At 40.0% G+C, this 57,671-nt stretch carries 54 protein-coding genes, 1 tRNA gene and 2 pseudogenes (1 of these 57 running past the window's edge); 32 read left to right on the forward strand and 25 right to left on the reverse strand.

Annotated features, from left to right (window positions below; translation table 11 throughout):
- The first annotated feature begins 464 nt into the window (after positions 1-464).
- The 14 genes from FTU38_RS09670 (at position 465) to FTU38_RS09735 (ending at position 19,295) form a co-directional block, all read left to right on the forward strand.
- A complete protein-coding gene (locus FTU38_RS09670) occupies positions 465-1,337 on the forward strand; it encodes a MetQ/NlpA family ABC transporter substrate-binding protein (protein ID WP_180007758.1) in 873 nt (290 codons plus the stop codon).
- A 75-nt stretch (positions 1,338-1,412) separates the two neighbouring features.
- Positions 1,413-2,438, forward strand: a complete 1,026-nt coding sequence (locus tag FTU38_RS09675) for a methionine ABC transporter ATP-binding protein (RefSeq protein ID WP_180111055.1) — start codon at positions 1,413-1,415, stop codon at positions 2,436-2,438.
- Positions 2,435-3,130 carry a methionine ABC transporter permease gene (locus FTU38_RS09680; RefSeq protein ID WP_078188742.1) on the forward strand — a complete coding sequence of 232 codons (696 nt, stop codon included), beginning with the start codon at positions 2,435-2,437 and terminating at the stop codon, positions 3,128-3,130. The genes FTU38_RS09675 and FTU38_RS09680 overlap by 4 nt, the downstream gene beginning before the upstream one ends.
- Before the next feature lie 274 nt (positions 3,131-3,404).
- Positions 3,405-3,998 carry a hypothetical protein gene (locus FTU38_RS09685; RefSeq protein ID WP_218948469.1) on the forward strand — a complete coding sequence of 198 codons (594 nt, stop codon included), beginning with the start codon at positions 3,405-3,407 and terminating at the stop codon, positions 3,996-3,998.
- A 129-nt stretch (positions 3,999-4,127) separates the two neighbouring features.
- Positions 4,128-7,700, forward strand: a complete 3,573-nt coding sequence (gene dnaE, locus FTU38_RS09690) for a DNA polymerase III subunit alpha (protein WP_180007757.1) — start codon at positions 4,128-4,130, stop codon at positions 7,698-7,700.
- A 51-nt stretch (positions 7,701-7,751) separates the two neighbouring features.
- On the forward strand, positions 7,752-8,594 hold the full coding sequence (locus tag FTU38_RS09695) for an RNA methyltransferase (protein WP_078193553.1): 843 nt from the start codon (positions 7,752-7,754) through the stop codon (positions 8,592-8,594).
- Positions 8,587-9,396, forward strand: a complete 810-nt coding sequence (gene cysE / locus FTU38_RS09700) for a serine O-acetyltransferase (RefSeq protein ID WP_180007755.1) — start codon at positions 8,587-8,589, stop codon at positions 9,394-9,396. Before FTU38_RS09695 ends, cysE begins: the two co-directional genes overlap by 8 nt.
- Positions 9,397-9,502: 106 nt before the next feature.
- Positions 9,503-10,417: an ABUW_2363 family tetratricopeptide repeat lipoprotein gene (locus FTU38_RS09705; RefSeq protein ID WP_168377627.1), complete on the forward strand. Its 915-nt coding sequence runs from the start codon at positions 9,503-9,505 to the stop codon at positions 10,415-10,417.
- Positions 10,418-10,584: 167 nt separating this feature from the next.
- A complete protein-coding gene (locus FTU38_RS09710; RefSeq protein ID WP_373683987.1) occupies positions 10,585-12,552 on the forward strand; it encodes an esterase/lipase family protein in 1,968 nt (655 codons plus the stop codon).
- Positions 12,553-13,159: 607 nt separating this feature from the next.
- The gene (locus FTU38_RS09715) at positions 13,160-13,987 is read left to right on the forward strand and encodes a GGDEF domain-containing protein (RefSeq protein ID WP_373683986.1); all 828 of its coding nucleotides are present in this window, start codon (positions 13,160-13,162) and stop codon (positions 13,985-13,987) included.
- Between the two features lie 310 nt (positions 13,988-14,297).
- Entirely contained in the window at positions 14,298-16,928 is a 2,631-nt protein-coding gene (gene mutS, locus FTU38_RS09720; RefSeq protein WP_180111057.1) for a DNA mismatch repair protein MutS, read from the forward strand.
- 385 nt (positions 16,929-17,313) lie between these two features.
- The gene (gene fdxA, locus FTU38_RS09725) at positions 17,314-17,637 is read left to right on the forward strand and encodes a ferredoxin FdxA (protein ID WP_180111058.1); all 324 of its coding nucleotides are present in this window, start codon (positions 17,314-17,316) and stop codon (positions 17,635-17,637) included.
- Between the two features lie 138 nt (positions 17,638-17,775).
- Positions 17,776-18,498, forward strand: coding sequence for a D-Ala-D-Ala carboxypeptidase family metallohydrolase (locus FTU38_RS09730; protein WP_078188751.1), 723 nt, complete (start codon positions 17,776-17,778; stop codon positions 18,496-18,498).
- A 131-nt stretch (positions 18,499-18,629) separates the two neighbouring features.
- Complete coding sequence (locus FTU38_RS09735) at positions 18,630-19,295, forward strand: O-methyltransferase (protein ID WP_180111059.1); 666 nt, start codon at positions 18,630-18,632, stop codon at positions 19,293-19,295.
- Between the two features lie 209 nt (positions 19,296-19,504).
- Here FTU38_RS09735 and FTU38_RS09740 read toward each other — a convergent pair whose 3' ends face one another.
- The 11 genes from FTU38_RS09740 to FTU38_RS09790 form a co-directional block, all read right to left on the reverse strand.
- Positions 19,505-20,347: a universal stress protein gene (locus FTU38_RS09740; protein ID WP_078193559.1), complete on the reverse strand. Its 843-nt coding sequence runs from the start codon at positions 20,345-20,347 to the stop codon at positions 19,505-19,507.
- 130 nt (positions 20,348-20,477) lie between these two features.
- Entirely contained in the window at positions 20,478-21,095 is a 618-nt protein-coding gene (locus tag FTU38_RS09745) for a DapH/DapD/GlmU-related protein (protein ID WP_180111060.1), read from the reverse strand.
- Positions 21,088-21,687 (reverse strand): YigZ family protein, encoded by a 600-nt coding sequence (locus FTU38_RS09750; RefSeq protein ID WP_180111061.1) that lies wholly within the window; start codon positions 21,685-21,687, stop codon positions 21,088-21,090. Before FTU38_RS09750 ends, FTU38_RS09745 begins: the two co-directional genes overlap by 8 nt.
- A 102-nt stretch (positions 21,688-21,789) precedes the next feature.
- A complete protein-coding gene (locus tag FTU38_RS09755) occupies positions 21,790-22,980 on the reverse strand; it encodes an HlyD family type I secretion periplasmic adaptor subunit (RefSeq protein WP_078193562.1) in 1,191 nt (396 codons plus the stop codon).
- Between the two features lie 3 nt (positions 22,981-22,983).
- Positions 22,984-25,110: a type I secretion system permease/ATPase gene (locus tag FTU38_RS09760; protein ID WP_180054464.1), complete on the reverse strand. Its 2,127-nt coding sequence runs from the start codon at positions 25,108-25,110 to the stop codon at positions 22,984-22,986.
- Positions 25,107-26,630 carry a TolC family protein gene (locus tag FTU38_RS09765; protein WP_180111072.1) on the reverse strand — a complete coding sequence of 508 codons (1,524 nt, stop codon included), beginning with the start codon at positions 26,628-26,630 and terminating at the stop codon, positions 25,107-25,109. The genes FTU38_RS09760 and FTU38_RS09765 overlap by 4 nt, the downstream gene beginning before the upstream one ends.
- A gap of 166 nt (positions 26,631-26,796) precedes the next feature.
- The gene (gene lptB, locus FTU38_RS09770; protein ID WP_078188759.1) at positions 26,797-27,540 is read right to left on the reverse strand and encodes an LPS export ABC transporter ATP-binding protein; all 744 of its coding nucleotides are present in this window, start codon (positions 27,538-27,540) and stop codon (positions 26,797-26,799) included.
- On the reverse strand, positions 27,540-28,106 hold the full coding sequence (gene lptA, locus FTU38_RS09775) for a lipopolysaccharide transport periplasmic protein LptA (protein WP_168377635.1): 567 nt from the start codon (positions 28,104-28,106) through the stop codon (positions 27,540-27,542). The genes lptB and lptA overlap by 1 nt, the downstream gene beginning before the upstream one ends.
- On the reverse strand, positions 28,096-28,638 hold the full coding sequence (gene lptC, locus FTU38_RS09780; protein WP_078188761.1) for an LPS export ABC transporter periplasmic protein LptC: 543 nt from the start codon (positions 28,636-28,638) through the stop codon (positions 28,096-28,098). Before lptC ends, lptA begins: the two co-directional genes overlap by 11 nt.
- A 35-nt stretch (positions 28,639-28,673) precedes the next feature.
- Positions 28,674-29,213: an HAD family hydrolase gene (locus FTU38_RS09785; RefSeq protein ID WP_078188762.1), complete on the reverse strand. Its 540-nt coding sequence runs from the start codon at positions 29,211-29,213 to the stop codon at positions 28,674-28,676.
- Positions 29,214-29,217: 4 nt separating this feature from the next.
- Positions 29,218-30,195, reverse strand: coding sequence for an SIS domain-containing protein (locus tag FTU38_RS09790; protein WP_078193567.1), 978 nt, complete (start codon positions 30,193-30,195; stop codon positions 29,218-29,220).
- Positions 30,196-30,551: 356 nt separating this feature from the next.
- Between FTU38_RS09790 and cysS the strand changes: the two genes are divergently transcribed.
- The 3 genes from cysS to FTU38_RS09805 all read left to right on the forward strand — a co-directional run bounded on the left by cysS (position 30,552) and on the right by FTU38_RS09805 (position 34,830).
- Complete coding sequence (gene cysS / locus FTU38_RS09795; RefSeq protein ID WP_180111062.1) at positions 30,552-31,973, forward strand: cysteine--tRNA ligase; 1,422 nt, start codon at positions 30,552-30,554, stop codon at positions 31,971-31,973.
- 62 nt (positions 31,974-32,035) lie between these two features.
- Positions 32,036-32,111, forward strand: a tRNA-Gly gene (locus tag FTU38_RS09800).
- A 625-nt stretch (positions 32,112-32,736) separates the two neighbouring features.
- Positions 32,737-34,830, forward strand: a complete 2,094-nt coding sequence (locus FTU38_RS09805; RefSeq protein ID WP_180111063.1) for a TonB-dependent siderophore receptor — start codon at positions 32,737-32,739, stop codon at positions 34,828-34,830.
- A gap of 86 nt (positions 34,831-34,916) precedes the next feature.
- Here the strand turns inward: FTU38_RS09805 and FTU38_RS09810 are convergent, their stop codons facing one another.
- Entirely contained in the window at positions 34,917-35,192 is a 276-nt protein-coding gene (locus FTU38_RS09810) for a hypothetical protein (protein ID WP_078193570.1), read from the reverse strand.
- Positions 35,193-35,611: 419 nt separating this feature from the next.
- On the opposite strand from FTU38_RS09810, the gene FTU38_RS09815 reads away from it, so the two are divergent.
- Both FTU38_RS09815 and FTU38_RS09820 read left to right on the forward strand, forming a co-directional pair.
- A complete protein-coding gene (locus FTU38_RS09815) occupies positions 35,612-36,319 on the forward strand; it encodes a glutamine amidotransferase (protein ID WP_180111064.1) in 708 nt (235 codons plus the stop codon).
- Positions 36,320-36,385: 66 nt separating this feature from the next.
- Entirely contained in the window at positions 36,386-37,015 is a 630-nt protein-coding gene (locus FTU38_RS09820; protein ID WP_180111065.1) for a LysE family transporter, read from the forward strand.
- 81 nt (positions 37,016-37,096) lie between these two features.
- On the opposite strand, the gene FTU38_RS09825 is transcribed toward FTU38_RS09820, so the two are convergent.
- Positions 37,097-37,693 carry a YceI family protein gene (locus FTU38_RS09825; RefSeq protein WP_078188771.1) on the reverse strand — a complete coding sequence of 199 codons (597 nt, stop codon included), beginning with the start codon at positions 37,691-37,693 and terminating at the stop codon, positions 37,097-37,099.
- Positions 37,694-37,986: 293 nt separating this feature from the next.
- Between FTU38_RS09825 and FTU38_RS16840 the strand changes: the two genes are divergently transcribed.
- Positions 37,987-38,502 (forward strand): hypothetical protein, encoded by a 516-nt coding sequence (locus FTU38_RS16840; RefSeq protein WP_257225703.1) that lies wholly within the window; start codon positions 37,987-37,989, stop codon positions 38,500-38,502.
- A gap of 52 nt (positions 38,503-38,554) precedes the next feature.
- On the opposite strand, the gene FTU38_RS09835 is transcribed toward FTU38_RS16840, so the two are convergent.
- From FTU38_RS09835 to FTU38_RS17030, 5 genes and pseudogenes are all read right to left on the reverse strand, one after another.
- Entirely contained in the window at positions 38,555-38,998 is a 444-nt protein-coding gene (locus FTU38_RS09835; protein ID WP_227591806.1) for an N-acetyltransferase, read from the reverse strand.
- Between the two features lie 188 nt (positions 38,999-39,186).
- Positions 39,187-39,402: a hypothetical protein gene (locus tag FTU38_RS09840; RefSeq protein WP_078188774.1), complete on the reverse strand. Its 216-nt coding sequence runs from the start codon at positions 39,400-39,402 to the stop codon at positions 39,187-39,189.
- A gap of 183 nt (positions 39,403-39,585) precedes the next feature.
- The gene (gene tkt, locus FTU38_RS09845) at positions 39,586-41,574 is read right to left on the reverse strand and encodes a transketolase (RefSeq protein WP_180003835.1); all 1,989 of its coding nucleotides are present in this window, start codon (positions 41,572-41,574) and stop codon (positions 39,586-39,588) included.
- Between the two features lie 463 nt (positions 41,575-42,037).
- On the reverse strand, positions 42,038-42,352 hold the full coding sequence (locus FTU38_RS09850) for a pilin (RefSeq protein ID WP_373683988.1): 315 nt from the start codon (positions 42,350-42,352) through the stop codon (positions 42,038-42,040).
- Positions 42,353-42,366: 14 nt separating this feature from the next.
- Positions 42,367-42,430 (reverse strand): annotated as a pseudogene (locus FTU38_RS17030) (hypothetical protein); the annotation flags it as partial.
- A gap of 477 nt (positions 42,431-42,907) precedes the next feature.
- Between FTU38_RS17030 and metK the strand changes: the two are divergent.
- The 5 genes from metK to FTU38_RS09875 all read left to right on the forward strand — a co-directional run bounded on the left by metK (position 42,908) and on the right by FTU38_RS09875 (position 47,375).
- The gene (gene metK / locus FTU38_RS09855) at positions 42,908-44,074 is read left to right on the forward strand and encodes a methionine adenosyltransferase (protein ID WP_078188779.1); all 1,167 of its coding nucleotides are present in this window, start codon (positions 42,908-42,910) and stop codon (positions 44,072-44,074) included.
- Positions 44,075-44,243: 169 nt separating this feature from the next.
- Complete coding sequence (locus FTU38_RS09860; protein WP_180040067.1) at positions 44,244-44,684, forward strand: SMI1/KNR4 family protein; 441 nt, start codon at positions 44,244-44,246, stop codon at positions 44,682-44,684.
- A 151-nt stretch (positions 44,685-44,835) separates the two neighbouring features.
- Positions 44,836-45,180: a hypothetical protein gene (locus FTU38_RS09865; protein ID WP_078188782.1), complete on the forward strand. Its 345-nt coding sequence runs from the start codon at positions 44,836-44,838 to the stop codon at positions 45,178-45,180.
- A 146-nt stretch (positions 45,181-45,326) separates the two neighbouring features.
- A complete protein-coding gene (locus tag FTU38_RS09870) occupies positions 45,327-46,028 on the forward strand; it encodes a VIT family protein (RefSeq protein ID WP_180027050.1) in 702 nt (233 codons plus the stop codon).
- Positions 46,029-46,163: 135 nt separating this feature from the next.
- On the forward strand, positions 46,164-47,375 hold the full coding sequence (locus tag FTU38_RS09875; RefSeq protein WP_180059063.1) for a YeeE/YedE family protein: 1,212 nt from the start codon (positions 46,164-46,166) through the stop codon (positions 47,373-47,375).
- 39 nt (positions 47,376-47,414) lie between these two features.
- Here the strand turns inward: FTU38_RS09875 and FTU38_RS09880 are convergent, their stop codons facing one another.
- The 3 genes from FTU38_RS09880 to FTU38_RS09890 all read right to left on the reverse strand — a co-directional run bounded on the left by FTU38_RS09880 (position 47,415) and on the right by FTU38_RS09890 (position 50,050).
- Positions 47,415-47,936, reverse strand: a complete 522-nt coding sequence (locus FTU38_RS09880) for a hypothetical protein (RefSeq protein ID WP_180022261.1) — start codon at positions 47,934-47,936, stop codon at positions 47,415-47,417.
- Between the two features lie 65 nt (positions 47,937-48,001).
- A complete protein-coding gene (locus tag FTU38_RS09885; RefSeq protein ID WP_180022262.1) occupies positions 48,002-48,781 on the reverse strand; it encodes a TIGR03915 family putative DNA repair protein in 780 nt (259 codons plus the stop codon).
- A 9-nt stretch (positions 48,782-48,790) separates the two neighbouring features.
- The gene (locus FTU38_RS09890) at positions 48,791-50,050 is read right to left on the reverse strand and encodes a putative DNA modification/repair radical SAM protein (protein ID WP_180040075.1); all 1,260 of its coding nucleotides are present in this window, start codon (positions 50,048-50,050) and stop codon (positions 48,791-48,793) included.
- Between the two features lie 215 nt (positions 50,051-50,265).
- Here FTU38_RS09890 and FTU38_RS09895 point away from each other — a divergent pair, with 215 nt between their 5' ends.
- The gene (locus tag FTU38_RS09895; protein WP_180027046.1) at positions 50,266-51,309 is read left to right on the forward strand and encodes a nitronate monooxygenase family protein; all 1,044 of its coding nucleotides are present in this window, start codon (positions 50,266-50,268) and stop codon (positions 51,307-51,309) included.
- A gap of 154 nt (positions 51,310-51,463) precedes the next feature.
- Here FTU38_RS09895 and dusB read toward each other — a convergent pair whose 3' ends face one another.
- Positions 51,464-52,510 carry a tRNA dihydrouridine synthase DusB gene (gene dusB, locus FTU38_RS09900; protein ID WP_180111066.1) on the reverse strand — a complete coding sequence of 349 codons (1,047 nt, stop codon included), beginning with the start codon at positions 52,508-52,510 and terminating at the stop codon, positions 51,464-51,466.
- Positions 52,511-52,613: 103 nt separating this feature from the next.
- On the opposite strand from dusB, the pseudogene FTU38_RS16850 reads away from it, so the two are divergent.
- A pseudogene (locus FTU38_RS16850) lies at positions 52,614-52,969 on the forward strand (site-specific integrase); the annotation flags it as partial.
- 16 nt (positions 52,970-52,985) lie between these two features.
- Here FTU38_RS16850 and FTU38_RS09905 read toward each other — a convergent pair.
- Positions 52,986-53,333 carry a hypothetical protein gene (locus tag FTU38_RS09905; protein ID WP_168377460.1) on the reverse strand — a complete coding sequence of 116 codons (348 nt, stop codon included), beginning with the start codon at positions 53,331-53,333 and terminating at the stop codon, positions 52,986-52,988.
- Between the two features lie 563 nt (positions 53,334-53,896).
- Here FTU38_RS09905 and FTU38_RS09910 point away from each other — a divergent pair.
- Entirely contained in the window at positions 53,897-54,271 is a 375-nt protein-coding gene (locus tag FTU38_RS09910; RefSeq protein WP_252725778.1) for a hypothetical protein, read from the forward strand.
- Positions 54,272-54,585: 314 nt separating this feature from the next.
- On the forward strand, positions 54,586-54,762 hold the full coding sequence (locus tag FTU38_RS09915; protein WP_180111067.1) for a hypothetical protein: 177 nt from the start codon (positions 54,586-54,588) through the stop codon (positions 54,760-54,762).
- Positions 54,763-54,853: 91 nt separating this feature from the next.
- Here FTU38_RS09915 and FTU38_RS09920 read toward each other — a convergent pair whose 3' ends face one another.
- Positions 54,854-55,021, reverse strand: a complete 168-nt coding sequence (locus FTU38_RS09920) for an acyl-CoA thioesterase (RefSeq protein WP_373683444.1) — start codon at positions 55,019-55,021, stop codon at positions 54,854-54,856.
- A gap of 161 nt (positions 55,022-55,182) precedes the next feature.
- On the reverse strand, positions 55,183-55,365 hold the full coding sequence (locus tag FTU38_RS09925; RefSeq protein WP_168377709.1) for a hypothetical protein: 183 nt from the start codon (positions 55,363-55,365) through the stop codon (positions 55,183-55,185).
- 275 nt (positions 55,366-55,640) lie between these two features.
- On the opposite strand from FTU38_RS09925, the gene FTU38_RS09930 reads away from it, so the two are divergent.
- The 3 genes from FTU38_RS09930 to FTU38_RS09940 form a co-directional block, all read left to right on the forward strand.
- Positions 55,641-56,846 carry a DUF1615 domain-containing protein gene (locus FTU38_RS09930; RefSeq protein WP_180111068.1) on the forward strand — a complete coding sequence of 402 codons (1,206 nt, stop codon included), beginning with the start codon at positions 55,641-55,643 and terminating at the stop codon, positions 56,844-56,846.
- Positions 56,813-57,442: an HAD-IB family hydrolase gene (locus FTU38_RS09935; protein ID WP_180111069.1), complete on the forward strand. Its 630-nt coding sequence runs from the start codon at positions 56,813-56,815 to the stop codon at positions 57,440-57,442. Before FTU38_RS09930 ends, FTU38_RS09935 begins: the two co-directional genes overlap by 34 nt.
- A 176-nt stretch (positions 57,443-57,618) precedes the next feature.
- Positions 57,619-57,671 carry the 5' end (the start) of a hypothetical protein gene (locus tag FTU38_RS09940; protein WP_078188800.1) on the forward strand. The gene runs 151 nt beyond the window's last position, so 53 of the gene's 204 nt are visible here — the first part of the coding sequence; it begins with the start codon at positions 57,619-57,621; its stop codon lies beyond the right edge, outside the window.

The following is a 57,671-nucleotide window of genomic DNA, read 5'->3' on the forward strand; positions in this document are numbered from 1 at the left end:
ACTGAGGATCAGAAAGCTTGTTTGAATCGATGTATTTCATCCGCAGATTATGCACGAATGCTAAGAAATCCGGAGTGCAAATATTAACCAAAAAGAAGATCGTTTTTTGATTTATGAAAGAGATCTAATATATTGTTTTTACTTATTAAATTATTTAATTAAACATATTACATATACATTTTTGGTGCTAAGCATAACTTTTTAAATCACTATATTGAATAATAAAAAATTGATATGATGCCTAGTGAAATATAGAGATTTGCTTTATTAAATCTTTTGTTTACAGCAGCTTGCAATGGCTATCTTTTCCCATTTGGAAATAGACTCAGATCTAATTGTATAAGTCTGTGTAGCATTTTAAATTATTAAGCATCTATCAGCCTGTCTGATAAAAGACTTAAGTAAATCTCTCCATAATATGATTTGTGAATTTATTAATTTTATAAATTTACTCGGGTGAATATATGAAAAAGCTCCTAGGATTAGTTCTCGGTTTATCTGTGGGCCTTTCAGGCTGTGGTAAACAAGAAGCTCCTGCAACTGACGCCGCACAACAAAAAGACACTGCAGAAGTGCAAACTGTTACCATGGCTTCGACTGGTTCAGATGCTGATATTTGGCGCTATATTGCTACGCTTCCTGAAACCAAAGAAGCTGGCATTAAACTTGAAGTGAAAAACTTTACTGACTATGTGTCTATGAACACTGCTGTAGCGAACAAAGAAATTGATGTTAATGCATTCCAGTCATATGCCTATATGGTTGCGTTTAATGACAACAATAAAGATAAAATTGCACCGCTTTCGACAACTTATTTAGAACCAATGGGTATCTATTCAAGCAAAGTCAAAAAACTTGAAGAGTTTAAAACAGGTGCAACCATTGCGATTCCAAATGATGGTGCAAACGAATCACGTGCATTATTACTGCTTCAATCTGCTGGCTTAATCAAACTTAAAGCAGATTTTGACGATGTAAAAGGCACACCTGCTGATGTCACTGAAAATGCGAAGAAAATCGTAATCAAGCCAATCCAAATGGCGACTGCGGTTCGTGTTAAAGACGAAGTTGATGCGATTGTTTTGGGTAATACCCTTGCAATGGAAGGTGGTTTAAACGTACTAAAAGATGCGGTTTACTATGAGCCAATCGATCAAAGTACAAAAATGAACGTGAACATTCTTGCTGTTGCTGCTGACCGTCAAAATGACCCAGTACTACAAAAAGTAGGCGCGCTTTATCACACTCCAGCTGTTAAAGCTTACATCGATGAACATTTTGGTGGTACTAAAATTGATGTAAACAAACCAACTAGCTACCTCACTGAAGCAAAATAGTAATATAATTTCTTCAAATAAACAGGCAAAGTTTACTTTGCCTGTTTTTTCATTTTTGAACCCTTTTTTGACGCTATGATCCGATTTAAAAATATCTCCAAGCATTTTGAGCTAAAAGGCCAAACCGTTACAGCACTGGATCAGATTAATCTGGACATTCCAGATGGCTGTATTTTCGGTTTAATTGGCTACAGTGGTGCAGGCAAAAGTACCTTAATCCGTTTAATTAATTTGCTAGAACGTCCTAGTGAAGGGCAAATTATTATTCATGATAAAGACTTTACTGCTTTAAATTCGGCAGAGCTGCGTCAAGAAAGAACCAATATTGGCATGATCTTCCAGCACTTCAATTTACTGCAAACCAAAACTGTTGCAGAAAATATTGAAATGCCGCTTAAACTTTTAGGTGTAGCTAAAGCTGAACGCCAAAAACGTTTAGAAGAGTTGCTCGAATTTATTGACTTAAAACATAAGAAAAATGCTTATCCAGATGAGCTCTCTGGTGGTCAAAAACAACGTGTCGGGATTGCCCGTGCGCTAGCCAATCATCCTAAAATTTTACTGTGTGATGAAGCAACTTCTGCTCTCGATCCGCAAACCACCAAATCGGTATTGGCGTTATTAAAGAAAATCAATCAAGAACAAGGCATTACTATTGTCATGGTCACTCATGAAATGGATGTGATTGAATCCGTTTGTGATTATGTTGCGGTAATGGAACAAGGTAAAGTCATTGAACATGGCTCAACCTTAGAGATTTTTAGTCAACCAAAACACAATACAACCAAAAACTTTATTCAAACTGTATTGCAGCAACAGCTCCCTGTTAATATTTTAAATAATTTAGAAAATCAAAATCATAACAGTATTTATTGTTTGAAATTCCTCGGTAGTTCAGCACAGGAAACTGTCATTCAGGCGGTAATTAAACAGTTTGATATTAGCCTGAATATTTTGTTTGCCAATATGACTGAAATTAATGGTGCGGTGATTGGACAAATGTTCGTTCAGCTATTAGGTGATGCAGCATTGATTCAACAAGCGGTGGCGTTCTTAGAACAACATGGGGTTGAAGTCACTCAAGCAGGAGTTCAGCAATGAGAGATTTAATTGTTCAATGGCTGACTCAAATTACAGCACCCTTTTGGAAAAGTTCTTTGTCTATGGATCAGTTCGTCACTGCCCTACAAGAAACTTTTCACATGGTGTTCTTTGCCATGCTCTTCGGCTGTATTTGGGGTTTCATCCAGGCCGTGATCTTATATGTCTCACGTCCACAAGGCATTTTGCCTAACCGTGTCATCTACCATGGTTTGAACCCGATAGTGAATGCGCTGCGTTCATTGCCATTTATTATCCTCTTGATTGCGGTCATTCCTTTGACCAAAGTCATTGTAGGGACATCAATTGGGACTTGGGCTGCGATTGTTCCGCTCACAATCTATGTTGGTCCTTACATTGGTCGTCTGATTGAAACATCGTTGCTCGAAGTAAATGACGGCATCATTGAATCTGCTCAAGCGATGGGCGCATCTCCGCTGCAAATCATTACTAAATTTGTGCTACCAGAGTCTCGTAGCTCTTTGATTTTAAACTTAACGACTGCAACCATTAGCTTAATTGGGGCAACGGCCATGGCGGGTGCAGTAGGTGCAGGCGGTATCGGTGACCTTGCTATTTCTTATGGTTATCAACGTTTTGATAGTAGCGTGGTGATCATGACCGTGATCGTCTTATTGATCTTGGTGCAAATCGTACAAAGTCTGGGTGACTGGTTATCAAAATTACGCTAGGCCTGCGCAATTCATATCTTTAAGCTCTCTTCGGAGGGCTTTTTTGTTTATAAAACTTAGTTTTAATGCCGTAATTAAACCAAAATTTCTTTAACTCTAAATTATTTTGACGGAAAATTAGCAACACCATAAAATTTAAAATATAACCTTCAATATTACGTTTACAAAAACTTGAATGAGTACAAAATATCAAAAGAACAGGATTTTATATTCCCCATGGAAACTACACTGACAGCACAAATTTTCCGCTTAAATTTTTTTCACAACGGGGATATTGATCACTTCAGCTGCATCTGCATCCATTGCTGATTATGACTATGTCACTAGTATTAAGGTAAATGATGTTGACTTAGCCTTACCCTTGCCTGCATCAAAAGCAAATGCATTAATCAGCAAAAATCCAGTAAAGCTTAAATATGAATATTCAGAATGTGCCGGCAATACTGAATTTCATGTCACATCAAAAGGTAAATTTCTAAAATTTGAAATTTATGCAGAGGACAATCCTCAAGTTAAGAATGATTCATTCTATAAAAATAAAAGCAGCTTCGCCCAACTTGGACAAACCAAAGGGGATGTTTGGATGGAATGGGATAAATCCACTCAAATACGCGATAAAATTCAAATTGGGTCAAAACATCTGACAAGCCAATATAACTTTCTACAATTTAAAAAAGACTTTCCCAAAAGTGCAAAATCCGCCAATCCCAATGAAATTGCTTATGTGATTTTACTCTCACCGACTCATGCCAAATCTGTGCTGAAAGAGCCGCAAAATTATGATTTACCCTATATTGGCAATCTAGCATTCAACTTTAAAAATGGCAAATTAACTGCCTTTTCAGTTAATCAAGGTATTGCTTGCTAAATGGTGCTTGTCATACAGCGTTTATTGATTAAACAGTGAATTTATAAATCTGCATAAAGCCATGCAATAAACGCAAGTTTGATCTCAGAGCATGCTAAAATCAGCAGCTGTTTTCGCAGGGACTCATCTATGCACTTTGTACATCTTGGTATTTTTACAGAATTTTCCATTACTGAATCTATTGTACGTATACCTGATCTTGTAAAAGCTGCAGCTGCAGATGAAATGCCCGCTCTGGCCATTACTGACCTTTCAAATCTACATGCTGCTGTAAAATTCTATAAAAAGTGCTTAGATAAAGGCATTAAACCCATATTTGGTTCAACCATTCGTTTGAATGATGCTGAACACAAAGCTACTCTTCTAGCGATGACCAATAAAGGTTGGCGCAGTCTAACAGAGTTGGTTTCTGAAGGTTATATTTCAGGTCAACAGCTTGATATTCCTTGCGTAAAAAAAGATTGGATTTTAAATCAACACCAAGACTTGATTGTTTTACTGGGTATGCAAAGTGATGTCGGCAAAATGCTTTGCTCTTCCAACCCGCAAAAAGCTGAACCACTGTTAGCTGAATGGGTCGAAAAATTTGGCAATCGTGTTTATTTAGCGATTACACGAACTGAGCGCTCGGGTGAAGAAGACTTTATTCACGAAGCAGTAAAACTTGCGAAGAAATTTAACATTGGTGTGGTTGCTCATAACGATGTGCATTTTATACGTAAAGAAGATTTCGAGGCACATGAAGCACGCGTTTGTATTGCCGATGGCTATGTCCTCGGTGACAATCGTCGCCCTAAAAATTACAGTCCTGAACAGTATTTTAAAACTGCCGAGGAAATGACGGAGCTGTTTGCAGACATTCCAACGGCTATAGAAAATACCTATCACATTGCGCGACGCTGTAATGTGTCATTACGTTTAGGCTTCCATGACCTTCCCGATTATCCAATTCCTGAAGGCCATACAATTGACACCTATTTTGAACATTTATCAAAAGAAGGTTTAGAAGAACGTTTAGCGCATTTGTACCCTGTCGAACAACGTGGTGACGACTGGCCAGAAATTCGTAAGCCTTATGATGAACGTTTGGCTTATGAAGTCGGGATCATCCTGACCATGCAATTCCCAGGTTATTTCCTAATTGTCATGGACTTTATTCAATGGTCTAAAGGTAATGGCGTGCCTGTTGGTCCAGGCCGTGGTTCGGGTGCAGGTTCCTTGGTTGCCTATAGTTTAAAAATTACTGACCTAGACCCACTACGTTATGACCTACTGTTCGAGCGTTTCTTAAACCCTGAACGTGTATCAATGCCCGACTTTGACGTCGATTTCTGTATTGCAGGTCGTGACCGTGTTATTGACTATGTTGCACGCACTTATGGTCGAGATGCGGTCTCTCAGATTGCAACTTTCGGTACCATGGCGGCAAAAGGTGCAATTCGTGACGTAGCGCGTGTCTTGGGTAAATCTTATGGTTTGGCTGACCGTATTTCTAAAATGATTCCGACCAAGCCTTTAGGTTTAAGTTTGGAAGAATCCATTGAGGCCGAACCACAACTCAAAGACATTGTCACCAATCCATCTAACCCAGATAACGACGATGCAGCCGAAATTTGGGAAATGGCACTCAAACTTGAAGGCATTACCCGTAACACAGGTAAACATGCCGGTGGTGTGGTTATTGCACCAACTAAGTTAACTGACTATTCGGCTGTCCTATGTGATGCAGATGGAACTAACCGTGTAGCCCAATTCGATAAAGACGATGTGGAAGCTGCAGGTCTAGTTAAATTCGACTTCTTGGGCTTACGCAACTTAACGGTAATTGAAGATGCCATTAAGCACATTAATGCCCGTCCAGATATCACTACACCTGTCGATATTTCCTTAATTCCTTTGGATGACAAACCTGCCTATGCTGTGTTCGCAGATGCAAATACCACTGCGGTCTTCCAGTTTGAATCCGTCGGCATGAAAAAAATGCTGAAAGAGGCACGTCCAAGTAAGTTCGAAGAAATTATTGCTTTCGTGTCTTTATACCGTCCAGGCCCGATGGATCTGATTCCTGACTTTATTTACCGTATGCATGGTGGCGAGTTTGAATACTTACATCCATTACTAGAAAGTGTCCTTGAACCGACATACGGCATTATGGTGTATCAGGAACAGGTAATGCAGGCAGCGCAGTTCTGTGCTGGCTATAGCTTGGGTGGCGCGGATTTACTTCGTCGTGCCATGGGTAAAAAGAAAGTCGAAGAAATGATTAAGCACCGTCAGATCTTTACTGAAGGTGCTGCAACCAAAGGTATTGATGCAGATACGGCCAACCATATCTTCGATTATATGGAAAAATTCGCAGGCTATGGTTTTAACAAATCCCATGCCGCAGCCTATGCCCTTGTTGCATATCAAACCGCTTGGTTAAAAGCACATTTCCCTGCTGAATTTATGTCAGCAGTGATGACCTCGGAAATGCAGAATACCGATAACGTGGTGTTCTTGATCGATGACTGTCGTATTAATGGTCTCGAAGTCTTGCCACCTTCGGTCAATATGTCTTTATATAATTTCCATGCCAGCGATCCAAAAACCATCGTATATGGTTTAGGTGCGATCAAGGGTGTCGGTGAAGCTGCCATGCAGTCTGTGATTGACTCACGTATCCAAGATGGTCCCTATAAAGACCTGTTCGACTTCTGTCATCGTATTGACCTGAAAAAAATCAATAAACGTACCCTTGAAGCATTGATTCGTGGTGGCGCACTGGATTGTTTAGGTTTAGAACGTGCTGACTTGATGGCACAGCTCCCTGAAGCCGTTCAAGCGGCGGATCAAGCACGCACTAACCGCGAAACAGGCATGATGGACTTGTTTGGCGAAGTGGAAGAAGTTCAGCGTAAACCTGCCAAACCTGTCAAACCGTGGTCAGATGAAGTTCGTCTTAAAGGTGAAAAAGACACACTCGGCCTATATTTAACAGGTCACCCGATTGATGTGTATCGCCCAGAGTTAAAAGCCTTTATTTCACAGCGCATTAATGAACTTACCCCTACACGTCGTGGTGTCACTACAGTATTTGCAGGCCTAGTGGTCGATGTTGCCAACTTCCCAAACCGCATGATGGTAACGCTCGATGATGGTACAGCACGTATTGAAGTGTCTGCGAATCACGAACGTTTTAACCGCTTCAAAGACGTGATTCAAAACGAAAAAGTGGTGGTGATTGAAGGTGAAATTTACGAACGTGAAGGTTTTGATCGGCCAATGGGTCGCTTAACTAAAGCCTTCAGTTTGAATGAAATCCGTCAAAAACGTGCCAATGCGATTCAAATCAAATTAACGCCGGAACATTTTAGTAAAACGCTCTCACGCGACATCCAAAATATTTTACTGCCTTTCTGCAATGTCGATATGTGTACGCATATACCTGTGCAGTTATATATTGACTATCCATATGCGACGGCCGACATTCATTTGGGCTTAAACTGGAAAGTTGCCCCACTAGATGAATTACTGTCTAAGCTGCGTGACTACTTCGGCAAAGAATCTTTGCATGTCGAATATCATGTCAAATCCAAAGCAGCCAAGGCGGTGAGTTATGAACAAGCCTCTATTCCTGCGCAAGTTCCTCCACCGCCAGATGGAATGAGCATGGATGATGCCATGGATTTATACCAAGCAGAAGCCAATCAATTTTCTTAAAGTTTAAACGCTGTTTGAACTGCTTTTTTAAATAAACAAATTGGAAATATCATGAATCAAACTGACAATGCTGCGGTTTCAGCACATCTCTCCCATGTGCGTATTGTCATGGTGAATACAACATTACCCGCAAATATTGGTAGTGCATTACGTGCCATGAAAACCATGGGACTTTCAAAGCTGGTCTTAGTTGCACCTAAGACTTACCCGCATCCTGACATTAATGCCTTGGCTGCCGGTGCTGTCGATTTAATAGATCAAATTGAAATTGTTGAATCATTAGAAGATGCTATTAAAGATTGTCATATTGTCTTTGGGACCAGTGCACGTAGTCGCACCATTCCATGGCCTTTACTTGACGCTCGCCCTGCTGCCGAAATGTCTCTCAAAGCGGTCTGCGAACAACAACAAGAAATTGCCGTAGTATTTGGCCGTGAAGACCGTGGTTTGACCAATGAAGAATTGGCAATGGCCAACTACCACGTCACTATTCCAGTAAATACTGAATATGGCGTCTTAAACGTTGCCCAAGCGATTCAAGTCATTTGCTATGAAATGCGTATGGCTGCCCTTGCACATACTGAGTTAACGGCAAATCCTGATGCCAATATGCATGTGACAGATGACATTGATATGGAATGGGATGAACCGTTAGTGACCCATGAAATGATGGAACAGTTCTACCCGCATATTGAAAAAATGCTGGCAGAGATTGAATTTATGGATCCAAAAAATCCAAGATTATTACCTTTACGCTTGCGTCGCCTATTTGGACGTATACAATTAGATCGTATGGAATACCACTTATTACGTGGCATCTTTAGCCGAGTACAGGCATTAAATAACGGAACATGGAAAAAATCTACAGACAATGAGGATCAATCTAATGCTTAAGCAGCTCAAAGAAGATATACAGGCTGTATTCGCGCGCGATCCTGCTGCACGAAATACGCTCGAAGTCTTAACGACTTATCCAGGAATTCATGCCTTAATCATGCATCGTATGGCACATGAACTTTGGAAAAAAGAGTGTAAAGGCTCAGCCCGCTTATTGTCTTCTTTTAGCCGCTTTGCCACAGGCATTGAGATTCATCCGGGTGCGAAAATCGGTCGTCGTTTCTTCATTGACCACGGTATGGGTGTGGTGATTGGTGAAACAGCTGAAATTGGTGATGATGTCACCCTCTACCATGGTGTGACCTTAGGTGGTACGACTTGGAACAAAGGCAAACGTCACCCAACTTTGGAAGATGGTGTAGTGGTTGGCGCTGGTGCAAAGATCTTGGGCCCATTTACGGTGGGTAAAAATGCCAAAGTCGGTTCAAATGCCGTGGTGACCAAAGAAGTTCCTGCGGATACTACCGCTGTAGGTAATCCAGCACGCTTTATCACCAAAGATAAACCAAAAGATGAAGCTGAAACCCGTCGTCGCGACTATGCAGAAAGTATTGGTTTCCAACCATATGCTGCAACACAAGACCAAACTGACCCGATGTTAGAAGGTATGCGTGTATTGTTAGATCGTATTCAGCACAATGAAAAACGTATGAATAATTTGTGTCAGCGTTTGTCTCTCCTTGACCCAACGTTCAAAAAGCAACAGCTTAATGAACAACCTTTTAGTCAGGAAGAACTTAAAATCATTGAAGATGTGCGCCGCGAATGCGAAGCTCAAAGTAGTCAATCTAAGGCTTAACCAAAAGCAATCAGAATAAGTTGCCTTTAACTTGCATGTTGTTCAGAGTTTTTTTAGACTGACCAACATGCTTTTTTGTATAAAATAAATTTAATGGATGAATCATATGACGCTTAAGCCCTTGGCAGTTGCTTGTATTGCTTTAACCCTTGCCGCTTGTGGAAGCGCCCCAACTAAGAATAATGCACCTAAAGATGCCATGATTTTTGTAGAGCCTGAACTGACTCCACCTTTCTACGCACTCAACCCATTTAACTACGATGCACCACCTCCTTTTGAATTAAATTTACAAAAAGCTGCAGCACAGCCTGTGACTAAGATGGTGGTAACTAGCCCAACCGACCCATCTAAGCAATTAACACTCGAAGAAAACCGTCTGATTATTCCAATTGTAGACAGCAAAGTACGTTCAATGAAATTTGCTGCTTTAGCGGGTGACAATGAAATCGACATTACTGAAATTGATGATTTCTTACAGCTCGTTGAAGGTAAAGCACGTCACTATCCACCACGTTTTGTTCAACGCCAAGAACGTAAAGGGTTTGAACTTAAACTTAAAGAAGTGACGCAAAAATTAGATACCCTTGCATCTAAAGACAACGCTTCTTTTGATGTTTTAGTTCGTGCATTTAAAGCCAGTGTGATGGCACGTAACCTCGACTTAGGTTCTGTATACACCACTAAATCATTAACTTATGCACAGCGTATTTTAAAAATCAACCAAGATGATGCTGAAGCAAATTTCTGGTTCGGTTTCGGTTTATCTGAAGGTGGCGGTCAACGTGAAGCGATTCCATACCTAGACAAAGCGATGAAAGCGGGTGTTCAAGAAGCGTATCTTTCTGCAGCAAATAACTACATTGCGATGGAACAAAAAAAGAACGCAATTCAGGTCTTAAAGAACTATAAAGTCAAATACCCACAAGAAGGCGAAGTCGCTGACCGCTTAATTCAAGAAATTGAAAAGCAAGGCCGTTGGAATGTTTGGCAAGTTCTAAATCCACCTAAAGCTACATCTTAATTGTAACGATTTAGAAAATTCTTTTGAAAAAAGACCGTTTTAACGGTCTTTTTTCATTTAAGGCGAATTGAAAATCCTGACAATTATCGTATGATTTGAAAATATTCAACCCAATGTGCGACCCCTTTATGCAGCTAAATACTAAAACAATACTGCTCCTTGGAATCATGAGTACCAGCGTACTGAGTGGATGTCAGGTCGTCAGTGTCAAAAACCAAAAACTCAACGTTTCTATTGCCAATGAACGTGAAAGTATTATTTCTCGAAACAAACTCAGCGAAGCCAGTTTAAATGTCTTGTCGATGACAGGTCGTGAAGCCAAAGCGTGTATAGAAGACCCGAAAGCCTGTGTTGATGAACTACAACAGATCCCTCAAATTCAAGATGAACAATTATTGTCTACGGCAAGTGAATTATATTTAGCCAAAGCCATCGAATATGAGTCTTCTTCAGCCTGTAAATTAGGTCTTCTCAATAGCCACAAATCAGAAGAAAAACAAAAAATTGAACAAGACACTTATAACAAATGTTTAGATCAACAGCTGACGCTACTGGATAAAAGTATTCGCTATAGCTACGCCTATATGTTTAAAACCAAACGTGCGCCTGCTGACCGTATTTTTGATAACCGCCAAGTTCAAATCCGAGATTTCTATAATCAAGGGATTGCTAAACTGGTTAGCAGCTATGCACTACGTTATAAACCGCAAGAAGTCACCCAACAGATCAAAGTCGGACAAACCACCTATCATATTGACTTCAGCCATTACCCAGAACTCAAAAATCGTAAAATTGAACAATTGATGTCAACCTATAACCTCAACTTCTCAGGTTTACGTTCAATTACCCGCCGAGATGGTTTTGGTTCCGAATTCCTTGTGGTTTTACCTGAAGAACATACAGTTGAAACAGGCAAAGCCAAATACATTATCAACCCAATAGATTTTAAATATCCGTCTGGTTCAAACCCTAATATCCATCAAGCGCGCTATTTAGCTGCAACCTTAACAGCGGAACCTGTAAGCACCACAACTTCAGTTGATCAAATTTTAAATCAGCATGAGTTTCAAATTAAGGCTTACGACCCGTACAAATATGAACAGGTCAATATTGCCAATAAAAACTATGCCCTTGCAGCCAATTTTTCTGCTCCATATGGTCTTTGGTTAGCACAAAATAACTTGGGTAAGGCAGCTTATTTATCACTGATTGACCGAGATGAAAAACTGACGATGCCGCATCTCTACATGCTTGAACCATATAATCCTGACAAAAAAGTTATCGTCTTGGTACATGGTCTTGCTAGCAGCCCTGAAGCATGGATTCGTCTGACTAACGATATTATGGGCGATTCAGTGCTACGTGAACATTATCAAGTGTGGCAAGTCTTCTATTCAACTAATATGCCGATTATTGAAAGCCGCTTCCAAATTTATTCCATTTTGACTCAGACCTTTAGCAAAGTAGACGCCAATGCCGCGGCTAAAAAAGATGCTGTTCTAGTCGGTCATAGTATGGGCGGCATTATTGCACGACTACTTGTCAGCCAAGCCGATACCACGCAAGCAGCTTTGAAAATGATGAATTCACGTCAATTAAATCAGTACCGAAATATTCCAGTAGTGAAGCAACGTATGGTGATTGAAGATATTCCAAATTTCAGCCGTGCAATTTTTTTAGCTGCACCTCATCGCGGTACAGAATATGCAGATCGCTGGTTTACCAAAGCCGCTCGAAAAATTATTAAACTCCCAGGAGCTTTTTTATCGGCCATGGGTGATGTGTTAACTCAAGAAGAAGACCTGAAAGATTTATTTCGTGAAATTGACCATGGCTTGATCCAAAATGGACCAAGTGACTTAAGTCATCAATCAAAATTTATCGCGCTCACTGAAAATATTCAGCCGCGTAAGGGTTTGAAGTTTCATTCAATTATGGGAAATAACACCAACAGTCAAGATAAAAATATTATGACGGATGATATTGTACCATACACTAGTGCTCATCTAGAGGGTGCTGTTTCAGAAAAAATCATTAAAGGGGGTCATTCGATTCAAGAAACCCCTGAAGCTGTACTCGAACTACGCCGTATATTACGTTTGCATTTGATTGAACTTGGCCTCTATAAACCATAAGGCAATACAGCATTTAAATCGATCTACATATTTTAAAACCGATCTCAGGATCGGTTTTTTTATTTCTGCATTTACTTGAATATGCCATTATTCACGTAATTACTATATAAGCTTTTTTAATCATTTTAAAACTCAAAGGCACTCGTTAAACTTTACATAAACCTCATATTGGAGATAAATTATTGTAAAATAAAGACAAAATATTGTGCCCATTTCCTGATTTTTTATGAGCATATCGAATTATGAAATTATAAGGCTTTAAGTCCCTTCATCTAGACGAAATTGGGGTTAAATCATAACTATATTGAATAAAGTATATATTACGTCAAGTTTATAATCCATTTATCAACCGCTCTACCGCGATGAAGCGGCGAAAAAATTTTGTTTTCGCGGAATCATTATTTTTCTCCGGTATGCCCTGTCATGTGCGGGGATTTATCAAGTGATCCCATAACGCAGTTTTGTAGATTCCTCAGTATATTTGGATAGTGTTTATCATTCTGATTGCATGGGATTTATCTTTTGTTCCGCATTAAACCCTTATTTTAATGTTTATACTTGTCTAGGCTCGATGTGCGCTGTTGCGATCACATTTATCATCATTACTATGATTGGTAATGATCACAATGATGCGCTATTACATGCTGCCATGATGTATGCCGTGGTCATCATCTATGCCTTTGTTGGTATGCGTTTTTATACTGCCGTGGTTGCGGGTTGGTGCGGTGGCTTGATTGGATACATCATTACTAAAGCTTTTGATTTTCAAATTGTCTGGACGTTCTTAAATCGTACCTATACCTATAGTAGCTTTCTGGGTATGGCGATTGCCTATGTAATTGACCGTCAACACCGTGAAAACTTCTTACAAAATTGTATTATTGAACTGCATCAAAATGAGATGCAAAAACAATCTGAACAATTGAAAAAAATGACAGAGCATGACCCATTGACTGGGCTTGCAAACCGTCGTCAGTTATCTGAAGCATTAGAACAGCAATGGCGTTATGCCCTACGTCATCAACAACCGTTAAGCATCATGATGATCGATATCGATTTTTTTAAAAATTATAATGATCATTTAGGACATCAGGCGGGTGACATCTGCCTGACCCAAATTGCAGAGGTCTTATCTCAAATTACCAATAGAAGTGGTGAGTTAGCTGCGCGCTACGGTGGAGAAGAGTTTTTACTCCTCTTTCCAATGTTAACTGAAGCTGAGATTGAACCTTTGGCAGCCGATTTATTACACCGTATTCAATCTCTCGAACTTCCACATCCAGCCAGCCATATTTCAAAATTTGTGACGATTAGCATCGGTACGGCAACGATCATTCCATCTGAATCTGATCAAATTCAAAAATTTATATTGGCTGCCGATCAAGCGCTTTACCTTGCAAAAGGCAGTGGTCGAAACCAATACCGATTAGCGTAGGCTGAAGCGCAGCTTGATATTTGAGTCAGTCTATCGCTTTATGAATTGATCCATTGTTGAATTTACACACAGACTTTTTAGCGTTTATAAATAATATTTTGACTGCTTTTTTTACATGCAGACAAACCTTTTCTGGCATTTTCCTGTCACTTTTTTTGCTAGAATCAGCAACACGATTTGTTAACGTGCACCTGTGGTTTTGAATGAAGAGACAATATAAATATAAGGACTTTTTCTAAATCCAATTTTCATCAAAACAGTGTTTTTCGTTTAGCAGCGCACAAATTTTTATTTTAAGGTATTTCGTTTCATGCAAGCTGATAATTCCAAAGTTGACCTTTCAACCCTGACCCCGATGATGCAACAGTACATGTCAGTCAAAATGCAAAATCCGCATTCACTGATGTTTTATCGGATGGGTGATTTTTATGAGCTCTTTTTTGAAGATGCGCATAAAGCAGCAAAACTCTTAGGAATTACACTGACACATCGTGGTAAAGCCAATGGTGAGCCTATTCCCATGGCTGGCGTCCCGTACCACGCAGCTGAAGGCTATTTAGCCCGCCTTGTAAAAAAAGGTGAAACGGTGGTGATCTGCGAACAAATTGGTGAAGTAACTGGCAAAGGGCCGGTTGAGCGCGGAATTGTCCGTATCATTACCCCGGGGACATTAACGGACGATGCACTGATTGCCTCCCATCAAAGTTCAAATTTAGTCGCGATCTGCTTACAACAAAATCAAATCGGGATTGCTTTACTAGACCTCAGTGCAGGTATTTTCAAAGTTCAGCAAATGGACTATCAACTGGAACAATTGGCAATCGAACTTTCTCGTTTAATGCCGAGCGAAATTTTGATTGATGAAGATCTTATTGATCCGAATATTGTCGAGCAAATTAAACGTCAATTAGACTGCCCTGTCACTAAACGTCCAAACGTCGACTTCAATTTAAATAACGCGCAAAAAACGCTGTGTGACCAATTTGCAGTAGCCACACTTTCAGGTTTTGGTATTGACCATTTGCCTTTGGCGAAAGCTGCCGCAGCGGCTTTGATTCACTATGCAAAAGTCACTCAAAAAACCGCTTTACCACATATCCGCAGCATTCAACTCGAACAAAGTAGTGATTTCGTGGCGCTCGATCCCGTCACTCGTCGTAACTTAGAACTGATTGATCCCCTATTTGAACATGGTACTTCCCTGTTCCAACTAATCAATGATTGCCAAACTGCGATGGGCGGCCGCCTATTGAGTCGTACCTTGATGCAGCCTTTACGAGATACCGCTTTATTGGATGCACGTTTAGATGCATCACAAGCGATGCTGCAAGGCTATCATGAGTCTCCGATCCGCTTAGTTCTCAAAGAAATTGGCGATATTGAACGTGTGCTATCTCGTGTAGCTCTCGGCAGTGCTCGTCCACGAGACCTAGTTCAGTTACGTCAAACTTGTGCACAAATTCCCTATCTTCGACATGCACTTGAACCGATCATTCAGTCACACCAATCTAAGCTGATCGCTCAGTTAAATGATGAAATGGGTGATTTTCACGGCTTACATGAGCGTCTCATGTCTGCCATCGTAGAAAACCCGCCAGTGCTTTTACGTGATGGAAATGTGATTGCCGAGGGTTTCGACACTGAACTTGATGAACTACGTAAAATTCGTGACCATGCGGGACAATTCCTCATTGATCTCGAAATCAAAGAGCGTGAACAAACCGGAATTTCAACCTTAAAAATTGGTTATAACCGAGTTAGTGGTTACTATATTGAACTAACTCGCGCACAAGCTGAACAAGCACCTGATCATTATATTCGCCGCCAAACCCTTAAAAATGCTGAACGCTACATTACCCCTGAGTTGAAATCTTTTGAAGATAAGGTGCTTTCGAGTGAGTCACGTGCATTAGCGCGCGAAAAAATGCTCTTTGAGCTATTACTTGATGAGTTACGTGCAGATATTGGCAACTTACAAATGATGAGCGCCGCTATAGCGCAAATTGATTTACTGGCTAATTTTGCCCATCAAGCTCGATTACGAAATTGGTCACGTCCTGAATATAGCCCTGAAGTTGGGATCAAAATCAAAGCCGGACGTCACCCAGTTGTGGAATCTCTGAGCAAATCAGCATTTACTCCAAATGATACTAGTTTGGACTTTAATCACCGCATGGCGATTATCACAGGGCCAAATATGGGCGGTAAATCGACCTTTATGCGCCAAACTGCCTTAATCAGCTTATTAGCCTACTGTGGTAGCTTTGTCCCTGCCCAATCTGCCGTATTAGGGCCGATCGATCGGATATTTACCCGTATAGGATCTGCCGACGACTTGTCTACAGGCAAATCAACCTTCATGGTGGAAATGACTGAAACCTCACAGATTCTACATCATGCGACCAATCAATCATTGGTACTGATGGATGAAGTCGGACGTGGTACGAGTACCTATGATGGCTTATCTTTGGCGTGGGCATGTGTGCTCGATCTCACCCGTCGCATTAAATGTTTATGCCTATTTGCAACGCATTATTTTGAGCTCACCGAGTTAGGCAAAGACGCCAATATAGATAACTATCATGTGACTGCTCGTGAGCTAAATGGCAACCTGATCTTACTGCATAAAGTTCAACAAGGCCCGGCGAGTCAAAGTCATGGTCTACAGGTGGCAAAGCTTGCAGGTATTCCTGCAGCTGTGATCAAAGAAGCGCAAAATCGCCTTCGTATATTAGAAACTCAGCAAAAACAGCAACTCAATACGGCTGTACAAACCGATCTATTCTCGGCACTCGCAGAGCCTGAAGTCATTGAACGCGTAGTTGAAGTTGAAAAAACATCGCCCGTACTTGATGCCTTAGCAGATATTGATATCGATAACTTAAGTCCACGTGAAGCATTACAACAGCTTTACGCTTTAAAGGATTTACTTAAGATCTAAATTGAGCAGAAGCGATAGATGAGATATGCAAAGAACACCAATGAAGGTGTTCTTTGCATTGACACCATTCAAACGCGTAAATTAGTGAATGTTTGCTATCTACTACTGCGGCTATTCAGCAATAAATTGATAAAAAATTAATGTTCTAAAATGTTTCATGCTTAAAATGCACATAAAAATATTGTTCGATAAACAGATGTAATTTAATTAGTTTTTGAGTATGATTCTCATTCATTGTGAAATTTACATAAATTGTTCAGTTTTTAGTGATTTTAACAGCACTGCATATAATAATTATCAATAAAAGGAATTGTTAGTTACCCTATTTTTTGCCTAAAATACACCATTAGTTTATTAGAACCATATTTTTTAGGTAGCTGTCGCCATGACCTTTGTTGTCACTGAAAACTGTATTAAATGTAAATATCAAGACTGCGTAGAAGTTTGCCCTGTTGACTGTTTCTATGAAGGTCCAAACTTCCTTGTTATTAATCCAGATGAATGTATCGACTGTGCGCTATGTGAACCTGAGTGTCCAGCTAACGCGATTTTCTCTGAAGATGAGTTACCTGAAGGTCAAGAAGTATTTATCGAACTTAATACTGAACTTTCTCAAAAATGGCCGAACATCACTCAAATTGGTGGTCAACCTGCCGACCGTGAAGAATGGAACGGTAAAGCTGATAAATTACAATATCTTGAAAAGTAATTTTACGCTTTCATGAAAAGATCAGCACATGCTGATCTTTTTTTATACTTAAAGCACACATTTCATTGCAAATTATTCAAATTTTCTCAATCAAATTGGATTAAAATAGAACGAGTTTATAAATAATTGATTTCTATAATGAAGCATTTACTCAAGGGATTATTGTCCGTTGCAATATTCCCTCTTGTTTTCATTGGTTGTACAACTACACCACAAAAACAAGGTCACACTATTACAACTCCCGACGGTAAACGTATTTACATACCTCAAGAAAAAGTGACGACCATCAGACAAGCCCCGCCTAAAGTGGTGCCTTATGCCTACAATTCGTGGGTCGCGTCTGTCGATAATTTACGTCGCGTTCGAGACTATGAAGTCTTTTTAGAGAAAAATGGTGTAGGCAATATCATTCCATCATTTGAGTTGATGCGTACTGCACGTGACTGGCAAAAATGTGGTCGCTCAGAATATATGGTACCTAACCGTGAATTATGGCAAAACCAAATTGCAACCTTACGTGTCTTTAAATATTTAGTAGCTGCCAATATCTTAACGGACTTTGAAGTGACATCGGTTTATCGTGATTTGCCTTTGAACCAGTGTGCCGGTGGTGCAAGTTCATCTCGTCACTTATACAACTCGGCGATTGATTTCCGTATTGGACCTGCGTATCCACAGCCCGAAGACTATAGTTATATTGAAAATACCAAGTTCCGTTTATGCCAATTTTGGTCACAACATGGGCAAAGCCTCAATATGGGCCTAGGTCTATATGCCAGCGGACAAATTCATATTGATACTCAAGGCTACCGTACTTGGGGGCCTGATCACTCAAGTCGTTCATCAATGTGTAATTACTAAAACATTACATTGTCATACCAAGACCTCTTCGGAGGTCTTTTTTGTGCATAAAATATACAAATACAGAACAATAAATTGCGATGTTAGTGGAAAGGTTTAAAATGCTTGCATCAATCACGAGGTGCGACAACATGCAACAAATGTGGACAGACATTGATGCTTACATCGATTCACATTTAATTCCTGAAGATCCAATACTGACTCAAACACTTCAACATACAGATGAACGTGGCTTTCCAGATCATCTTGCTGTAGCGGCCAATCAAGGCATGCTGCTACAAATGTTAATCCAAATGAACAAGTGTAAACGTGTTTTAGAACTTGGAACTTTTGCAGCCTACAGCACCATGTGGTTAGCACGTGCCTTACCTGAAAATGGTTACATTCTGACCATTGAAGGTCGTGATACACATGCTGCCCTGGGTCAAGAAAATATTGATAATGCAAAGCTTGCACAAACGATTGAACTAAAATGTGGTCGCGCGGCAGATATTTTACGTGCCCTTCCTGAAGATACTGAAGCTTTTGACTTTATTTTTGTCGATGCAGACAAACAGAGCTACCCTGAATATTTAGAATTAAGCCTAAATTTATCTCATTCAGGTACAGTGATTGTTTTAGACAATGTGATTCGTGCAGGTGAGATTCTGAATGCCGAAAACCACAAGCCAAGTATTGAAGGTATCCGAGATATGTTCAAAGCCATGCAAAATCATCCGAAAATTTTATCCTGCACGGCACTTCAAACTGTAGGTTGTAAAGGTCATGATGGTTTTGCGATTGCAATCGTTAAATAATCTAAATCGAGGTGTTTTTTAAACACCTCGAATAAAGGTATAAAAAATAATCAATACAATATTTTATTTTTAAAACAACTACTTACAAACACTACACACAGAGTTATCCACAATTTATGAGGATAACTCTGATTATTTTTAATACAACAACTTATTATTTATTTACTCGCATTTGTCCGTCTATTAAATCACCTATTTGTTGTTTCATCTTATTTTACAACCAACAGTGGAACACTCGAATTTCTGAAAATACTGGTGGTAATACTGCCCAAGAAGAACTGATGGATTTTACTGTGGCTAAAAGCGCCAAGTACGATTAACTGAATGCCATGCTCTTGCTGATAGTCCAGAATATTTTCCGAAACATCGCCATAACGGTATTCTGTCACCACATCGAGACCGGCATTGGTTAAATAATTTTTTGGATCATCCAAGATTTGTGGGTGATCTCCAACATAAACCAAATGACATTGTAAGAGTTTGAGTAGATCACTTTGTGCCACACGCTTCATTAACTCAACGCATTTAGGCGAATATTCATAGGCAAAAATAAAGCGAGTCGGTGGTTTAAACGTTGGTCCTACGGTCATAACTGTACAACTTGCACCACGAATAAAGTTTTCAACATTACTACCCAGCGGCTTATTACGCTCTGCTGAACGTTCACCAACGCGACCAATTAAAACAATATCGTCATCTTGCAAAATATTAAAACTTTGCTCTAAGAAGTCACCCTTTTCCTGAATATGGGTGGTTTGAATCCCATGCTTATCTTGGATCATTTCAGAAATGTGTTTGAGCAAGTTATTACTATAATCTAGCGCTAAATCACTTTGTTTTTGTTCTAACTCCGCCAGTTCTTTTAAGAGCATGGCATTACTTTCAAACCCAATCACGCCGCTAATTTCACCTAAGTGATAACTTGCCGGATAGTAATCAAGTATTTGCAGTAAAACCAACTCACGGTGAGTTTGTTTAGCAACCCAAGCAGCAGCATCAGCTAGTGCATTAATGCATGGAGAAGAGTCGATACAGGCGATAACTCGTTTCATGATTAGCCCTCGTTTTATTATTGCTTGGCTATAAAATGTTGTTTGTTATTTTTAACTTATCACAACTCTGTTTCACTGTGCATGCATTTGTGTAAGCATAAAAAATTTTTATGAAGTATTTGGCGATTATTTATTCACGATATCGAATGAATTTTGCAGGATTTCCCGCAATGATTGCACGCGCTTCAACATTTTTCGTCACCATACTGTTCATGCCGACTACAGCCTGCTCAGCAATGTGAATACCATCCTTGATTCCAACATGCGCACCTAACCAAACATCATGCTCTATCTCAATCCCTTGTGAACGTACAGCTTGTTGATAGATCGGTTGATTGACATCCATTCCATGATCGAAAGCATATAGATGGCAATATGCCGCTATACGAACCTGATCGTGAATTTTGATGCCCACTCGCCCACCATCTAAAATACAGTGATGATTGATCGCCACTTCATTCCCTATTTCTATTGGGCCATGCAGGGTGCAATCTGCAGCGATAAAGCTGTTATCTCCAATGACAATCTTACGTCCCGGTTCAGCAAAAATATGAGCCAATGGCGATATAAAACAATTTTCACCAATTTCCACAGTTTCCATCGATTTGAGATAGTCTTGATATTCCTGTTGCCAAGCTTCAGCCCAACCACGATTTTTCGGTTTGAGTGACCAATACAACCAAGGCATATAATTCAGACGATGCTTATGTTGCTCTCGATATTTCAATAATGGATCTTGTTCATTCATCTTCAGCAGCCTCAACGATATGCAATTGTTCACGTCCGCGAGTTACATCTTGAATCTTTAACCGTAGCGGTTGGATTTGATGAATTTGCAATGATGCAAGTACATTTACGCCCTGCGCTGTATATTCTTCCTGAAATTCAATTTGCTGCTGATTGAGTTCGTATTGGAAAATTGCCCATTCATTAAACTGACAACTAAATTGCACTTTTTTCTTCTCAATAAGTTCAATTTTTTCAGCTTGTAAAAGACACTTACCGGCACAGCCACCATAGGCACGTACCAATCCCCCTGTCCCGAGCTTAATTCCGCCATACCAACGATTAACCAAGACCAACACGTTGGTTAGGTCATTCCCTTCTATGGTTGCTAGAATGGGCCGACCTGCTGTGCCTGAAGGCTCACCATCATCATTAAAACGTACCGTATGTCCAATTTTCCATGCCCAACACTGATGTGTTGTTGAGATATCTTTATGGGCTTCGAGAAATTCTTTAACGGCTTGTTCATTTTCCACAGGAACTGCGATGGCTTGAAAACGACTTTTTTTAATGTCTTCTTCATATTCAAACTGTGCGGCGAGTGTAAATGGCATAACGTCTTTAGATCCTGTATCAAAGGATATTATAGCGTTTTTTGAAAGACTTACATCCACAAAAAAGCCCCCAACACTGGAGGCTTGATTGGCACTGCGCTATTAACGTTCGCGAAGTGCTTCTTTTGCTTTATTGAATGGCTTGATTAAGTACTCAAGTACAGTTTTAGAGCCGGTACGGATATCAACTGTTGCCACCATACCCGGCGTGATACTAAAACTTTTACCTTCTTTATTGCTTAATTTATCACTATCTGTACGGATATAAACACGATAATAGAACTGATCTTGTTTCACTTCATCACGTAAAGTATCTGGTGAAATGACGGTCACTTTACCTTTTAGACCACCATAGATCGAATAGTCATATGCCGTAATTTTCACTAAGGCTTCTTGACCCGGACGAATAAAAGCAATATCTCGCGGTGAAATACGTGCTTCTACCAAAAGCTGTTCATCCAAAGGTACAATGGTCATCAATTTACCATTTTGCGGAATCACACCGCCCAATGTCATCACATCAATCTCTTTGACCACACCACGAACTGGAGATTTAAAAACGGTACGGCTGAGTGTATCTGATTTGCCTTTCACCACTTGTTGCTGTGATTCAATATCAGTATTGGCTTTCGACAATTCTTCCCGTGATTTTACCAAATATTGGTTACGGACATCATTTAACTGATTTTGTAAGTCATTCGCTGAACGCTTTAAACGAAGTACTTCAACTTCACTTGCTGCCCCTTTAGCAACAAGCGGCTCAGTCATGGCCAATTCTTGTTGAACTAACACCAATGCCTGTTTTAAGCCAGCAACAGATTCTTCCAAGTTTGCACGACGTGAATGATATAAAGCTGTTTCTTCCTTCACTAAAGCTGGAATCTTTTGAACATCTTCAGGAAAGGTTAATGGTGTACCATTCACTTCTGCACGTAAACGTGCTGCTGTCGCACGTGATGCCACAAGTAAAGACTCGGTTTCACCAACATTTGATGCGAAGCGTGTTGGATCGAGTTGCGCAAGGACTTGACCTTGTTCAACAATTTGACCTTCCTTCACATTCAACTTGGTTAAAATCCCTCCCTCAAGCGACTGAACAATTTGTTCTTTCGAAGATGGAATCACTTTACCTGTCCCTGTAGAGACTTCTTCTAATTTAAACAACCAAGCCCAAACTAAAAGGATTGCCAGACCAATCGTAATAATCCAAATGATTAAACTCGATTTTGGTAATGGTGGCTCTTTAAAGCTGACTTTGGTCGAGCGTTGTATTTCTTGTTTATTTTCACTCATGATTTAAGCCCCAGCTACTTTTTTCTGAGCATTCTGATTCAGAATTTGATCACGAGGCCCATCCATGACAATTTTACCTTCATTCACCACAATAATGCGGTCAACCAACTCAAGTACCGCACGGCGATGTGTTGCTACCACCATAGTTCGGTTTTGTAAATAACCTTTTAAATGATCGATCAACTGCTTCTCAGATACGTCATCAATGGCTGCTGTAGGTTCATCAAGCAATAAAATATTGGGTTGACGAATCAATAAGCGTGCAAGCAACAAAGCTTGGCGTTGACCGCCAGAGAAGCCTACACCACCTTCTAAAATGATATGGTCTAGCCCTTCTTTTTTCTCTTGAACAAAGTGAATTGCACCCGTAATTTTCAGTACTTCAATCAATTGTTCATCCGTAGCCAGCGGAGCACCCAAGGTCAAGTTTTCACGAATCGTACCATAAAATAACTGTGAATTTTGGTTCAATAGCCCCATATCACGGCGTACATCTGCGGGGTCAATTAAAGACAGCTCAATCCCATCTAATTTAACTTTGCCTTGTACTGGCGTTTGCATACCCGATAACAATTGGAGTAGCGTCGACTTACCAGCACCGTTACGGCCCAAAATTGCGATTTTTTCTCCAGCCTTAATTTCCAGTTTTGGAATTAAAAGACTTGGACGTGGATCATCCTCACCATACTTAAATGACACACCATTGAGTTCATAATGACCATTAATTGATGGTCGATGAATAAGATGAGAATAATCCGGTTGATCGACAGGTTTCTTCATGAGCTCATCCAGACCGGCTTTTGCCACTTTAGCCTGTTGTAAACGACCTAATACCCCTGCCAGTGCAGAAATCGGTGCCAACATTCGTGAAGACAAAATCGAACAAGCCACCAAAGCACCTGTGGTCATTTCACCTTTCATCACAGCAAAACAGCCGACAAGTACAACAATTGCAAACGTTAGACCCTGAATTTTTTGCGTCCATGCCGACATTAAGCCTACAATTTTACGTTGACGCATGCTGACATCAGCAGACACTTCATTCATGTGGTTCCATTGGTTTTGGAAACGTGATTCAGCACGAAGTAATTTGATATCCTCCATACCTTGCACAGATTCAACCAATAAGGCATTACGAATCGAAGACTCGCGCATACCCATTTGTGCAAGTTTAGCCAATGGTTTTTGCGCCAAAATCCCTGGAATAATCATCAAAGGAACCACCAACAGCATAACCCAAAATAGATTGCCGCCAATTAACCAGAAGATGAACAGGAACAAGAAGAAAAACGGTAAGTCGGCAATCGCAGTAACAGTCGTCGAGGTGACCATTTCGCGTACCCCTTCTAATTCACGAATCTGTGAAATAAAAGTACCTGTAGATTTTGAGCGTTCGCTATTTTTAATTCTTAATGCATGACCAAATACACGATCTGAAATTTTCAAATCGGCACGTTTACCAATAATATCCGACAAATAAATTCGTGAAACACGTAATGCAAACTCAAATATCGCTGCAATTAACACCCCACCCGCAAGTACCCATAAAGTCGGCACAGATTGAGATGGAATGACACGGTCGTACACATTCATTGAGAATAAAATGGTGGCTAGGGCCAAGATATTTGCCATTAATGAAGCAAACATAATGTCGATGTAGCGTTTCCAGTCTTTTAAAACGATCGACCAGAACCAATTTTTTTCAAACGGCTTGATGTATTCATCAACACGTGCATCGGGTACAGATGACTCTGGACGCAGAATATATATATTGCGAACGCCATGGCTCAATCGTTCAATAGAGAAGACTTGAGATAAACCTTCATCTCCGCTCAATTGGACACTGGCATTACCGTCTACGTCGATGCGTTCTACCACACCCACTTCACCACTGATAAACTCAACCAATACAGGTAAGCGCCATGGATTGAGCAGATTTATGTCGTATTTGTTTTTACGAACACTTAATCCAATTTGGCGTGCCATAACTGCGACCAGTTCATCGGCATTTTTGTGTTGATCCCAATCCAACTGCAACCGTATACGTTCTTCAGAGGGTTCAATTCGATAATGCTTTGCAATATTCAGAACCGCTTGTAGCCACGGTTGATAATTTATTGTATTACTCATGGCTGAACTTCAAACCCCTGAATAGATATATTATTAAGTTCATAGATATTTCGTGAACGCCCTGTCACTTGGATGTACTGTGCAAGTGCTGAGTAGATATCATATTGCGATGTCACAATTTCTTGTGCGGCACTATGTATGGCTTGCTCTGCATTCAGTAGATCGACAACCGTTCGAGTGCCTAATTTATATTGTTCTTGATACAGCTCTTTGGTTCTTACCGTTGTTTCACGGCGCTGCACCAATATCGACATTTGACGCTTTTTATTTTCGATTTGTTCACGAATCATTCGGACTTGATCAATCACATCCAAATACACTGTATTTACTTGTGCTTTTGCTGCTTCTTCTGCATAGCTTGCGGCACGTGTTTGCGCTGCAATTGCACCACCTTGGTAAAAATTACTGGTGGCTTCCAACATGATTGAATTATATAAACCATCATCTTCATCATTATTTGGATTACGGCCATTCACCGCCTGACTCAGACTGCCTTTGACATTGAGGGTTGGATAAGCACTTAATTTTGACTGTTGCTTTTGCAGTTTGGCAACTTGAACTCCAGCCTGTGCTTTCATCATGCTCGGAATCATCTTGAAGTCCGGATCCTCATATAAAGCCGCTGCAGTTAAGATCCGATCGGGTATCACCCAATTGATCTGACTTACATCAAAACCTAACAAGGTACGAAGTCGCTGTTGGTACTGTCGAAGTTGAGTTTCTTGCACAATTAAATTTGATTCCGCAGCTTCTAAATTTGACTTGGCTTGAATAGGGTCTGCTTGACTACTGATCCCTGCGGTTGCACGTAAATTAGCAATCTCAGCAATCCGACTCACACCGGCAATTTGCTGCTGCGCAATTTTAGCAACTTCTTGATATCGTTTAATGTTGATAATGGCATTTGCAACATCAAAAGAAACTTCATCTAAATTTACAAGTACATTAGCCTGCTCTTGTAACATTTTTGCTTCTTCGATACCGACAGCACTTTTGGTTTTACCAAAGTCATATAACATCTGCGTCGCATTTAAAGATACCAACTGACGTCCACGCTCGCCTTTAGTCAGATCTGCAGTGCTCAATCCACCTGAAATTTGGGGATAATATGCAGCATCCGCTAGGTCAATATTAGCGTTTTGCGATGCGACTGTAGCAATACTTTGTGTGATTTCTGGACGTCTTTGGACGGCGATATGTATCGCATCAATAAAACTTAGATTCTTCGCTACTGTGTTTGGATTATAGCTGCCTTGTTGTGTTCGACCATAAGCAACGGCTGGCATTTCTTGGACACGTGAGGTATCTAAATTATATTTACTGAGTTCGGTGATGTTAATTTTTTCGGCAGAAGGTTTAGGCTTATTAGGTAAAAAAATCTTATCTAATGTCTTTTGAATGGTACTTTGTGCAGTGCTAGTATCTGCTGCATACACTGAACCAATGGAAAAGGGTAATAATAATATACAAAAGAAATTACACTTATTTTTACGCGGACGCCCAACTTCTGGACCATTCATCTTTCGTAATCGCATGATTTTTGCAGGTCGTATTTTTAGTTTAAAGTATACTGAATTCTTGTTAATTTTTTAGATTAATCGCTCAGTTTTTGTCATTTCAGACAATAACATAAACCCGCTGAATGAAACTAGCGCCATTCAACGGGAAATTTCTTATATTATTCAATTAAACAGTAAAATCATCACCAAGATAAACTTTACGTACCGTTTCATCTGCAAGGACTTCTTCTGGAGTACCTTCTGCAATCACTGAACCTTCGCTCACGATATAAGCATGCTCACAAATCGCAAGGGTTTCACGCACATTATGATCTGTAATTAATACGCCAATACCACGATCTTTCAATGTTCGGATAATGTCTTTAATATCACCCACTGAAATAGGATCGACCCCTGCAAAAGGTTCATCTAGCAACATAAATTTAGGGTCTGCCGCTAACGCACGCGCGATTTCCGCACGACGACGCTCACCACCCGACACACTCATACCAAGAGAATCTTTGATGTGTGTGATTTTAAAGTCAGCAAGCAATTCCGTTAGACGTTGCTGACGTTGTTGCTTATTTAGATCTTTACGGGTTTCTAAAATCGACATGATATTTTCAGAAATCGTTAATTTTCTAAAGATAGATGCTTCTTGAGGTAGATAACCAATACCTTTACGTGCGCGCTCATGCATTGCCAAGTCAGACAAATCAAGATCATCTAAATGAATCTCACCTTTATCCATACGCACTAGACCAACAACCATATAGAAACTTGTGGTTTTACCTGCACCATTTGGACCAAGTAAACCCACAATTTGACCACTTTGCATGCTAAAGGACACATCCTTTACCACCCAACGCTTGCTGTAGTTTTTGGCTAAATGTTTAATACATAAAGTTTGAACTTGCGAAGTTTGCTCCATTAATCACGTGCTCCTGGGAAGGACTTAGTGCTTGATGGTGGGATCACGATTTGTACACGACCTGAAGAAGATCCAGATTTGTTTGGTGTACCTTCAGCAACGATATCGCCTTTATTCATACTGTATTTCAAGCTATTACCCCGAATACTTGCACCATCTTGTTGCAACAAAGCACCACCCGTCATGGTGATAATACCTGTTTCAGCATTGTAGACAATCTTCTGTGCTTGGCCTTTTGCAAAGCCTTTGGCAGGATCAGTTTTTTGTTGGAAATGTGCTGGTCCGCCCGTTGCTGTAATCGTACTGATCTCTTTTTTGCTGTTTAAGTTCGCAACGATTGAGTTTGCCTGCAGCTTCATTGAACCCTGTTCAATGATGACATTACCGGTATACGTCGTAATCCCGGTTTTTTCATTAAACGTTGCACGATCGGCAACCAATGAAATCGGTTGATTACGATCTGAAGGCAAAGCAAAAGCTGCAACTGAACATAACGCCAGTGAACCGAGTAGCGCTGTACGTTTTAGGAAAGTTTTTGCAGTTTTTCGATTAAAATTATGGTTCATACTTTCCTCGAATATTAAAAAATTCGTATTGACCGTCGTTTAAATTTGCTTTTAAACCTTGGCTGACAAATTCGGCTTGTGGTGAAATCACCGTTACAGTCTTGTCCGTTTCTATTTCACGCTGTTTTGGAAAAGCAGTTAGTTCCTCAGTACGAAACTCCATTTGCCCTTCACGCATCAATTTCGTTGCAACCACATTGTCACTCAGTACGACTTTTTGGTTATCGTCCATACCATTCGCTTGTTTGGCAAAGAACGTGGCATCGACAGCACCATCTTGATAGGTCGATGCTTTCAGATTGACCAAATGAGACGTTTGCTTTTGCAAATCCTGCTCAAGTCGATCGACTTGCGCACGAATATGCAATTTCCCCTGCTCATCAGTCTGCGTCAGGTTAATGTTTTCAGCTGAGTAAGTCATACTTTTCGAAGAGTCCGCCTGAAGCTTATTACCCTTTCCACCGAAATAGTAAAAACCACCGCTTACTGCAGCAATGACCACAGCTGTCACGTATAAAACTTTAGTATCCATAAGCGGAGATTCAATCCAATGACTGCATCAATTTATTAATAAGGTGCACTTGCATATTTTTCAAGTAGTTCCTGGTATACACCTTTAGAAACTAAAAGCATATCGCAGATTTCACGAACAGCACCACGTCCACCCATCGCCTGAGTTACAAGATCTGCACGACGACGTACTTCTAAATGTCCATTCGGTACGGTCACTTTCATCCCTGCAATAGCAAAGGCTGAAAGATCGGGCCAATCATCGCCCATATATAGGCAATCTGAAGGATCAATACCAAACTGTGCGCAGGCCTCAGTCAAGGCAACGCCTTTGTCTTCACGACCTTGAAACACCAAGTCCACACCTAAGTCAGACATGCGTTTTTCAACGATATTACTTTTACGGCCAGTAATAATGATGACTTTGATACCTGCTTTTTGCACTAACTTCATGCCTAAGCCATCACGAATATCAAAAGATTTGATTTCATCGCCGCTATTGGTCAATGTTACAAATCCATCACTTAAAATTCCATCTACATCCAGTACCAGTGCTTCTATGTGACGCGCTTGTTCTAGCAATACATACGATGCCATTTTCTTAATTTACCCCAGCCTGAATCAAATCATGCATGCTGATAATCCCAATCACTTTATTGACATCATCAACAACTACAAATTGTGTAATTTTCTTTTCGTTCATACGTTCTAAAGCATGTACCGCGCGTTCTTCTTGTGAAATGGTCAAAGGATTTTTAATCATCACTTCTGAGACTTTCATATTCACATCAAAGCCTTGCTGTTTATCAATCAAACGACGTAAGTCACCGTCGGTAAAGATACCCAATAAGGTATCGTTTTCATCGACAATCGTGGTGAGTCCCAAACGTTTATTTGAAATTTCATACAGAACTTTATTCATTGGTGTCTCTGGCGACACTTTTGGTAAGTCTTCACCTGTATGCATAAGATGTTTTACATGCAATAACAAACGCTTACCCAACGCTCCAGCAGGATGAGAGCGTGCAAAATCATCTGAGGTAAAACCACGTGCATCCAATAATGCAACTGCAAGTGCATCACCTAAGGCTAATGTTGCAGTGGTACTTGAGGTCGGCGCTAGACCCAAAGGGCATGCTTCTTGAATATTACCCAAGGTCAATGCGACATCGGCATTTTGTGGCATTGGGCCTTTATTGTCGCCACTCATGGTAATTAGAGGAATGCCCAAATGTTTGATCAATGGCATCAGCATCATAATTTCATCACTCTTACCTGAGTTTGAAATTGCAATGAGCACATCTCCTTTAACCAACATGCCCAAATCACCATGCCCAGCTTCACCCGGATGCATGAAGAAAGATGGCGTACCGGTCGAGGCAAACGTAGCGGCCATTTTACGACCGATATGACCCGATTTACCCATACCAGTAATCACTAAACGCCCTTTGCACTGTAAAATGATTTCGCAGGCTTGGCTAAAACGATCATCTATTTGCGTCGCTAATACTTGTAAAGCATGCTCTTCAATACGCAAAGTTTCTAATGCGACTTTCTGAAAATCGACTTGATTCGGCATATTTGGTGGATTCAAAGTTGTTATACCTTAAGCCGTGAGAGGTGCGCTCTCACTTTCAAAATAAAAAATTTTCACAATTTTATCATATCTATGCAAATAGCACGTTTCCAAATGTATAAGAATTCATGAATTATGCAGAAAAGATGCATTTCTTCTTTTTTATCTTAGGAACAGATAAATTGAATTAAACTCTCAAATGAAATTCAGCCCGAATCAAATGAGCCTTCAACTTCTTTTTCCAGCAGTACAATTACATCAAGCATTAAAAAATATCTGCTTTTTTGGGTTTTAACTTTATGAAAAAAAATGCTTAGGTTAAGATGAGCCATCTTTTGGTAGAAACAATTTGAAGACCTATGCAACCTTTTGTTCTATATAACTCAGAGCAACGTAAAAAAGTAGAATTCGTACCTCGCAAAGAAGGACATATCGATATGTATGTCTGTGGAATGACCGTGTATGACTACTGTCATATTGGTCATGCTCGAGTTATGGTTGCATTCGACTACATTATCCGTTTCCTGCGCAGTCAGGGCTGGAACGTTAAATACGTTCGCAACATTACCGATATTGACGACAAAATCATTGCCCGTGCCAATGAAAATGGCGAAAGCATTACTGCTTTAACCGATCGCTTTATCAAGGCCATGAACGAAGATGCTGCCAATTTAGGTTGTGCAGCACCTGATGAAGCACCACGTGCAACAGACTATATCGATCAAATGCAGAATATGATTGGTAACTTAGTCAACAAAGGTACAGCATATCCATCTGCAAATGGCGATGTTTATTTTGAAGTTGAAAAGTTTGCCAAATATGGTCGTCTTTCGGGTCGTAAACTTGACGATATGCAGGCTGGTGCTTCTGAACGCGTTGATGTAGAAGTAGAAAAGAAACATCCTTTTGACTTCGTGCTTTGGAAACATGCCAAAGAAAATGAACCTTCTTGGGCTTCGCCTTGGGGCAATGGCCGTCCGGGCTGGCATATTGAATGTTCAGCGATGTCGACCTGCTGCTTAGGTAACCATTTTGATATTCATGGTGGCGGTTCAGACTTAACTTTCCCGCATCATGAAAATGAAATTGCGCAATCTGAGGCCTCTACTGGCGAACAGTATGTCAATTACTGGATGCACGTCGGCTTTATTAATGTCGATGGCGAAAAAATGTCGAAGTCTTTAGGTAACTTCTTCACTATTCGTGATGTGATGGATAAATTCCACCCTGAAGTGATTCGCTTCTTTATTGTGTCATCACATTACCGTAGCCCAGTAAACTTCTCTGACACTGCTTTAAAAGAAGCGAAAAATACCCTTTCCCGTTTCTATCATTCATTTAAAGCTTATCAACAAGCCTATGGTGAAAAAACCGTAGAAACTTTAGATGATGCTTTGGTTGAGCGCTTTAATGCAGCTATGCGTGATGATTTCAACACCCCTGAAGCCATTGCAGTTTTGTTCGAGCTAAACAAAGAGTTAAACCGTGCAGTAAAAGATGAAAATGCTGAACAAGCGGCTGTGTATTATTCGACATTGCATCACTTGACCAACATTTTAGGTTTGGTGCAACACAATGTAGATGATTTCCTGAAATCTGATATCGGTCAGGAAGCATTAGGCTTACCAGAAGAACAGATTGAAGATTTAATTCAACAACGTAAAGATGCGAAAAAAGCTAAAGAATTTGCAAAAGCAGATGAAATTCGTCAATCTTTGTTAGATCAAGGGGTTGTTCTTGAAGATACTCGTCAAGGCACTATTTGGCGCCGTGCTGATTAATTAAGCAAACAGAAGCATAGAGAGTTGACAGTTGTGTGAAATTCTCTATAATTCACCTCATTGCGGGAATAGCTCAGTTGGTAGAGCATAACCTTGCCAAGGTTGGGGTCGGGAGTTCGAGTCTCCTTTCCCGCTCCAGAATACGAAAAACCCTCATCGAAAGATGAGGGTTTTTTTATGTCTTAATTTTTCTTCAAAGGCTTATTTTTAGATGTATTTACTCATGTTATACACATAAAAGTCATTTCGCATTTTTAAAATAATATTTACGTCTATTCGACGAAGTCTTACATTTAGGGATTAAATACAGGGATTAGCCTTCGGCTGGGGGTACTTTACGAAACGTTGTTTCTCATTCGGCAAAATGAGAAGCGTGCTTCGCAAGGAGACCATTTTGCGGTGCAATGCACCTCACCAACAAAACTCGTTCACTACCGTCAAATGATTCAACGTATCGCAAAAACATTTTGATTAGAAGTCGTCCTGTCTCAAACAATTGCGGATGACATTACCGCGTATCTTTATTATTTGAAGCAAAGTACGCTTCTGATGTTACTGCGTCACATCAGTGATTTATTATATTGTAGCGGCGTTAATAGGCCTGGATTACTTCCAACGATTAAGGCTTTCTTTATTGCCGCACAACCTTTCACCTGCCTGTTAAAAACTAATCTAACGAAATGCTCATCTCGGCTATTTTCCTCAATTTTTCTCCATAATTTTCCGTTATTCTTTGCCAAAATTACATTTGGACAACCAAATAATGTACGGCGCGCACACCACACTCAAACTGACCAGCTTAAGTTACGCATTACTTACAATCTCAACATCAATTTGGGCCGCAGATACAGTCCAAAATCCCCAAGAATCTGCAGCAGTTCAGCAAATGGAAGCTTTAACATTTGAAGTTCCAACAGTAAGCTCTAAGCCCAAAGACCCAGATATCAGTGCTGTCGCAAAAACCATCATAAGCCGTGATGAAATGTTGAAATTTGGCGATCAGTCCATCAATGATGCGCTGCGTCGTGCTGCAGGATTTCAACTTCCCGGTGCTGGCGGTGGTCCACGTGGTGGTGCAGGTGGTATGCGTTTTCGTGGTGGTGGCGCACCCGTGTTCTTAATCAATGGTGAACCTGTACAAGGTGGTCCTCGTGGTGGCATGTCAGTTGTTGATAGCATTACACCGGAAATGATCGAACGCCTTGAAATTACAAAACAACCCAGCGTCGCTCAAGGCTCTGTTGCTTCATCTGCAGTCATCAATATTATTTTAAAAGAACCATTGAATGGCACGCGTTTGAGTGGATCTGTACGTGCTGGTTATGGTCTAACAAAGTCAAATAGACGTGAAGAAGAACGCACCAATTTAAACTTTCAAATGGATGGTCGATCAGACCCTTGGATCTATAGTTTATCTGGGAGCCAAATGTGGAATGATTCAGATACACTCACCCGTACACAAGATGCAACAGGAACGAAAACCCAGAAACGCATCACCAATCGTACGTCGCAAATGCTCACCCCACGTGTTGAATATCAACTTGATGATCAACAAAAATTGGTCGCTGAAATGTTTTATCGCAACAATGAAAGCGAAGGCACAAGTGGCACCCAAGTCCAAAAAGATAAAAATGACAGCATTCGACTCAACACACGATATGAGCATAAAGACCAAGGTAATTCTGACAAAATTCGCTTATCAATCGAACAGCAAAATGAAACAGAATTGACCGAATTCAGAGATTCTCAATCGTATATTGATGAACAAATTAATGAATATGGTTTAGGCTACGACGGTGTCCGAAAGTTCGACTCAAAACGCCAAATAAAATTTGGTACCGATCTACGTAGTAATGAACTTAAAAGCAATATTGCAGACACCTTAGATGAACAATTGTATGCTGCTTATGTTGAAGGAAGTTGGAAATATACGCCGCGCCAAACCTTAACTCTAGGTGTACGCCAAGAGTGGATTGATCGTTCAGGTTTAGTGGATTATCAAAATCAGCATTTGAGTCCTGTATTAGCACACCGTTTTGACTTTAATGACCAATGGTCACTCCAAACCAATTTGAGTCAGGCTTTTAAAAATCCACGTAGCAATCAATTGATGCCGACGGTTTCAGTTTCTACAGATAGTGATGCTGGGACACTAAACAACCCTAATCGTGGTGGTAATCCAGACTTACGACCTGAAACTATTAATGCTTACGAAACAACCTTAGGCTATAACACCCCTGCTGGCGGTGTAAATATCACTGCCTATTATCGAGAAATTAATGACTATATCGAAAAATCGATCCTGTCAGAAAATGCTACAGGCGGTCGTTGTGAAACAGGAAATACCGATTGCCGTTTTGTCGAACGTCCTTATAACCAAGACAGTGCAACTACTTATGGTATAGAAATTGCTGGACGTTATGCACTGAAGCAAACGGAGAATGGTCATTCATTTATGTTGAATGCTCAACTTTCAACTGTACGTGCAAAAATTGAAGAAACTGACGGCTCTGACCGTTTGGCAAGTGATGTTGCACCTTATACCGCAAGTGCTGGTTTATCTTATAACTATCAACCGTGGCGTATTGCAACAAGTGTGAACCTCAATTATACCCCTGAATATACACGTGCGCTGAGTAACGAACCGTACAATCGCACCAGCAATGAACGCGTCAATATGGATGTGAGTTTTACTAAACGCTTTGATCAAAATTGGTCTGCATCGGTGAATGCACGTAATATTCTCAGCTCAGATTATAAAGAAGTGTTAAAAGAACAAAGTTCTGGCGCGCTATACCAATCTCGTATCAATGAAGCAATTCCAAGCTTTATGTTTACCTTAGAAAAGAAATTCTAAACCGTTTCTAAGAGACTTCTAAGAGATTTAAAATAAAAAACCGATACGGACAACGAATCGGTTTTTTATGCGTACACGACCGCAAACTAGCGCTCAATTGCCTTCAACATTTTCGCAATTTTTAGGGTATGTTCCTTCTGCCCTTTTTTCTCTAAGACCTTTTGCTCAACCCACCATAAATATTCAAAAATTTCTGATTCACTAGAATCCTCTTGAATTAATTTAAAAATATTGGGCAAATAATCATCATATTCATCACGTAAAGCAGGAATACGGCGAATCCCTAACGGGTCCCATTCCTTCAATAAAATTTTATGTATCGCATGCAAGAGACTGGCATCTCGATTATGTTTTGACTGCATACAAGTTCCCTGGCTTATATTTTTTTACTTTTAAAATCAGTTATCTAATTATGTGATGATATTAAAAGAAAAATGAACTGTTGTTTGTCGAAGATTTCATCATACGCATCTCTAAACGCTTTTCCATTGGTTTTTCATCTTTTTTTTATACTAAACCAAAGCTTTATCAAAATATCATGCACTTTTTCTCATAAATTTTGCCAATAAAGCCTTTCGAGAATCCCTTACTTCACAGTACAAAGGTTTTAAATGCTAAGTTCAACGAACGAACCTAATCATTCAAAAAAAAAAACAATATGCTTCAGCCAACTTCTATATTTATCTCTTTTCGCAATTGTGAAAAATTTACAGTTTTCCTTTTTAATCTCCGACAATTCAAGCTACATTCTATTTTGAAATTTTAATCCTGAAAAATCCCTATGAGTACTGCATTAAACGAAACCATTTACGTCATTCAACACCTTGCATTTGAAGATTTGGGTTCATTGGAAGATGTATTTTACCAATTGGGTTATCGGGTGAGATACTTCGAAGCTGGAGTCGATGACCTGAGTAAAGCTATGCAACATACAGGGCTTACCATCATTTTGGGTGGCCCGATCGGAGTCTATGAAACTGATGACTACCCATTCCTACAAAAAGAAATAGACTTACTTAAAGTACGTTTAGAGAGTAAATTACCGACTTTAGGCATTTGCTTAGGTGCTCAGCTTATTGCGTATGCATTGGGCGCTAAAGTTTATGCAGGTCATAGCAAAGAAATCGGTTGGAGTTCCTTAGCGCTTGATGCCATCAGTGACAATATATTAGCGCCATTAGATCAAGTGCCTGTACTGCATTGGCATGGTGATACCTTTGATTTACCTGCAAATGCACAACTGCTCGCCAGCTCGGCAATTTACCCGAATCAAGCGTTTAGCTATGGGCCCAATATTTTAGCCCTACAGTTTCATATTGAAGCAGAAGCTCAGGCCATGGAAAAATGGCTGATTGGGCATACATGTGAACTACATAAAGCACAAATTAACATTCCAAATTTGCGCATGGAAAGCCAACAACATGCACCTCATTTAGAACGTGTTGCTCCCCTTATTTTGCAACAATTTTTACAACAGCTTGAGCTTTAAAACAGCTATTAATTTAATGCTAAATGGCTTATAACGGTTGCACTTCAAAACGTATAAGCCATTATAATGACTCCCTTACTCAGCATTGCGCTCATCCACTTTTTTGCTCTCATCAGCCCAGGCCCTGACTTCTTTTTTGTCACCCAAAGTGCTATTCGACAATCCAGATCACATGCATTATTTGCCGCGTTAGGTATTTCACTCAGTATTTTAGTTTGGTCAATTTGTGCAATAAGTGGCTTACATTTTCTATTTCAGAAAATGGCTTGGTTACAACAATGCCTCATGATTTTGGGAGGCCTATATCTTTTATATTTAGGCTCTCAGTTATTAAAGTCTGCATGGAGTAAAGACCTCGGCACAATAACAAAACCAACCGAGCAAGCCGTACAGAAAAAATCGCCTTTGACGCTGTTATTTCAAGGTTTCTTGACCAATATGGCCAATCCTAAAGCATTGGTTTATTTCACTAGTGTATTTTCTATTGGGATCAGTGCAAAGGTCAGCATTTTTGATCAAAGCTTTTTATTGGCTTTAGTCTTTATTGAAAGTTTGATTTGGTTTGCATTGGTTGCGGTCTTATTCTCAGCACCTAAAATGACGTATTACTATCAAAAATTTAGTAAAAAAATTGACGCCATTACCGGTGGAATCTTCATCAGTTTTGGCTGCCTATTGCTGATCAATCGCGATTGATCACACACCAATTAAATATATTTAAAACATAAAAAAGCACCCAGATGGGTGCTTTCCTAACTTAGCTGAGGGAGCTAAATCTTATTTCGCTGCTGCCTTTGCTGTAGACACAGCGGCTTCAGTCGTAATATTTACCGTAATTTTGTCGCCTACATTCGGTACATATGCACCTACACCAAATGCTGAACGATCAAAAGAAGTCGTTGCATTGAAACCAATCGTTTCCGCCTTAGTCATTGGGTGAACGGCTTGCTTGTTCAATACAGCGTCCAATACCACTGGTTTAGTCACATTTTTAACTGTTAAATCACCCGTGATTTTGTATTTAGTTTTGCTGATCGCTTGAACTTTTGTGCTTTTAAACGTGATATTTGGATATTTTTCAGCATCAAAGAAATCTGCTGTTTTTAAATGATCATCTAATGCTTTGACATTGGTATTTAAGCTTGATAATGGAATCGTCACATTCACAGACGAATTTGCAGGTTTTGCATTATCGACATTAATTGTCCCTTGAATGTCACTAAAGTTTGCAGAAGGTGTTGAGAAACCAAAATGATTCCACGTAAATACTGTTGCTGTATGAGTAGGATCAATTTGATAGGCAACAGGTTTTGCCATAGAAATTGTTGTAACTGATGCTACCGCCAAACCGATTGTTAATGCTTTAAAGTTCATGTTTTTATCTCACTTTCGAATACCATTAAGTCTATAGATTTTTAGCCGTATTACAGCTTTAAAGATAAAACGTTTTGTTGCATGTTTAGAACGATAGTTTTGTAAAATCTGTAGCAGCATCTACAACCACTCTCAATTATTAAATTTTCCATATATTTCAAATAATTAATAATTTAATTGATCCATGAGTTATTTATCCTAAATTTAGGAAACATCAACCTATCAGAGTCGTAGGTTTTCTAAACAAATCCACTTAAGATTTTTAGACATCATAACAATCTGAGTACCCAAAAATGACAGAACAATCGCTGGCTATTGAAAAAGCCTTAAATACTAAAACGCCCAAAGATGTCGTTTTGGCATTTCTTATGAATACTTCAAAAGAACTCGTCGAAAATGCAACTCAGCTACTGGTAGCCGAAGACGCGGCATATGTTTCCTTAAACTTCAGCAACCCAGAACTTAAACAAATTGAGCCGTGGGCTGGGTCTGGCACAGGCAGAGACATTTATATATATACCTTTGCCAACGTTGGGACCTACTGGAATATCGACGACTTTCAAATCACGGATATGATCGCTGAAAATGAAACCGTAGCTGTATTTGGTCAATTCACCTACACCTCAGTCTATGCAAAAAATACTTTCACCTCGCCTTTTTCAATTAAAGCCAAAGTTCAAAACGGTTTAATCAGCTTTTTCCAATTTATGGAAGATACCTACGCCTCAGCATCATCATTCCGCGTAGGTGGAGAATGGATCATTCAGCAAGATGCTGACTCAGCTAAAAACTTTAAAGTTTCAGCTTAATACTGAGATGCGCAAAAGCTGCTGTTGATTTGGAATGGCCTTTTACATTGAGTTAATGACAGCGGTATTGGATAAATCCGGTTTTTCTCGCGATTTGATCATACAGCTTTTGCGCAGTTTCATTGTCCTGATGCGTCAGCCAATACACACGGTCACACTGCCGCTGATCACAATATTCTTTCACTTTCGCGATCAGCGCCTTGCCAATACCCTGCCCGCGATATTCTTCAAGCGTATATAAATCTTGCAAATAGGCATAAGGCTGCAATGTCCAGCAGCTCTCATGTTCTATGACATGCACGATCCCAACCACTTGATGTTCAATTACGGCTGCAAAGCCATACATATGTTCGCACTCAGCAGCATGTAACCTTTGCCATGTTCGCTCGGTCACTGCATCCGCCACCTGACTTTTATAAAATTCTAAATACAGCTCCCAGAGCGGCTGCCATTGGCTTTTTGAAATTTCAGTTAAATTTTTAATTTGTATTTGCACGTTCAATGTCTTTTTTAAATGATCACTGGATTTTTATAACTGAAATAAAGCTTCATGTGTTGAAAACACTGTATTTAATGCGCTCTTTTTTAGTCTTGATAAGTATTGGATGGACTTTTTCTTATCCGTTTTATAAATACGATAGGCAAATAAAAAGCCCGAACAATCGGACTTTTTAACCATTTAGCTTATAGCTTCTCAACCAAAATGCGGTCAACCTGCTTCAAGCCTGTATGCTTTTCATGGTTCTTACGGCGAATCTTAATCACTTTGTCTTCTTGCAAATCTTGCAGCATCAATTCTACTGCAACCATTGCTTCAAGCTCTAAGTCTGTGCCAATCCATTTCTGTTCACCAGCATCCATCAGTACAATTTCATCATTTATCTGATCGTAAAGGCTCATCGTTTCCTCACTTGGGGCAACATTGCACCCGTGGCTGAATACTGCATGAATGAATTAATTTTAAACCAATGCTTTAATTCATTCGTTACAAATCGTTATTTCACAATTAAAAAATATATTTAATCTCTGCAATAAAAAACGCCCCTTCTCTGGGGCGTCTTTTTTACGGTTAATCTTTATAAATTAAGCGGTAATTTCTTTCACAGCAGCAACAACAGCATCAGCAGTAATACCAAAGTGTTGATACAAGTCTTTTGCTGGAGCAGATTCACCGTAAGTCGTCATACCGATTACACGACCATCAAGACCAACAAATTTCCACCAGTAGTCCACATGCGCAGCTTCAACAGCAACACGCGCACGGATCGCAGCAGGAAGAACCGCTTCACGGTAAGCAGCGTCTTGTTTTACGAATTCTTCAGCACATGGCATAGAAACGACACGTACACCGTCAAGCTGTGCGTAAGCATCCATTGCCAATGAAACTTCTGAACCAGTCGCAATGATGATTGCTTTCAATTCGCCTTTTTCTTTTGCAAGTACATAACCGCCTTTCGCAACGTCAGCAATTTGATCTGCTGTACGAGTTTGGAATGGCAAGTTTTGACGAGAGAAGATTAATGCTGTAGGGCCTTCTGAACGAAGCAGCGCAGATTTCCAAGAAATAGATGCTTCTACAGTGTCACATGGACGCCAAGTGTTCAGATTTGGTGTACCACGTAAAGATGCAATTTGCTCTACAGGTTGGTGTGTAGGACCATCTTCACCTAGACCAATTGAGTCATGGGTATACACATGAATCACACGCTGTTTCATCAATGCAGACATACGTACTGCATTACGCGCATATTCCATAAACATCAGGAATGTTGCTACATAAGGAACGAAACCGCCATGAAGTGCAACACCGTTAGCAATCGCAGTCATACCGAATTCACGTACACCGTAATGAACGTAGTTACCCGCTGGGTTAGATTCAACACCTTCTGCGCCTTTCCATAAAGTCAGGTTAGAGCCTGCAAGGTCAGCAGAACCGCCTAGAATTTCTGGAAGCTGCGGCGCAAATGCTTGAATGGCATTTTGGCTAGCTTTACGAGTAGCGATTGTTTCAGCTTTAGCATTTACTTCAGCAATATAAGCATCCGCTTTTGCTGCGAAGTCAGCAGGAAGATCACCAGAAAGACGACGTTTTAGTTCAGCTGCTTCTGCTGGATATTTAGCAGCATAAGCAGCAAATGTGTCGTTCCAAGCAGATTCAGAAGCAGTACCTTTGGCTTTTGCATCCCAAGCTGCATAAACATCAGCAGGAATTTCAAATGGACCTTCTGCCCAGCCCAAAGCTTCACGAGTTAAAGCGATTTCATCATTACCAAGCGGCGCACCGTGGCAATCTTCTTTACCTTGTTTGTTTGGTGAACCTAAACCAATAATGGTTTTACAGATAATTAAGGTTGGTTTCGCAGTTTCAGCTTTTGCTTCAACAGTTGCCGCACGGATTGCATCTGCATCATGGCCGTCGACTTTCAGTACTTGCCAGCCGTATGCCAAGAAACGCTGTTCTGTATCATCAGAGAACCAGCCTTCTACTTCACCGTCAATTGAGATGCCGTTGTCATCGTAGTAAACAACTAATTTACCTAGACCCAAAGTACCAGCCAATGAACATGCTTCGTGAGAAACACCTTCCATTAAACAGCCATCACCTAAGAAACAGTAAGTATTGTGATCTACAACTTTAATGTCTTCTTTGTTGAATTGAGCCGCTAAAGTTTTTTCAGCAAGTGCAAAACCTACAGCGTTTGCAATACCTTGACCCAATGGACCCGTGGTTGTTTCGATACCCGGTGCATAACCCAATTCTGGGTGGCCTGGAGTTTTAGAATGCAATTGACGGAAAGATTTCAAATCTTCAATAGACAGGTCATAACCTGTTAAGTGCAATAACGCATATTGCAACATAGAGCCATGGCCGTTTGACAATACGAAACGGTCACGGTTTGCCCATTGTGGGTTTGCAGGGTTGTGGTTGAGGAATTCACGCCATACCACATCAGCAATATCTGCCATCCCCATTGGAGCACCTGGATGTCCTGAATTTGCTTTTTGCACAGCATCCATTGCCAATACACGAATTGCGTTTGCAATACGACGTTCGTTAAGCGGGGTTGTCATAGGTCAGAGTCCAAACAAATGGTTTAAAAGAGTAAGATGAATAAGAATTCAAAGATGCGTATATTGTCTTAAAAAAAGCGGAATGGGTAAAGCCTCAGGGGCAAATTTTCGCTAATTATTCCTGCACCACCTGTATTTTGGGTGCTTATTGCTCAATTTCAAGCCTATGCATGTTGTTTATTTTGTATACAGTGACGCTTTTATATGGCGAGTCAATGACAGCGCAATGCATATTTAGAGTTTGGCAGAGAAAGCAACCGCTTCATAACTGATAAAAGTCCGCTACATCGAAAGGCAATTGCAAATAAAAGTAGTAGTCAAAGCTTGTCTAAATAAATGACCATTTGAAATATGAAATACTTTCAATAATTAAACCCACTATGGTTTGGGTAACTCAAACGTCGTAATCATCCCTGTAAAATCAGCACTTATCCAATATACTCACGGTTTCACATTCAATACTTTAGATCCCACGACATGTAGCAGGTAAATTTCGCTGCGAAATATCATCCGATTGACAATTCCAAGCACCATTTAAACCATCTGGAATACTAAAATAGATCTGCTTTGAGCGAAGAGCAAAATTGACATCTGTTGATTTAAACGTAAAAACCACTGAACACGTTCCTGCCACATCAGTAATTTCACTACTCGCAATATACTTGGTACTGATACTTTCATTCAGCGCTGTATTCAAATCTACACAGTTTTGTTCCTCTGAATAATTTTCAATCAGTTTTAATTTATAGGGTGAAATCATTGTTAATACTTCAGCCACTTGCGCCCGAGCGACATAGCCATTGTAAGATACAGTAGCAATTGCAGCCAAAATACCGATGATTGCCACCACGATCATAATTTCAATGAGTGTAAAACCAGACTGTTTTATTACGTTTCCCCATTCAACGTAATGACAAATAGGCAATTTGCATACCAAGTCTCAAAAGCCCGCATTTATTGTGTTTTATTTTTCAAATTAAACGATTAATTGTCATGAACAGTCATATTCTGACAGTTCATGACATTCATCATTGATAAATCACAGGATACTGATTTGATTTTTTCTTATAATTGATTCACTTAAAAAGCCAATTTAGGCATTTTAACGCCTAATCACATTGTTGCTTGTGCCAAAGCCCAATATCTCTGTTTTATCTCATCATAAAAATTTAAATTGAGAAATCCATAGCTCATATCAATTTTTTAGATGCCTATATCAATTAAAAAGTCATTGAAATGAATTAATTTCATCCAATTTGGTCATGTTGAGCTAGTCCTAAACGCTTTCTCGATGTAACATATTGCGTCTTTAAATTTAACTGTGATAGGACTTATGCGCGAGTACGCTGTATTTACCTCGGAATCTGTAAGCGAAGGCCATCCGGATAAAATGGCTGACCAAATCAGTGATGCTATTTTGGATGCAATCTTAAAAGAAGACCCATATGCACGGGTTGCTTGTGAAACGCTTGTAAAAACGGGTGCGGTTGTACTTGCCGGTGAAATCACAACAACTGCAAATGTTGACTTTGAAGCGATTGTTCGTAATACCGTAAATGGTATCGGATACCATCATTCAGATCTTGGCTTTGATGGTTCAACTTGTGCCGTGATCAACATGATCGGTAAGCAATCACCTGAAATTGCTCAGGGTGTTGACCGTCAAAAACCAGAAGATCAAGGTGCGGGCGACCAAGGTTTAATGTTTGGTTATGCAAGCCGTGAAACTGATGTGCTTATGCCAGCACCTATTTCATATGCGCATCGCTTAATGGAAAAACAAGCTGAACTACGTAAACAAGGCAAACTTGCTTGGTTACGTCCTGATGCAAAAAGCCAAGTAACATTTGCTTATGAAAATGGCATGCCAGTTCGCTTAGACGCAGTTGTACTTTCAACTCAGCACGATCCCAAAATTACTCAAGCTCAATTGAAAGAAGCGGTAATTGAAGAAATCGTGAAAAAAGTGATTCCTGCTGAAATGTTCCATGCAGACACTAAATTCCACATCAACCCAACAGGTATGTTCGTCATTGGCGGCCCTGTAGGCGACTGTGGTTTAACAGGCCGTAAAATCATTGTAGATACTTACGGTGGTATGGCTCGTCACGGTGGTGGTGCGTTCTCTGGTAAAGATCCATCAAAAGTGGACCGTTCTGCTGCTTATGCAGGCCGTTATGTTGCTAAAAACATTGTGGCTGCCGGCCTAGCTGACAAATGTGAAATTCAAGTGTCATATGCGATTGGTGTTGCAGAACCAACATCTATCTCGATCAACACATTCAATACTGCAAAAGTATCTGAAGATTTGATTATTGCACTTGTACGTGAACACTTTGACTTACGTCCATACGGTATTACTCGTATGTTGAACTTAATCCAACCGATGTACCAACAAACTGCTGCGTATGGTCACTTTGGTCGTGAAGGTTCTGATACCGCATTTACATGGGAAAAAACTGACAAAGTGGAAGCGCTTAAAGCATCTGCTGGTCTTTAATCTTAATAGATTAATTTCTCAAAAAAGCCTGCATTGATTGCAGGCTTTTTTATGCCCCATATGTCCATAACTAAAACATCTAGGATAAAAATAACTAGTGTAAAAAATATTGACTAAAATTTACGCCTAGCTTATTCATAAAACACCAAAATAATTTAAGAACAACATCATGCCCTTTCCATTAGACTTAAAATTTATTACTGCAACTGAAGAACAATTAGGATTTAAGTTTCCAGAAAAATATAAAGCCAAAATGCAAATTGAAAATGGTGGCGAATTCGGCATTAGCTTTTCTAGTGCGGATGAATTTGAAGATGGTGATGATATCGAAGCATGGTGGCTCTTCCCCTTCCAAGACACCAGCGATGTGAAAAGAATAAAACGTACAACGAATCATCTAGCCGCAGAACATCAATCCATAAGTAAAATTGAAGACTTCCCTGAAAACAGTATTGCAATTGCACATAACGGCGATGGCGATTATTTATTGATGCGTACGGTAGACGATACACAATTGGGGGAAGAAATATATTTATGGCGCCATGAAGACAGTGAATTTATCTATCTACTTGTGACTTCAATTGAAGAATTATTTAGTCAAAACCCTTAACGCTATAAGCATATATAAAGCCTTTTAAACTACAAAATATGCTGGATAAAATTACACTAAATCAACAATTTTTGATCGATTTTTGAATATTTTTTCAGCTAATATAAATTCAGCCCATGCTACGGGCATAACAAAAAAAGGAAAGATCAAAATGAATAAATTACTTGTTGCTTTAGGTTTGGCTGCAACTGTTGCACTTGTTGGCTGTAATAAAGACAAAGCGCCAGAAACAGGTGCAACAACTGGTGAACACCTAGAAAACGCTGCTGACCAAGCAGGCCATGACATTGCTGATGCAACTTCAGAAGCGGCAACTGCGACAGCTACTGCTGTAGATAATGCTGCAACTGCAACTGCGACAGCAGCTGACAATGCTGCAGAAAATGCTGAAGCTGCTGCACACAATGCAAAAGAAGCAGCTAAAGACGCGACTGCTGCAACTGCAGGTGCTGTTGAGCAAGGTGCAGCAAACGTGAAAGAAAAAGCTCAACAATAAGCATTCTTAAAAAAAAGCACCTTCGGGTGCTTTTTTTATATCTGTATTTTATTCAACTTACTGTTTCAATCTATTTTTAACTTGAAATTTAACTGATGTCAGGTCAATCTTATGAGGTCATATAAATAACAAATTTAGAGAAAAGAATGTCTTATTCACATCATACCGAAAAACATTTTATGGAACGTACAGGTTGGCTACGTGCATCTGTACTCGGTGCAAATGATGGCATTATCTCCGTCACTAGTTTAATTATGGGCATGGCTGCAAGTGGTGCTTCTAGCCATACCTTACTCATTACATGCATTGCAGGACTCATCTCTGGTGCAACCTCTATGGCGGCGGGCGAATATATCTCTGTGAAATCTCAAGAAGACGTCGAAAAAGCAGATCTTCACATGGAGCATAAAGAATTACAACGTAACCCAGATATGGAGCTTAAAGAGCTGACTCAAATTTATGTAAATCGTGGGTTAGAGCCGAACCTAGCACATGAAGTTGCAGTCCAATTAACTGCCCATGATGCACTAGAGGCCCATGCACGAGATGAAATTGGAATCCATGACAATACCGCAGCAAAACCCGTTCAAGCAGCACTCTCATCGGCTTTAGCATTTTCAATTGGTGCGCTATTTCCGATGGTTGCGATCTTGATCAGTGCTGACATGCATATTGAAAAAACTGTTATGGCCGTTGGCGTAATTTCCCTAGCACTCCTTGGTGCCTTGGCCAGTTATGCAGCTGGCACTTCTATGTTGAAAGGCAGTCTACGTGTTGCGCTTTGGGGCATTGCAGCCATGCTTTTTTCTAGTTGGATTGGTTCTTTATTTAATGTAAATCCAGTTTAATGCCCACTTCATCAGTTTTTTAAATATATTAAATCAATTATACACAGCAATGATTGTGTGATTTTTCAACAATATTCATTTTTACAATATATAAAAACCGTAAAATAGAGATACATTTTTTAAGCTTTTTTCTCCATGTCTGTTATTGCTACGCCAGCCAATCGATCCAATGTATCGATTTGGGTGGCTTTTGTTTTATTAATTTTAGGCACCCTTGGTGCTTATCTGGTTGTAGGCGTTAACCAAGCATTGCTATTTTTAATTGGCGGTGCTTTGGGTATGACCCTTTATCACGCATCTTTTGGTTTTACCTCAAGTTGGCGTGTCTTTATTAAAGAGCGTCGTGGTCGTGGCTTGCGTGCACAAATGATCATGTTGGCTTTGGCTGTACTGCTCTTCTTCCCTGCTTTAGGTGCGGGTGAATTATTTGGCAACCCAGTCAAAGGTAACGTTAATCCTGTTTCAATGTCCGTGATGATCGGTGCCTTTATTTTTGGTATTGGTATGCAAGTCGGCGGAGGCTGTGCATCAGGTACACTGTACACTGTGGGCGCTGGTAGCGCACGTATGATTGTAACGTTGATCTTTTTCTGTACAGGTTCACTGATTGCAACTTCACATATTCAATGGTGGTTTGACCTTCCCCACTTTGAGCCGATTTCTTTAGTCAAAAGCTTTGGTGTAGTTCCTGCACTGGCATTAAACTTTGTAGTTTTTGCAATCATTGCAGCAGCAACAGTTTACTTTGAAAAGAAACGCCATGGTCAGCTTGAAGTTGAGCCGCAAGCTAACCAACACGGCTGGAAACGCTTTCTACGTGGTCCATGGCCATTGGTTTGGGGCGGAATTATCCTGACTTTACTAAACTTTGCCACACTCGCACTTGCAGGCCGTCCTTGGGGCGTGACCTCTGCCTTAGCCGTTTGGGCAGCAAAATCAGCAAGTATCATGGGGATCGATGTTGCATCTTGGGCATATTGGCAGCAACCTGCGAATGCCAAAGCACTGACCGAATCATTATGGTTTGATATCACGTCGATGATGAATTTCGGCATCATGCTCGGTGCATTACTCGCAGCGAGCCTAGCAGGCAAATTTGCACCGAACTTTAATATCCCAAAACGCTCACTGCTAGCGGCGGTTATCGGTGGTTTGATGTTAGGTTATGGCGCACGTTTAGCATACGGCTGTAACATTGGAGCGTATTTCAGCGGTATTGCTTCAGGTAGTTTGCATGGCTGGTTATGGTTAGTATTTGCCTTCATTGGGAACGGTATCGGCGTCAAATTACGCCCAATCTTCTTCCCTGGCGAACGTCCACAACCTGAAAAATTAACAGGCTGCTAATTTCTGTAAATAAAAAGCCCCTCAAATGAGGGGCTTTTTTTAATCTGCTAGTGCAGCTTTTAGATTACAACCATATTGCATGGTTTCTTGTGCATGCTTGTATGTGGTATAGCGGTTGATAATAAAATCATAAAATTGGTCTGTATTCGCAAATACCTGACTCAAATCTTCGTTTGCGGCATTTGGCAGTTTAACGTCTTTCACCAAGGCTAAGTTCACATGTCCGAGATGATACATTTCAGAAAAATAATGATTCATTACTTCGCAATAGGCAATTTTGGAGCTTTTTAAAGCGGTATTGGCAACAAAATGCTGATTTAAAGTTTTTAAGTTCTGAACATCTAAAGCGGATTGATCTGAAAAAGCCATACTTTCTACTTTTTTTAGTTGGCTAAAATCAGCTGCTAGAGTCTGATTTAATTGTTCAAAGCGTTGTTGTAATCCCGCTGTATCGGCAACTTGATAACTTTGCGGATTGAATGTTTTCTTTTCTTGTTCATTTGCAGAACACGCCGTGAGCGTCATTGCCGTCAGAACGGTTGTAACAAGAAATAATTTCATCAAAGTCTCACTTAAACAATCAAAAGCTCGATCATTATGCCCGAAAACAACTAGATGATTCGCACCTAAATCGCTTTTTCATTCAGATAACGCCAATAACGACGTGGCACATACTGCACATGTAATTTCATATTACGTCGGGCTTCAATATTGACACTTCTAAAATAATCTTTCCAAAGCTGATCATATAAAACTTCCTCATCATCCAGTTCGATATTGAAAGATTGACTATGGCCTGACTGTATTTGCCCATCTATGGTTGTGGCATCCATATCCGCTTGATGCACCTGCTGTAGATCATAGTAAATGCCGTAGCTGCGTTTTTCATCGTAAATCAACCAACGTTGATCTTGATAGCGTGATTTGAAATGCCGTTCGATCAAAGGCAATACATTAAAGTCAGGTGAGACTAAACTGATAAACAAGCCATCCTGACATTTTTTAAAACGCACAAAAGCTTCCATTCGGTGCTTTTCACGCCCCACTTGCTTCGCCCACTGACTCATCCCTAATACATCAGCATGACCATAGTTTTTAGACACATCACGCTGTTGCTGGAACGCATAAATCGCAAAATTAAAACAATGTTGAAAAGCCTGCTGCTGCTCGGATAAAAACGCATAATAAAACTGCTTCAAAGCACTTTCAGATGCTTTAAGCTTTAATCCTTGCCATACCCGCTGTGCTTGTTCATCGTGACTAGCCACATCAATGACTTCGGCGAAAAGACCTGCCTGCACTTGCCCATCTGTACAAATCTGAATGTCAAATTGCTTAAATTGAAAGGCCCGAAAAACACAACTTAACAATCCTGTCATCGTGCCATCAAAGACATAAATACTCACGACTGTATCCTAAAAACCTAAGTTCAATTGTGGAGAAATTTGCTGCGTATATTTCGACTGGCCACTTTGCAAGATCTGCTGACGTATTTGATGTGGCTGTTGATCTCGAATAAATTTTGGAGAATCTTCACAGCGTATAAAATGTTGTGCTCTGTTGTAGGAAATACCCATACGTTTTAATTGGTCGATATGGATTTTCCCAAAACGTCGTGCTTGAACAATTTTTTGAGCAGAACGTACACCAATACCCGGCACACGTAAGATCATTTGATATTCAGCACGATTGATATCCACGGGAAATTGCTCGGGATGACGCAGTGCCCACGCTAATTTAGGGTCAATATCCAATTCTAAATTTGGATGCTCTTCATCGACCAATTCCGTCGCTTCAAACCCATAAAAACGCATCAACCAATCACTTTGATACAGCCGATTTTCTCGTAATAAAGGTGGCGCAGACCCCACAGCTGGCAGCGCACGCTCCTCTTCATTAATTGGAATATAACCCGAGTAATACACACGCTTGAGCTTAAACTCTTTGTAATGACGGTCTGCCATCAGTATGACATCACGGTCAGACTCTTGATGTGCGCCCACCACCATTTGCGTCGTTTGTCCTGCGGGTACAAATTTAGGAACTGTGCGTATTATTTTTCGTTCATCTTTGAATTGAATCAAACGATCTCGCACGATACCTAAGTCTTTTTGGACTTCAACATGACTTTTTTCAGGTGCAAATTTTTTTAAACCATCTTCTGTCGGCATTTCCAAATTAATGCTCATACGGTCGACATATAAACCTGCTTCGGTAATGATTTCCTGAGATGCCCCCGGAATGGTCTTCAGATGAATATAACCATTAAAATTTTCTTCTAAACGCAGTTTTTTTACCACCTGCAACATACGTTCCATGGTGTAATCCGCCGATTTAAAAATCCCCGAACTTAAAAATAGCCCCTCAATATAGTTCCGACGATAAAAATTCATGGTCAAATCGACCACTTCCTGTACCGTAAATGCTGCGCGCTTTACGTCGTTACTTCGACGGGACACACAATATGCGCAGTCAAAAATACAGACATTGGAAAATAGAATTTTTAATAACGAAACACAGCGACCATCTTCGGTATAGCTATGGCAAATGCCGTTTCCAGTATTACCCAGACCTTTGTCTTTATTTTGGCGCTTGCTACCACTCGAAGAACATGAGACATCATATTTGGCAGCATCGGCTAAAATTTGCAGTTTTTCACGGATACGTTCAGACATAGGAGAGTTTTAAAACTTAAAATGATCAGAGCATTAATTTTAATAGGATCAACCTCAAAAGTCGGGTCATACATCATCAATACGACATAAGGTGTCGCTTAATTTTAAGCACAGCATTGGTGCAGGCTCCAGGCCATTTCGATATGAAATAACGAATATTATTTGCTTAATTTCACTCGCTTGGGCAAAGTAATTAGAGTGATTGGAGTATGCACATGACTTTATTAGAAAAACTTGGCATCAAACACCCTATATTTCTTGCCCCGATGGCAGGTGTTTCTACACCTGAGCTTGCTGCAGAGGTGTCAAATCAAGGTGGACTTGGTTCACTGGGTTTAGGTGCAAGCAGTGTTGAGAATGCACGTCAGCAAATATTACAAACTCAAGAACTTACTGACCAACCTTTTCAGGTCAATTTTTTTTGTCATGACACTGTAGAACTCGATGAACAAGTTGCTGCTAAATGGATCATGCAATTTAAGTCACGCTTTGCCCAATATAATGCAGAAGCTCCAGAAGCACTCAACTGTATTTATCCAAGCTTTAAAGACAATGACCAGTTTCTAAACCTCGTATTGGAAACGCGCCCTAAAGCGGTGAGTTTTCATTTTGGCATTCCGCACCCACATCAAATTCAGGCCTTAAAACAAGCGGGTATTTTGACTCTAGTTTCTGCAACCAATTTAGCAGAAGCTAAACTGATTGAAGCTGCGGGTATTGATATCGTGATTGCTCAAGGTATTGAAGCTGGTGGTCACCGTGGCATTTTCAATGAAAACTTCGATAGCAGCGTTAAAACTCGTGACTTGGTTCAGCTCTTGAAACGCCATATTCAATGCCCCGTTGTTGCAGCTGGTGGCATTATGAATGGACATCAGGCCTATCAAATTATGGAGTTGGGTGCAGATGCTGTTCAACTGGGCACTGCTTTTGTGCAATGCAAAACATCAAATGCCAATGAGGCTTATCGCAAAGCACTATTTGATGCGCCCATCACGCAGATTACATCAAGTATTTCAGGCCGGCCTGCACGTGGCATTATCAATAACTGGCACACAGATATTGATACGCCGACTCGCCCAACCGTTCCGGCTTACCCATATAGCTATGATTTAGGCAAACAATTACATGCAGCAGCCAGCAAGCATGGCGTACATGAATATGGTGCATTTTGGGCGGGAACCAACGTCTCTCAAATACGTGAATTGGAAGCACCTGACTTGATCAATCAATTGGTTTTAGAAATGCGCTTTAACTAATACTTAGCTCAACGCGTCATTCAAACATGAATGCCTATAAAAAGCCCTCAACATTGAGGGCTTTTTATTATGTACATATTTCAAATCAATCTAACTAACTTAAAGCAGCCTACTTTGTATCGAATTGCACAGATTCATTTCGTTTGGCTTTAAGTTATTTGGTTTCAAGCAAATTGACCTGATCAACTTGAACATCACTCATGATCTGACCATGATCGAGTAGGTGATTGAAATAGTCCTCGACGACTTTATATTGATCTGCTGTAGATTCAACTTTATACATATTTTGGCGGAACTCATTACTAGAACGTAAACCTTTGGTGTACCAAGCAATATGTTTACGCGAAATTCGACAACCTGAATATTCACCATAAAAACCATACAATTCAGACAAATGTCCGAGCAGTACGTCACGAACTTCCATAATACTTGGTGCAGCCATATGTTCACCTGTCGTCAGGTAATGTCCTATTTCACGGAATATCCATGGGCGACCTTGAGCTGCGCGACCAATCATGACTGCATCGGCACCAGTATAATCCAATACATATTTGGCTTTTTCAGGTGTATCAATATCACCATTGGCAATCACAGGAATATTGATCAACGATTTCACATCTTTAATTAAGCTATAACGCGCCGTATTCAGATACATATCTTCACGTGTACGACCATGAAGCGCCAATGCAGCAATCCCAGCTTCTTCGGCACGCTTCGCAACGCGCATAATGTTTTCATGACCATTGAGATAGCCCAAACGGGTTTTTAAGGTCACAGGCACATCAACTGCTTCGACCACAGCATCTAAAATACGAGCCACCAAGTCTTCATCTTTGAGCAGCGCAGAACCTGCCAACTTATTACAAACTTTCTTCGCCGGACATCCCATATTAATGTCGACAATTTGCGCACCATTTGCCACTTGATAGCGAGCGGCTTCAGCCAGTTCAGCTGGATCTGACCCTGCAATTTGAGCTGAGATAGGTGCTATCTCACCATCAAAATTGGCACGATAAAGACTCTTTTTACTCATGCGTAAGGTCTTATCTGCCGTCATCATTTCACTGACAGCATGACCTGCGCCAAAGTATTTGCAAAGTGTACGAAATGGGCGATCTGTAACCCCTGCCATAGGTGCCACCCATAGTTTTCTCTCGATGGGACGATCGAATAATTCTTGAATGACATTGTTTTTACTCAAAATCTTTTAACCTCGTTTAACTTCGTTTAGTCGCTTCGTATTGACTTTTAATGCTCTTTAGTTGCAACCTATTTGCACCACGAAATTTCAATGTTGCAAATTTATAGGTACAGTCACTAAGCGACAAACAAAAGACGGTACAACTCGGTATAGAGCTCAAGTCCGCGTACAACTTCAAGGCTCCCCAGAATTCAAGCAATCCAAAACATTTAGCTAAAAGTCTTTGGCTGATGAGTGGATTAAACGCGCAGAGGCAGAAATTGAATTGCACCCTGAAAAAATGTTGAACCCTGAGGTGCAACTTAAGCAAAAACACTCAGAGAATTCATATTTCAGTATTTGGATGAGGCGGACAGTTTTGCTAGGACAAAAACAGGAGCACTACAGCATATCGCTAGTTTAGATATTTCTGAAAAGAATATCTATTATTTAACGCGACAAGACTTTTCTGATTACGCCGCTTCTTATAAAAGTATTAATCTTTCTGAACACCAACATTATCTGCATCAAATTCTAATGACATTTTCTCATATAGCTTGCTTTCAGCTGCATCTAAGCGAGCTTTTGCGGCAGCTAATGGTTTCCGGTAATAAAGATAGCTTTTCATATCTTTATCACAGCTATCCAGTTTTTCCTCACAATCACTATCATTCCTTTTGGCTTCTCTAGACTCTCTGATTATTCTGTTGTAATTATTTTTGGCTTCGTACCATTTAAATTCAATTACATTATGAGCATTTGATGGTTCATCTTTAGCATAGCAGTTCACTGATGCTAGGAAGCAAATTGTTATTCCGTTAATAATTTTGGTTAGATAATGCACTTTTGATGCTCGTTAAATTGGATGTTATTGTAAATAGTAACGTAATCTAACCCACCTGCCATAGGTGCCACCCACAGTTTTCTCTCGATGGGACGATCGAATAATTCTTGAATGACAGGATGTTGACTCAATGTTTTAACCTCTAGCTATATTTAGCAAATGATACCCGAACCACATTCGAAATCTTCCAAGCCACTTTTACAATGCAAAATTCAAATCTATGTTCGCAAAATCTGTTGAGCGTAAAAACGTTTCATGGCAATGATTACGCAATTGAATGATGACAATGAACATCAACATCGTTCAACGCTTAAATTGAGGAATTTGAAGCTTCGGAATTGGACGGCAAATTTGCAATGCGATAGTTTAGTAATTCCAAACAAAAATTTCTACGCTTTTGCTTAAGAGTCGTTGAAACTTATGCATCATCCATGTAGTTAACACACTATCGATTCAACATCAGACTTTCTGCGTATCTGCCCGTACAGGTGTTACTATAGAGGGATACTGCTAAAATCATTGAAAACTTAAATCTATAAATTCACATCAGTGAGTTGAACTTTATGAAAAAATTGAAAATTCTCTCTTTTATATTTTTCGCTACCATATTGACTGCCTGCCAACAACCCAATGACGATGCGGCTGCAGCTGAAAGCCAAAACGCTGATTTAACAACGGAACAAGCGACTCAACAATTTGAGCAGTCAGATGCGCAAATCAGTCAATACCTTGATGTTTTAGATGCTCCAAGTACATCGATCAAGGAAAAAACCCAAGTCTTATGTCATGACTACCCTCATGAATATAAAACTAACTACATGCCTGCCATGCTCAAACTCGCAGCCCAAGACTATACTCAAGATAAAATGTTGAATGATTTGAAGATTGCACAGGACTATTACAAAGAAAAACTCAAAATTGAATGCCCTGCTGAATAATCTCCCTTTCATCATGGCGTCACAATTGTGCGATAAATTGTTATTAAGCGAAAAGTGTGTAAGTTTCGCTGTAATAACAATGTAAAATACACTTCCCGATTTATTCGGGTTTTTCTTTTTAAAGCCTTTCAAATATTAAACGACATTTGAATGACACATATTATTTTGTAATGGATTTCAAACTATTGATTTAATATGATAATTTTTCGCATGTGTTCACAATCTAGACACATAACAACTCATTTTAATTACACTTTTATCATGATTAATACATTAAGTTGTTTTTTCCAAAAAAATAGACTGAAAATTGAATCATGAAAACTTTAAACAAAGTACTTTTCGCTACACTTATCTCTGCTGCTGCTGCTGCTGCAACTACATTTGCTGCTGAAGAACAAAAAGTTGAAGCTGCTGCATCTGAAGTTCAAACAACTGAAGTTGCTCAAGATGCAACTGAAGCGGCTCCTGCTTCTGAAGCTGTTGCAAAATAATTGAGCAAAAATTTAAAAGCCCACAGATTGTGGGTTTTTAAATTCACAGACATTTTAGATCTGTCGCAGCTTTCAATGAATTTGATTTCAATTATTTAAAATATAAACGTTGAATTTGACGTGCCCGCCGGTTTAAACCCAATACTTTTTTTCTTTGTAAAATGTCTTCTTCACTAAATCCCAAGTGCTGGATTAATTCAGACATAGCTAAATCTGCATGTTCGATCAACACGGCATCTTGTTCAGTTGACCAAATCACGTTTGATACCTTTAATTTGTGCTGGCGTTTTAAATTTCTCATTTGCACAGTATAAAATACTTTAGACACATCAACAAAAAGCCCACCCGATGTGAGCTTTTTGCACAGACTGAGTATTCATCATCTATTGGATTGAAATATAGATTTACTGAACGATGATGTTAAAGATTTTCATCCTTCGTGATCATCACTGAGGTTAAAATTGGAACGGCAAAACAAGGTAGTAAGAGTAAGATCCAATATTCCACCATCGGTTTAGCCACAACAAAGTTAATAATGATTGCCCCCAATACCATAACTAACGCAATCAAACCCAAGAAACGACTGAAAAATTTAGCTGGCATAATAATTCCCTTAAAAAATTATGGATTTCAGCTAGTATATACCTTCATTTTTATAATCTGTTGAAAATGATATTGGAATATTCATCTATTTAGCTCAAAAAGCATTCTTTTTCCAATCATCCTGACAGAACTGCTTGTTTTTACACGCGTAGATCTCCATAAATAGATTGACAGTCCCCTATGAGGCATATACATATTTATTCATTACTTATGTATTTTGCATAGTATACTGCTCTTGCTTTGTCGCCCCCATATGGCTGAGTTTATTGGAAAATATGAACAAAACTTTTTCGACCACATTATGCTTTAAATCCCTTTATGTACTGGCTTTATCCATTGGCTTGGCTGCCTGTGGTAATGGTTCATGGTGGAGCAAAGATGAACCCACTATGGAAGCAGAACAGATTAAAAAAGCCATTCCACCTCGCGTGAATGAACGTCTTTCATGGGCCAATGATATCTATGACATTAGTGATCAGCTCGGTATTCCGACCACGAAAGAAAATGTCTGTACGATTGTTGCTGTGGTCGATCAAGAGTCCAATTTTGTTGCTGACCCACATGTGCCGGGACTCGGTGAAAAAGCCGTTAAAGAAGTTCAAGATCGTCTTGAAGAAAAGTTTAAAGATAAATTGGGTGATGGCATCGGTGGTACAGTCGCTGGCTATTTCCAAGATGTGTTAAAAAATCAGCCAAGTCCAGAAGATAACTATTTGAGCCAAATGCGCCGTGTTCAAACTGAACGTGAACTAGACGAACTATATCGTGAAATTTTTGACTATATGTCTAAACATTATCACGTGAGTGCATTAACAGGCGCAGCGAAACTGGTTGGACAAGATATTGGTGAAAAGCTCAACCCAATTACCACTTTGGGTTCGATGCAAGTCCATATAGGCTATGCCAAAGACCACAAACGCCAAGGTGGAAATATTGCTGCACTGCGTACAGACATGTATAGCCAATATGGCGGTTTGTATTATGGCATCCACCGTTTAATGATGTATCCAGCTGAATATGACAAACCAATTTATCGTTTTGCAGATTATAACTCGGGTCGTTATTCGAGTCGTAATGCGGCATTCCAAAGCATGTTAAATGACTTAACCCCTGCTGAGCTCGGCTTAGATGGTGACCTCTTGCTTTATAATAAAGATGGTTCTCCACGTTCAGCAAAAAGCCAGTCTGAAACCGCGCTGATTGCCGTTTTTGCAGAAAACAATGTGATCGCGACGCCACGTCAAATTCGTTCAGATCTTAAAAAAGAAAAAGATCAGGACTTTGAAGATACTTTGACGTATAAAGCGGTCAAAAAGTTGTACCAAGAAAAGACTGGTAAAGAACCGTTTTATGCAATGATGCCTGAAGTCGTAATTTCGGGGCCGAAATTAAGCCGTGATTACAATACCAATTGGTTTGCCACACGAGTCGATGGACGTTATCAAACATGCATGCGCCGCATCAAAAATCTAAAACTCTAGCCTTATTTGATTTTGACGGTACCCTGTGTAACAAAGACAGTTTTACAGGGTTCATCTTCTATTCTCTGCCTAAACGGCATATCGTGCGCCAAGGGATTAAAATTCTCCCTTGGATTCAAGGCTATTATCTCAAGCTATATCCTGCACATGCAATGCGTCCTCGCCTATATGCCGCAATGTTTAGCCAAGCCAACCATGAGCAGGTTTTAAATCAAGCAGCGCAATATGCTGAACATTTGATGGCAGAACTCAATCCTTCACTGTATGAACAATTACAGCAACACCAAATACGCGGTCATGAGGTCGTATTGGTTTCTGCCTCAGTCGATTTATATCTTAAACCTGTGGCTGAAAAGCTCGGGGTCAAACTGATCTGCACTGAAACTGCAACCAATAACCAAATGCTGACTGGTTTGTATCAAACCTTAGACTGTAGTGGTGAGCAAAAGAAAATTCGAGTTTTGGAGCAATTTAACCTTCAAGACTATGAGCAGGTATATGCCTATGGAAATAGCGATGAAGACCTCGCTATGTTTGAATTGGCCACCCACCATTTCATGAATGGACAGGATAAGTGCCTACCTGAACTCGACTAAAGTCGAGTGATTTAGTTTGGTTTATTAATCAAAGTTAACAATCACAAACTTAAATTTAAGTCGCTCTAATATATGATTAAATTTTGAAAATTCTGCTTTTATTTTGACTTTATAGTGTGCTATTTTTCTCATTAATTAGAAATAATGCGGTCAAATATTAAAAGCGGGAAAAGAATATGAATCAATTCAATCCACCGAAATATGTCAAAGGCCTCCATATTAAATTTGG

Source organism: Acinetobacter sp. YH12098, from assembly GCF_013419235.1.
In the GTDB taxonomy this organism is placed as follows: domain Bacteria; phylum Pseudomonadota; class Gammaproteobacteria; order Pseudomonadales; family Moraxellaceae; genus Acinetobacter; species Acinetobacter amyesii.

What these genes read in the sequence shown, in the direction of transcription:
- FTU38_RS09735 (WP_180111059.1), top strand. Translation starts at nt 18,630, where the DNA reads ATGCAACAAATGTGGACAGACATTGATGCTTACATCGATTCACATTTA.
- FTU38_RS09895 (WP_180027046.1), top strand. Translation starts at nt 50,266, where the DNA reads ATGACTTTATTAGAAAAACTTGGCATCAAACACCCTATATTTCTTGCC.
- FTU38_RS09925 (WP_168377709.1), bottom strand. Translation starts at nt 55,365, where the DNA reads ATGCCAGCTAAATTTTTCAGTCGTTTCTTGGGTTTGATTGCGTTAGTT.
- FTU38_RS09810 (WP_078193570.1), bottom strand. Translation starts at nt 35,192, where the DNA reads ATGCAGTCAAAACATAATCGAGATGCCAGTCTCTTGCATGCGATACAT.
- FTU38_RS09670 (WP_180007758.1), top strand. Translation starts at nt 465, where the DNA reads ATGAAAAAGCTCCTAGGATTAGTTCTCGGTTTATCTGTGGGCCTTTCA.
- FTU38_RS09715 (WP_373683986.1), top strand. Translation starts at nt 13,160, where the DNA reads ATGATTGGTAATGATCACAATGATGCGCTATTACATGCTGCCATGATG.
- FTU38_RS16840 (WP_257225703.1), top strand. Translation starts at nt 37,987, where the DNA reads ATGACAGAACAATCGCTGGCTATTGAAAAAGCCTTAAATACTAAAACG.
- FTU38_RS09705 (WP_168377627.1), top strand. Translation starts at nt 9,503, where the DNA reads ATGACGCTTAAGCCCTTGGCAGTTGCTTGTATTGCTTTAACCCTTGCC.
- dnaE (WP_180007757.1), top strand. Translation starts at nt 4,128, where the DNA reads ATGCACTTTGTACATCTTGGTATTTTTACAGAATTTTCCATTACTGAA.
- FTU38_RS09935 (WP_180111069.1), top strand. Translation starts at nt 56,813, where the DNA reads ATGCATGCGCCGCATCAAAAATCTAAAACTCTAGCCTTATTTGATTTT.
- tkt (WP_180003835.1), bottom strand. Translation starts at nt 41,574, where the DNA reads ATGACAACCCCGCTTAACGAACGTCGTATTGCAAACGCAATTCGTGTA.
- FTU38_RS09880 (WP_180022261.1), bottom strand. Translation starts at nt 47,936, where the DNA reads ATGAAATTATTTCTTGTTACAACCGTTCTGACGGCAATGACGCTCACG.
- cysS (WP_180111062.1), top strand. Translation starts at nt 30,552, where the DNA reads ATGCAACCTTTTGTTCTATATAACTCAGAGCAACGTAAAAAAGTAGAA.
- FTU38_RS09710 (WP_373683987.1), top strand. Translation starts at nt 10,585, where the DNA reads ATGAGTACCAGCGTACTGAGTGGATGTCAGGTCGTCAGTGTCAAAAAC.
- FTU38_RS09820 (WP_180111065.1), top strand. Translation starts at nt 36,386, where the DNA reads ATGACTCCCTTACTCAGCATTGCGCTCATCCACTTTTTTGCTCTCATC.
- FTU38_RS09825 (WP_078188771.1), bottom strand. Translation starts at nt 37,693, where the DNA reads ATGAACTTTAAAGCATTAACAATCGGTTTGGCGGTAGCATCAGTTACA.
- lptC (WP_078188761.1), bottom strand. Translation starts at nt 28,638, where the DNA reads ATGGATACTAAAGTTTTATACGTGACAGCTGTGGTCATTGCTGCAGTA.
- cysE (WP_180007755.1), top strand. Translation starts at nt 8,587, where the DNA reads ATGCTTAAGCAGCTCAAAGAAGATATACAGGCTGTATTCGCGCGCGAT.
- FTU38_RS09870 (WP_180027050.1), top strand. Translation starts at nt 45,327, where the DNA reads ATGTCTTATTCACATCATACCGAAAAACATTTTATGGAACGTACAGGT.
- FTU38_RS09755 (WP_078193562.1), bottom strand. Translation starts at nt 22,980, where the DNA reads ATGAGTGAAAATAAACAAGAAATACAACGCTCGACCAAAGTCAGCTTT.
- FTU38_RS09910 (WP_252725778.1), top strand. Translation starts at nt 53,897, where the DNA reads ATGAAAAAATTGAAAATTCTCTCTTTTATATTTTTCGCTACCATATTG.
- FTU38_RS09790 (WP_078193567.1), bottom strand. Translation starts at nt 30,195, where the DNA reads ATGCCGAATCAAGTCGATTTTCAGAAAGTCGCATTAGAAACTTTGCGT.
- FTU38_RS09785 (WP_078188762.1), bottom strand. Translation starts at nt 29,213, where the DNA reads ATGGCATCGTATGTATTGCTAGAACAAGCGCGTCACATAGAAGCACTG.
- mutS (WP_180111057.1), top strand. Translation starts at nt 14,298, where the DNA reads ATGCAAGCTGATAATTCCAAAGTTGACCTTTCAACCCTGACCCCGATG.
- fdxA (WP_180111058.1), top strand. Translation starts at nt 17,314, where the DNA reads ATGACCTTTGTTGTCACTGAAAACTGTATTAAATGTAAATATCAAGAC.
- FTU38_RS09695 (WP_078193553.1), top strand. Translation starts at nt 7,752, where the DNA reads ATGAATCAAACTGACAATGCTGCGGTTTCAGCACATCTCTCCCATGTG.
- FTU38_RS09730 (WP_078188751.1), top strand. Translation starts at nt 17,776, where the DNA reads ATGAAGCATTTACTCAAGGGATTATTGTCCGTTGCAATATTCCCTCTT.
- FTU38_RS09760 (WP_180054464.1), bottom strand. Translation starts at nt 25,110, where the DNA reads ATGAGTAATACAATAAATTATCAACCGTGGCTACAAGCGGTTCTGAAT.
- FTU38_RS09915 (WP_180111067.1), top strand. Translation starts at nt 54,586, where the DNA reads ATGAAAACTTTAAACAAAGTACTTTTCGCTACACTTATCTCTGCTGCT.
- FTU38_RS09840 (WP_078188774.1), bottom strand. Translation starts at nt 39,402, where the DNA reads ATGAGCCTTTACGATCAGATAAATGATGAAATTGTACTGATGGATGCT.
- lptB (WP_078188759.1), bottom strand. Translation starts at nt 27,540, where the DNA reads ATGGAGCAAACTTCGCAAGTTCAAACTTTATGTATTAAACATTTAGCC.
- FTU38_RS09860 (WP_180040067.1), top strand. Translation starts at nt 44,244, where the DNA reads ATGCCCTTTCCATTAGACTTAAAATTTATTACTGCAACTGAAGAACAA.
- FTU38_RS09890 (WP_180040075.1), bottom strand. Translation starts at nt 50,050, where the DNA reads ATGTCTGAACGTATCCGTGAAAAACTGCAAATTTTAGCCGATGCTGCC.
- FTU38_RS09745 (WP_180111060.1), bottom strand. Translation starts at nt 21,095, where the DNA reads ATGAATGAACAAGATCCATTATTGAAATATCGAGAGCAACATAAGCAT.
- FTU38_RS09865 (WP_078188782.1), top strand. Translation starts at nt 44,836, where the DNA reads ATGAATAAATTACTTGTTGCTTTAGGTTTGGCTGCAACTGTTGCACTT.
- FTU38_RS09930 (WP_180111068.1), top strand. Translation starts at nt 55,641, where the DNA reads ATGAACAAAACTTTTTCGACCACATTATGCTTTAAATCCCTTTATGTA.
- FTU38_RS09740 (WP_078193559.1), bottom strand. Translation starts at nt 20,347, where the DNA reads ATGAAACGAGTTATCGCCTGTATCGACTCTTCTCCATGCATTAATGCA.
- FTU38_RS09805 (WP_180111063.1), top strand. Translation starts at nt 32,737, where the DNA reads ATGTACGGCGCGCACACCACACTCAAACTGACCAGCTTAAGTTACGCA.
- FTU38_RS09675 (WP_180111055.1), top strand. Translation starts at nt 1,413, where the DNA reads ATGATCCGATTTAAAAATATCTCCAAGCATTTTGAGCTAAAAGGCCAA.
- FTU38_RS09765 (WP_180111072.1), bottom strand. Translation starts at nt 26,630, where the DNA reads ATGAATGGTCCAGAAGTTGGGCGTCCGCGTAAAAATAAGTGTAATTTC.
- FTU38_RS09680 (WP_078188742.1), top strand. Translation starts at nt 2,435, where the DNA reads ATGAGAGATTTAATTGTTCAATGGCTGACTCAAATTACAGCACCCTTT.
- FTU38_RS09750 (WP_180111061.1), bottom strand. Translation starts at nt 21,687, where the DNA reads ATGCCATTTACACTCGCCGCACAGTTTGAATATGAAGAAGACATTAAA.
- lptA (WP_168377635.1), bottom strand. Translation starts at nt 28,106, where the DNA reads ATGAACCATAATTTTAATCGAAAAACTGCAAAAACTTTCCTAAAACGT.
- metK (WP_078188779.1), top strand. Translation starts at nt 42,908, where the DNA reads ATGCGCGAGTACGCTGTATTTACCTCGGAATCTGTAAGCGAAGGCCAT.
- FTU38_RS09875 (WP_180059063.1), top strand. Translation starts at nt 46,164, where the DNA reads ATGTCTGTTATTGCTACGCCAGCCAATCGATCCAATGTATCGATTTGG.
- FTU38_RS09815 (WP_180111064.1), top strand. Translation starts at nt 35,612, where the DNA reads ATGAGTACTGCATTAAACGAAACCATTTACGTCATTCAACACCTTGCA.